At 48.5% G+C, this 54500-nt stretch carries 66 protein-coding genes (2 of these 66 only partly in view); 39 read left to right on the top strand and 27 right to left on the bottom strand.

Translation table 11 applies throughout. The features are described 5' to 3' along the window. Window positions 1–1142, bottom strand: partial view of a cryptochrome/photolyase family protein gene (locus QUE64_RS01230; protein WP_286225563.1) — the 5' portion only. The gene continues 328 nt to the left of window position 1, outside the view; 1142 of the gene's 1470 nt are visible here — the first part of the coding sequence; its start codon is at window positions 1140–1142; its stop codon lies beyond the left edge, outside the window. A gap of 45 nt (window positions 1143–1187) precedes the next feature. On the opposite strand from QUE64_RS01230, the gene QUE64_RS01235 reads away from it, so the two are divergent. The 3 genes from QUE64_RS01235 (at window position 1188) to ruvX (ending at window position 3047) form a co-directional block, all read left to right on the top strand. After that, entirely contained in the window at window positions 1188–2015 is an 828-nt protein-coding gene (locus QUE64_RS01235; RefSeq protein ID WP_286225564.1) for a YdcF family protein, read from the top strand. Window positions 2016–2101: 86 nt separating this feature from the next. After that, window positions 2102–2641, top strand: coding sequence for a YqgE/AlgH family protein (locus QUE64_RS01240; RefSeq protein WP_286226136.1), 540 nt, complete (start codon window positions 2102–2104; stop codon window positions 2639–2641). Then, entirely contained in the window at window positions 2634–3047 is a 414-nt protein-coding gene (ruvX, locus tag QUE64_RS01245) for a Holliday junction resolvase RuvX (RefSeq protein WP_286225565.1), read from the top strand. Before QUE64_RS01240 ends, ruvX begins: the two co-directional genes overlap by 8 nt. A gap of 14 nt (window positions 3048–3061) precedes the next feature. Here the strand turns inward: ruvX and QUE64_RS01250 are convergent, their stop codons facing one another. Further along, the gene (locus QUE64_RS01250; protein ID WP_286225566.1) at window positions 3062–4648 is read right to left on the bottom strand and encodes a TolC family protein; all 1587 of its coding nucleotides are present in this window, start codon (window positions 4646–4648) and stop codon (window positions 3062–3064) included. 77 nt (window positions 4649–4725) lie between these two features. Here QUE64_RS01250 and QUE64_RS01255 point away from each other — a divergent pair, with 77 nt between their 5' ends. From QUE64_RS01255 to trmB, 4 genes are read left to right on the top strand one after another with little or no spacing between them, the layout of a single operon-like run. Next, window positions 4726–5571: an undecaprenyl-diphosphate phosphatase gene (locus tag QUE64_RS01255; protein WP_286225567.1), complete on the top strand. Its 846-nt coding sequence runs from the start codon at window positions 4726–4728 to the stop codon at window positions 5569–5571. A gap of 18 nt (window positions 5572–5589) precedes the next feature. After that, window positions 5590–6072, top strand: coding sequence for a DUF2721 domain-containing protein (locus QUE64_RS01260; protein WP_286225568.1), 483 nt, complete (start codon window positions 5590–5592; stop codon window positions 6070–6072). A gap of 41 nt (window positions 6073–6113) precedes the next feature. After that, complete coding sequence (locus tag QUE64_RS01265; RefSeq protein ID WP_286225569.1) at window positions 6114–7061, top strand: UDP-glucuronic acid decarboxylase family protein; 948 nt, start codon at window positions 6114–6116, stop codon at window positions 7059–7061. A gap of 6 nt (window positions 7062–7067) precedes the next feature. Further along, the gene (gene trmB, locus QUE64_RS01270; protein WP_286225570.1) at window positions 7068–7868 is read left to right on the top strand and encodes a tRNA (guanosine(46)-N7)-methyltransferase TrmB; all 801 of its coding nucleotides are present in this window, start codon (window positions 7068–7070) and stop codon (window positions 7866–7868) included. On the opposite strand, the gene QUE64_RS01275 is transcribed toward trmB, so the two are convergent. Continuing rightward, complete coding sequence (locus tag QUE64_RS01275; protein WP_286225571.1) at window positions 7865–9355, bottom strand: NAD-dependent succinate-semialdehyde dehydrogenase; 1491 nt, start codon at window positions 9353–9355, stop codon at window positions 7865–7867. The two genes, trmB and QUE64_RS01275, sit on opposite strands and share 4 nt — an antisense overlap. A gap of 520 nt (window positions 9356–9875) precedes the next feature. Between QUE64_RS01275 and QUE64_RS01280 the strand changes: the two genes are divergently transcribed. Further along, a complete protein-coding gene (locus QUE64_RS01280; RefSeq protein ID WP_286225572.1) occupies window positions 9876–10700 on the top strand; it encodes a lytic transglycosylase domain-containing protein in 825 nt (274 codons plus the stop codon). Here the strand turns inward: QUE64_RS01280 and nusB are convergent. Genes nusB through ribBA form a run of 3 tightly spaced genes read right to left on the bottom strand, consistent with a single transcriptional unit; the run spans window position 10697 to window position 12861 of the window. Then, the gene (gene nusB / locus QUE64_RS01285) at window positions 10697–11182 is read right to left on the bottom strand and encodes a transcription antitermination factor NusB (protein ID WP_286226137.1); all 486 of its coding nucleotides are present in this window, start codon (window positions 11180–11182) and stop codon (window positions 10697–10699) included. The genes QUE64_RS01280 and nusB overlap by 4 nt on opposite strands. A gap of 4 nt (window positions 11183–11186) precedes the next feature. Further along, window positions 11187–11672 (bottom strand): 6,7-dimethyl-8-ribityllumazine synthase, encoded by a 486-nt coding sequence (ribH, locus tag QUE64_RS01290; protein ID WP_286225573.1) that lies wholly within the window; start codon window positions 11670–11672, stop codon window positions 11187–11189. Between the two features lie 10 nt (window positions 11673–11682). Further along, window positions 11683–12861 (bottom strand): bifunctional 3,4-dihydroxy-2-butanone-4-phosphate synthase/GTP cyclohydrolase II, encoded by a 1179-nt coding sequence (ribBA, locus tag QUE64_RS01295; RefSeq protein ID WP_286225574.1) that lies wholly within the window; start codon window positions 12859–12861, stop codon window positions 11683–11685. Between the two features lie 145 nt (window positions 12862–13006). Between ribBA and QUE64_RS01300 the strand changes: the two genes are divergently transcribed. Genes QUE64_RS01300 through QUE64_RS01325 form a run of 6 tightly spaced genes read left to right on the top strand, consistent with a single transcriptional unit; the run spans window position 13007 to window position 16690 of the window. After that, window positions 13007–13249 carry a hypothetical protein gene (locus tag QUE64_RS01300; RefSeq protein ID WP_286225575.1) on the top strand — a complete coding sequence of 81 codons (243 nt, stop codon included), beginning with the start codon at window positions 13007–13009 and terminating at the stop codon, window positions 13247–13249. Further along, window positions 13246–13896 carry a hypothetical protein gene (locus QUE64_RS01305; protein ID WP_286225576.1) on the top strand — a complete coding sequence of 217 codons (651 nt, stop codon included), beginning with the start codon at window positions 13246–13248 and terminating at the stop codon, window positions 13894–13896. Before QUE64_RS01300 ends, QUE64_RS01305 begins: the two co-directional genes overlap by 4 nt. A 14-nt stretch (window positions 13897–13910) precedes the next feature. After that, complete coding sequence (locus QUE64_RS01310; RefSeq protein ID WP_286223939.1) at window positions 13911–14300, top strand: hypothetical protein; 390 nt, start codon at window positions 13911–13913, stop codon at window positions 14298–14300. Then, window positions 14293–14874 carry a GspH/FimT family pseudopilin gene (locus tag QUE64_RS01315; RefSeq protein ID WP_286225577.1) on the top strand — a complete coding sequence of 194 codons (582 nt, stop codon included), beginning with the start codon at window positions 14293–14295 and terminating at the stop codon, window positions 14872–14874. The genes QUE64_RS01310 and QUE64_RS01315 overlap by 8 nt, the downstream gene beginning before the upstream one ends. A 39-nt stretch (window positions 14875–14913) precedes the next feature. Further along, complete coding sequence (ribD, locus tag QUE64_RS01320) at window positions 14914–16035, top strand: bifunctional diaminohydroxyphosphoribosylaminopyrimidine deaminase/5-amino-6-(5-phosphoribosylamino)uracil reductase RibD (RefSeq protein ID WP_286225578.1); 1122 nt, start codon at window positions 14914–14916, stop codon at window positions 16033–16035. A 34-nt stretch (window positions 16036–16069) separates the two neighbouring features. Beyond that, window positions 16070–16690 carry a riboflavin synthase gene (locus tag QUE64_RS01325; RefSeq protein WP_286223942.1) on the top strand — a complete coding sequence of 207 codons (621 nt, stop codon included), beginning with the start codon at window positions 16070–16072 and terminating at the stop codon, window positions 16688–16690. Here the strand turns inward: QUE64_RS01325 and queC are convergent. From queC to tolQ, 7 genes are all read right to left on the bottom strand, one after another. Beyond that, a complete protein-coding gene (gene queC / locus QUE64_RS01330; protein WP_286224697.1) occupies window positions 16687–17364 on the bottom strand; it encodes a 7-cyano-7-deazaguanine synthase QueC in 678 nt (225 codons plus the stop codon). The two genes, QUE64_RS01325 and queC, sit on opposite strands and share 4 nt — an antisense overlap. A 90-nt stretch (window positions 17365–17454) precedes the next feature. After that, window positions 17455–18174 (bottom strand): tol-pal system protein YbgF, encoded by a 720-nt coding sequence (gene ybgF / locus QUE64_RS01335; RefSeq protein WP_286225579.1) that lies wholly within the window; start codon window positions 18172–18174, stop codon window positions 17455–17457. An 11-nt stretch (window positions 18175–18185) separates the two neighbouring features. Next, window positions 18186–18695, bottom strand: a complete 510-nt coding sequence (gene pal / locus QUE64_RS01340) for a peptidoglycan-associated lipoprotein Pal (RefSeq protein ID WP_286223945.1) — start codon at window positions 18693–18695, stop codon at window positions 18186–18188. 93 nt (window positions 18696–18788) lie between these two features. Continuing rightward, on the bottom strand, window positions 18789–20087 hold the full coding sequence (gene tolB, locus QUE64_RS01345) for a Tol-Pal system beta propeller repeat protein TolB (RefSeq protein ID WP_458574688.1): 1299 nt from the start codon (window positions 20085–20087) through the stop codon (window positions 18789–18791). 35 nt (window positions 20088–20122) lie between these two features. Further along, complete coding sequence (tolA, locus tag QUE64_RS01350) at window positions 20123–20899, bottom strand: cell envelope integrity protein TolA (RefSeq protein WP_286225580.1); 777 nt, start codon at window positions 20897–20899, stop codon at window positions 20123–20125. 12 nt (window positions 20900–20911) lie between these two features. Beyond that, entirely contained in the window at window positions 20912–21334 is a 423-nt protein-coding gene (gene tolR, locus QUE64_RS01355) for a protein TolR (protein WP_286225581.1), read from the bottom strand. 5 nt (window positions 21335–21339) lie between these two features. Beyond that, entirely contained in the window at window positions 21340–22014 is a 675-nt protein-coding gene (gene tolQ / locus QUE64_RS01360) for a protein TolQ (RefSeq protein WP_286223948.1), read from the bottom strand. Window positions 22015–22118: 104 nt separating this feature from the next. On the opposite strand from tolQ, the gene glyA reads away from it, so the two are divergent. Both glyA and nrdR read left to right on the top strand, forming a co-directional pair. Then, window positions 22119–23366: a serine hydroxymethyltransferase gene (gene glyA / locus QUE64_RS01365; protein WP_286223949.1), complete on the top strand. Its 1248-nt coding sequence runs from the start codon at window positions 22119–22121 to the stop codon at window positions 23364–23366. A 5-nt stretch (window positions 23367–23371) separates the two neighbouring features. Continuing rightward, the gene (nrdR, locus tag QUE64_RS01370; protein ID WP_108507803.1) at window positions 23372–23818 is read left to right on the top strand and encodes a transcriptional regulator NrdR; all 447 of its coding nucleotides are present in this window, start codon (window positions 23372–23374) and stop codon (window positions 23816–23818) included. Between the two features lie 5 nt (window positions 23819–23823). On the opposite strand, the gene adk is transcribed toward nrdR, so the two are convergent. From adk to QUE64_RS01400, 6 genes are all read right to left on the bottom strand, one after another. Then, complete coding sequence (gene adk / locus QUE64_RS01375; protein WP_286225582.1) at window positions 23824–24486, bottom strand: adenylate kinase; 663 nt, start codon at window positions 24484–24486, stop codon at window positions 23824–23826. Window positions 24487–24581: 95 nt separating this feature from the next. Then, window positions 24582–25310 (bottom strand): 3-deoxy-manno-octulosonate cytidylyltransferase, encoded by a 729-nt coding sequence (gene kdsB, locus QUE64_RS01380; RefSeq protein WP_286225583.1) that lies wholly within the window; start codon window positions 25308–25310, stop codon window positions 24582–24584. A gap of 9 nt (window positions 25311–25319) precedes the next feature. Further along, window positions 25320–25511 carry a Trm112 family protein gene (locus tag QUE64_RS01385; RefSeq protein ID WP_286226138.1) on the bottom strand — a complete coding sequence of 64 codons (192 nt, stop codon included), beginning with the start codon at window positions 25509–25511 and terminating at the stop codon, window positions 25320–25322. Between the two features lie 53 nt (window positions 25512–25564). Further along, entirely contained in the window at window positions 25565–26680 is a 1116-nt protein-coding gene (lpxK, locus tag QUE64_RS01390; RefSeq protein ID WP_286225584.1) for a tetraacyldisaccharide 4'-kinase, read from the bottom strand. Further along, on the bottom strand, window positions 26680–27093 hold the full coding sequence (locus tag QUE64_RS01395) for an ExbD/TolR family protein (protein ID WP_286225585.1): 414 nt from the start codon (window positions 27091–27093) through the stop codon (window positions 26680–26682). Before QUE64_RS01395 ends, lpxK begins: the two co-directional genes overlap by 1 nt. A gap of 47 nt (window positions 27094–27140) precedes the next feature. Next, window positions 27141–27812: a MotA/TolQ/ExbB proton channel family protein gene (locus QUE64_RS01400; protein WP_286225586.1), complete on the bottom strand. Its 672-nt coding sequence runs from the start codon at window positions 27810–27812 to the stop codon at window positions 27141–27143. A 352-nt stretch (window positions 27813–28164) separates the two neighbouring features. Between QUE64_RS01400 and xseA the strand changes: the two genes are divergently transcribed. Then, a complete protein-coding gene (gene xseA / locus QUE64_RS01405; protein ID WP_286225587.1) occupies window positions 28165–29355 on the top strand; it encodes an exodeoxyribonuclease VII large subunit in 1191 nt (396 codons plus the stop codon). A 235-nt stretch (window positions 29356–29590) separates the two neighbouring features. Here the strand turns inward: xseA and QUE64_RS01410 are convergent, their stop codons facing one another. The 3 genes from QUE64_RS01410 to murB all read right to left on the bottom strand — a co-directional run bounded on the left by QUE64_RS01410 (window position 29591) and on the right by murB (window position 31435). After that, window positions 29591–30055 (bottom strand): helix-turn-helix domain-containing protein, encoded by a 465-nt coding sequence (locus QUE64_RS01410; protein WP_286226943.1) that lies wholly within the window; start codon window positions 30053–30055, stop codon window positions 29591–29593. After that, window positions 30052–30339 (bottom strand): type II toxin-antitoxin system HigB family toxin, encoded by a 288-nt coding sequence (locus QUE64_RS09080; protein WP_353506768.1) that lies wholly within the window; start codon window positions 30337–30339, stop codon window positions 30052–30054. The genes QUE64_RS01410 and QUE64_RS09080 overlap by 4 nt, the downstream gene beginning before the upstream one ends. Window positions 30340–30406: 67 nt before the next feature. Then, a complete protein-coding gene (gene murB / locus QUE64_RS01415; RefSeq protein ID WP_286225588.1) occupies window positions 30407–31435 on the bottom strand; it encodes a UDP-N-acetylmuramate dehydrogenase in 1029 nt (342 codons plus the stop codon). A gap of 91 nt (window positions 31436–31526) precedes the next feature. On the opposite strand from murB, the gene QUE64_RS01420 reads away from it, so the two are divergent. The 8 genes from QUE64_RS01420 to QUE64_RS01455 all read left to right on the top strand — a co-directional run bounded on the left by QUE64_RS01420 (window position 31527) and on the right by QUE64_RS01455 (window position 35824). Further along, on the top strand, window positions 31527–32012 hold the full coding sequence (locus tag QUE64_RS01420; RefSeq protein WP_286225589.1) for a YajQ family cyclic di-GMP-binding protein: 486 nt from the start codon (window positions 31527–31529) through the stop codon (window positions 32010–32012). Between the two features lie 50 nt (window positions 32013–32062). After that, a complete protein-coding gene (locus QUE64_RS01425; RefSeq protein WP_286225590.1) occupies window positions 32063–32365 on the top strand; it encodes a BrnT family toxin in 303 nt (100 codons plus the stop codon). Then, window positions 32349–32630, top strand: coding sequence for a BrnA antitoxin family protein (locus tag QUE64_RS01430; protein ID WP_286225591.1), 282 nt, complete (start codon window positions 32349–32351; stop codon window positions 32628–32630). The genes QUE64_RS01425 and QUE64_RS01430 overlap by 17 nt, the downstream gene beginning before the upstream one ends. Window positions 32631–32651: 21 nt before the next feature. Beyond that, complete coding sequence (gene xerD / locus QUE64_RS01435) at window positions 32652–33554, top strand: site-specific tyrosine recombinase XerD (RefSeq protein WP_286225592.1); 903 nt, start codon at window positions 32652–32654, stop codon at window positions 33552–33554. Window positions 33555–33576: 22 nt separating this feature from the next. After that, a complete protein-coding gene (gene plsY, locus QUE64_RS01440; protein ID WP_286225594.1) occupies window positions 33577–34194 on the top strand; it encodes a glycerol-3-phosphate 1-O-acyltransferase PlsY in 618 nt (205 codons plus the stop codon). Window positions 34195–34203: 9 nt separating this feature from the next. Then, the gene (locus tag QUE64_RS01445) at window positions 34204–34593 is read left to right on the top strand and encodes an MAPEG family protein (RefSeq protein ID WP_286225595.1); all 390 of its coding nucleotides are present in this window, start codon (window positions 34204–34206) and stop codon (window positions 34591–34593) included. 27 nt (window positions 34594–34620) lie between these two features. After that, on the top strand, window positions 34621–35385 hold the full coding sequence (folE, locus tag QUE64_RS01450) for a GTP cyclohydrolase I (RefSeq protein ID WP_286225596.1): 765 nt from the start codon (window positions 34621–34623) through the stop codon (window positions 35383–35385). 133 nt (window positions 35386–35518) lie between these two features. Then, entirely contained in the window at window positions 35519–35824 is a 306-nt protein-coding gene (locus QUE64_RS01455; protein WP_286223965.1) for a high-potential iron-sulfur protein, read from the top strand. A gap of 108 nt (window positions 35825–35932) precedes the next feature. Here QUE64_RS01455 and QUE64_RS01460 read toward each other — a convergent pair whose 3' ends face one another. Next, window positions 35933–36370 (bottom strand): rubrerythrin family protein, encoded by a 438-nt coding sequence (locus QUE64_RS01460; protein ID WP_108507821.1) that lies wholly within the window; start codon window positions 36368–36370, stop codon window positions 35933–35935. A 384-nt stretch (window positions 36371–36754) separates the two neighbouring features. Here QUE64_RS01460 and pyrR point away from each other — a divergent pair, with 384 nt between their 5' ends. Both pyrR and QUE64_RS01470 read left to right on the top strand, forming a co-directional pair. Beyond that, window positions 36755–37267: a bifunctional pyr operon transcriptional regulator/uracil phosphoribosyltransferase PyrR gene (gene pyrR, locus QUE64_RS01465; protein ID WP_286225597.1), complete on the top strand. Its 513-nt coding sequence runs from the start codon at window positions 36755–36757 to the stop codon at window positions 37265–37267. Beyond that, the gene (locus QUE64_RS01470) at window positions 37264–38214 is read left to right on the top strand and encodes an aspartate carbamoyltransferase catalytic subunit (RefSeq protein WP_286225598.1); all 951 of its coding nucleotides are present in this window, start codon (window positions 37264–37266) and stop codon (window positions 38212–38214) included. The genes pyrR and QUE64_RS01470 overlap by 4 nt, the downstream gene beginning before the upstream one ends. Here QUE64_RS01470 and QUE64_RS01475 read toward each other — a convergent pair. Next, a complete protein-coding gene (locus QUE64_RS01475; protein ID WP_286225599.1) occupies window positions 38194–39117 on the bottom strand; it encodes a glycosyltransferase family 61 protein in 924 nt (307 codons plus the stop codon). The two genes, QUE64_RS01470 and QUE64_RS01475, sit on opposite strands and share 21 nt — an antisense overlap. Window positions 39118–39242: 125 nt before the next feature. Here QUE64_RS01475 and QUE64_RS01480 point away from each other — a divergent pair, with 125 nt between their 5' ends. From QUE64_RS01480 to QUE64_RS01490, 3 genes are read left to right on the top strand one after another with little or no spacing between them, the layout of a single operon-like run. After that, window positions 39243–40583, top strand: a complete 1341-nt coding sequence (locus QUE64_RS01480; RefSeq protein ID WP_286225600.1) for a glycosyltransferase family protein — start codon at window positions 39243–39245, stop codon at window positions 40581–40583. 12 nt (window positions 40584–40595) lie between these two features. After that, a complete protein-coding gene (locus QUE64_RS01485) occupies window positions 40596–41495 on the top strand; it encodes a DUF6492 family protein (protein ID WP_286225601.1) in 900 nt (299 codons plus the stop codon). Further along, window positions 41495–42421, top strand: a complete 927-nt coding sequence (locus QUE64_RS01490) for a glycosyltransferase family 2 protein (RefSeq protein WP_286225602.1) — start codon at window positions 41495–41497, stop codon at window positions 42419–42421. The genes QUE64_RS01485 and QUE64_RS01490 overlap by 1 nt, the downstream gene beginning before the upstream one ends. On the opposite strand, the gene QUE64_RS01495 is transcribed toward QUE64_RS01490, so the two are convergent. Then, window positions 42383–43429, bottom strand: coding sequence for a hypothetical protein (locus tag QUE64_RS01495; RefSeq protein ID WP_286225604.1), 1047 nt, complete (start codon window positions 43427–43429; stop codon window positions 42383–42385). The two genes, QUE64_RS01490 and QUE64_RS01495, sit on opposite strands and share 39 nt — an antisense overlap. Continuing rightward, window positions 43426–44439 (bottom strand): glycosyltransferase family 10 domain-containing protein, encoded by a 1014-nt coding sequence (locus QUE64_RS01500; RefSeq protein ID WP_286225605.1) that lies wholly within the window; start codon window positions 44437–44439, stop codon window positions 43426–43428. The genes QUE64_RS01495 and QUE64_RS01500 overlap by 4 nt, the downstream gene beginning before the upstream one ends. Before the next feature lie 5 nt (window positions 44440–44444). On the opposite strand from QUE64_RS01500, the gene QUE64_RS01505 reads away from it, so the two are divergent. From QUE64_RS01505 to waaC, 6 genes are read left to right on the top strand one after another with little or no spacing between them, the layout of a single operon-like run. Beyond that, a complete protein-coding gene (locus QUE64_RS01505; protein WP_286225606.1) occupies window positions 44445–45380 on the top strand; it encodes a glycosyltransferase family protein in 936 nt (311 codons plus the stop codon). Between the two features lie 31 nt (window positions 45381–45411). Further along, window positions 45412–46470 (top strand): dTDP-glucose 4,6-dehydratase, encoded by a 1059-nt coding sequence (gene rfbB / locus QUE64_RS01510; RefSeq protein ID WP_286225608.1) that lies wholly within the window; start codon window positions 45412–45414, stop codon window positions 46468–46470. A 21-nt stretch (window positions 46471–46491) separates the two neighbouring features. Further along, the gene (gene rfbD / locus QUE64_RS01515) at window positions 46492–47460 is read left to right on the top strand and encodes a dTDP-4-dehydrorhamnose reductase (RefSeq protein WP_286225609.1); all 969 of its coding nucleotides are present in this window, start codon (window positions 46492–46494) and stop codon (window positions 47458–47460) included. Between the two features lie 38 nt (window positions 47461–47498). Further along, window positions 47499–48428: a glucose-1-phosphate thymidylyltransferase RfbA gene (gene rfbA, locus QUE64_RS01520; RefSeq protein ID WP_286225610.1), complete on the top strand. Its 930-nt coding sequence runs from the start codon at window positions 47499–47501 to the stop codon at window positions 48426–48428. Continuing rightward, window positions 48425–48997, top strand: coding sequence for a dTDP-4-dehydrorhamnose 3,5-epimerase (gene rfbC / locus QUE64_RS01525; RefSeq protein WP_286225611.1), 573 nt, complete (start codon window positions 48425–48427; stop codon window positions 48995–48997). The genes rfbA and rfbC overlap by 4 nt, the downstream gene beginning before the upstream one ends. Before the next feature lie 48 nt (window positions 48998–49045). Next, the gene (waaC, locus tag QUE64_RS01530) at window positions 49046–50212 is read left to right on the top strand and encodes a lipopolysaccharide heptosyltransferase I (RefSeq protein ID WP_286225612.1); all 1167 of its coding nucleotides are present in this window, start codon (window positions 49046–49048) and stop codon (window positions 50210–50212) included. Window positions 50213–50262: 50 nt separating this feature from the next. On the opposite strand, the gene QUE64_RS01535 is transcribed toward waaC, so the two are convergent. After that, on the bottom strand, window positions 50263–51228 hold the full coding sequence (locus QUE64_RS01535; RefSeq protein WP_286225613.1) for a GDP-mannose 4,6-dehydratase: 966 nt from the start codon (window positions 51226–51228) through the stop codon (window positions 50263–50265). A 158-nt stretch (window positions 51229–51386) separates the two neighbouring features. Between QUE64_RS01535 and QUE64_RS01540 the strand changes: the two genes are divergently transcribed. The 3 genes from QUE64_RS01540 to fcl all read left to right on the top strand — a co-directional run. Continuing rightward, the gene (locus QUE64_RS01540; RefSeq protein WP_286225614.1) at window positions 51387–52898 is read left to right on the top strand and encodes a mannose-1-phosphate guanylyltransferase/mannose-6-phosphate isomerase; all 1512 of its coding nucleotides are present in this window, start codon (window positions 51387–51389) and stop codon (window positions 52896–52898) included. A 35-nt stretch (window positions 52899–52933) separates the two neighbouring features. After that, entirely contained in the window at window positions 52934–54067 is a 1134-nt protein-coding gene (gmd, locus tag QUE64_RS01545; RefSeq protein WP_286225615.1) for a GDP-mannose 4,6-dehydratase, read from the top strand. A 94-nt stretch (window positions 54068–54161) separates the two neighbouring features. After that, window positions 54162–54500, top strand: the beginning of a protein-coding gene (gene fcl / locus QUE64_RS01550; RefSeq protein ID WP_286225616.1) for a GDP-L-fucose synthase. It continues 642 nt past the right edge of the window; the window shows 339 of its 981 coding nt (coding positions 1–339); it begins with the start codon at window positions 54162–54164; its stop codon lies off the right edge, out of view.

Raw genomic sequence — 54500 nt, forward strand, 5'->3', positions numbered from 1 at the left:
TGCTCGGCAAAATACTGCTCACCCCAGCGCCAATCGATGCCGAGGTCTTTGCATAAGAAACTAGCCACGACCATGCGCAAGCGATTATGCATATAGCCTGATTGATTGAGTTGATGCATGGCTGCGTCGACTAGTGGGTAACCAGTTTGGCCATCGCACCAGGCCTTAAATAATTTTTGTGCTTTGGGACCTTGCTCCCAAACAATCTTGTCATAGTCGGGCTTAAATGATTCGCCATCGGCAAGGCGAGGGTGATTGGCCAAAACCATGAAATAAAAGTCCCGCCATATGAGCTCACTCAGCCATGTGCTTGCACCAAGACTGCCTGCAAGCATTCGACGATGAGCCTCGCGAACCAAGCCTCGGATTGATAGAAGACCAAAGCGCAAGTATGTAGAGAGGTAGCTGACGCCTTTGGTTGCTGGGAAGTCTCGGCCAATGTTGTATTGATCAATTCGTTTTAGAAAGTCACTCAAAAAGAGCTCAGCACCCTTCTGACTTGGGGGTAGATACTTTTCTATGCCTGTCGGTCTAAATCCCATGGATTCCAGCGAAGGGATGCCGGTATCAATGCTCTTGGGAATGGGGGCATATCGACCCTGTAAGCCAGCATTAGGGAGATCGCAGACAAAGGGCTCAAGGTCTGAGGGGTTTAGTTTCTTAAGCCATGCATTCTTATACGGAGTAAAGACCGAGAATACGGTTTCAGAGTTAGTTAAGACTTCAGTCTTCTCAAAAATAACCTGATCTTTAAAATGCTGGAACGCAACGCCATTCTTCGCAAGCGTTTGTGCGATGGCCTCATCGCGTGAAATTGCCGAGGGTTCATAGTCATGGTTGGTAAAGACTGCTTGTGCATCAAGTTGTTTAGCTAAGGCGGGGATGAGTTCTATTGGGTTACCATGACGGCAAATGATTCCGCTTTCTTGAGCTCTTAGCGTTTTATCTAGATCTTCAATCGTTTGCCAAATGAAATCGACCCTGCGATCAAAGCCTTTGCCTTTGGAGAGTAGGGGGGTAAGGATCGAGGTGTCAAAGATAAAACAGACCCAGACCTGTTGATACTGTTTTAGGGCGTGATGAAGAGCCGCCTGATCATATAGGCGTAAATCACGTCGAAGCCATACCAATGCACTTGTCATAGGCTCTATCTTATTCGGGAATGCGATTTTGATTATGATGCCCTCATGGATAGCCTATTTTTTATTACTTCGAAGATTGTTCAATTCCTAATTGAGCCTTTAAACCTGATTTTCTTGGCTACCCTTCTGGCATGGTTTTTTCTTACCATTCGCAAGCCCGTCTTCACCAATCGTCTTTTGGCATTTGCAGTCATTGGCTTCCTGGGCGTGGGGTATATGCCTATTCCTGAGTCTTTGATCCGCATTCTGGAAAATGCCGTTCCCAAACCATCGATTCAGAATCTCAATCCCGACCAATTTGCAGGGATCATTATTTTGGGTGGGGCTATCGAGGGCGAAGATGTTGCCGTTGATCGTGGTGAGATATCTCTTAAATCATCGGCCGAGCGTGTTACGAAGGGACTAGAGCTCATTCGAAAGTATCCTGATAAGCCATTTATCTTTAGCGGTTTTTCGGGGAGAGTAAATCCAAGAGGGATGTCAGAGGCCGATGCCTTTAAACAATTGATTCAAGAACAAGGGCTTGCCGATAGAACAAACACCACTGCCTTTTACGAGAATCAATCTCGCAATACTTATGAAAATGCGGTTTATTCCAAAAAGATTATCGATGCCATTTATCCACAATCCCCAGACCAACTGTTAAAACCATGGCTTTTGGTCACCTCCGCGAGTCATATGTATCGCTCTGTAAAAATCTTTGAAAAGCAAGACATTGCGGTGATTGCTGTACCAGTGGATTACCAAACAGCGAATACCTTGCAATGGCGCGAATTTGATTTAACGGAGGGTGCATTTCTGTGGAATAAGCTACTGCATGAATATATTGGTATTGCAGCATATCAATTGACTGGAAAAATATCACTTTTCTGAATTCCTGAGGCTTGCTAGAATGAGTTGTGAGCCAAGCCAATGCCTTCCCCTCATTCAGTTCCTTTGCTAACCAGTTCTTGTTAGCCATGCCGGGTATGCTGGACGAAAATTTTTCAGGTTCCTTGGTGTATCTTTTAGAACATAGCGACAAAGGTGCTATGGGACTGGTGGTTAATCGTCCGACCGATATTGTGCTCTCAACCCTGTTTGAGAAAATCGAGCTGAAGCTTGAAATCGCCCCATTACTTGACCAGCCAGTTTATTTTGGTGGCCCCGTTCAGGTTGAGCGAGGATTTGTGCTGCATCCGACTGATCTTGCGGAGAAGTACTCATCTTCATTAATCATTACAGATGGTCTCACTATGACCACATCTAAAGATGTTCTTGAGGCGGTAGCGAATGGCTCTGGACCTGAGAAGTTTCTGATGACACTAGGATATGCGGGGTGGGGTGCAGGACAGCTCGAAGAGGAGATTTCCCTCAATGGGTGGATCAATATCGCCATCCCAAATGATCAAATGCAAACGATTATTTTTGATACGCCATATACCGATCGTTATCAAAAGGCAATGCAGGTTTTGGGCTTTGATCTAGCAAGCCTTTCTGGAGAAGCGGGGCATGCCTAATGATGCTTCAAATCCAGTAACCATTGTTCTAGGTTTTGATTACGGCACTAAGCGGATTGGGGTGGCGGTTGGCAATTCGCTGACCGGAAGTGCTCAAGCTTTGGATGTACTCCAAAATATCAAGCCCAATCAAACGTATCAAAAAATTCAAGAGCTAATTCATGAGTGGCAACCGAGTTGCCTAGTGGTAGGTTTACCATTGCATCCAGATGGTGCTGAACATGCAATAACCAAACGCTCGCGCTCGTTCGGTAAACAGCTTGCCAAGCAATCTGGTAAGCCCATCCATTATGTGGATGAGCGCTATTCCTCAGTGTTATTAGAACAAGACACCCAGTATCAGGGGGCTCTAGATTCGCATGCGGCTGGATTGCTTATAGAGCAGTTCTTTCGCGAGCGCAGTTAACTCCTGATTAATCACTAGCGCAGTAATGCATTAATTGCAATCAAATCCTCATCAGATAAATTAGCGGCCTGAGCTTTCAAGCGCAATGCGTTCATAATCGTGTCATAGCGGGCTTTGTAGAGTGAGGCGCGTGTGGTGAAGAGCGTATCTAAGGCAATTAAGACATCGATGTTAATGAGGGTGCCAACGTTGTAACCTAACTTACTGGATTCCACTGCGGTAGCCGAGGATTTCTCAGCCGCTTCTAATGCCTTGACTGTAGCTAAGCCACCATAGAATCCAGTAAAGGCTTGGCGGGTTGCCTGGGCAGCGGTACGTCGTAGATTGTCGTAATCTGCCTTCGACTTATCAAAAAGCGCTGCGTTTTGGCGGATGACGGACATATTAAATCCGCCCGACACGATAGGTAGTGTCATTTGTAACGCTAAAGTGTTGTTATAAATATTTTGTGTAGGGAGTGGGTTAAAGTTCAGAGCAGAACCATTCGATTGATTAAAACCCGCAGTCCCAACAAAGTTAACGCTTGGATAGTTTGCAGCGAGAGAGCCTTTATATACACTCTCGGCTAATTGCACACTGAGTTGACCAGCCAGTACTCCATAGTTGGCGTTTTCGGATTGGGTAATCCAGTCCTCCAATGCTTGGCCTGGGGGTAGTTTGGGGCTGACACTTTCTGCAATTGGTACTCCTTTGATATCCTTATTGCGGGCCCTTGGATCAGCCACCACCCCAGCAATCGAAACATCCTTTGCCATTGGTTTAATGTGCTTGACCGGGTGGCCAATCAGCTGTTCGAGAACTCCGCGTTTAACGACTAGGTCTGCATGTGCAGCAATCTCTTGAGCATTTGCGACATCAAAGCGTGCCTGGGCATCATTGGCATCGACGATCGTAGCCGAGCCAATCTCAAACTTGGCCTTTGCAGCCTGAAGTTGTTGACGGATTAACTCTTTTTTGCTCTTGAAAAGCTCAACATTGTCTTGAGCTGTTAATACATCAAAGTAGGCTTGCGATACTCGAATGACCAAATCTTGCTGAGCTTGATAAAACTGAAGATCAGAGATTTTGCTATTAAGCTCTCCTTGTTTAAATAGCTGCACCCCACTTAAGTTAAAGACCGGTTGGGTTAGCGTAAGGGTATAGCTGCGCTGATCATAAACTCGGTTATTGCCCTCTCCGTGCTGGAAAAACCGAGTAGCAGTTGGATTAGCTGAAACCTGTGGTAACAATACGGATAACCCTTGCCAGTAGAGCTCTTTTCGGGCTGCTAAATTAAAGCGTGCACTATTAATCACTGGATCATTAAATGCAGCCTCTTGATACAGGGTAAGGAGATCCAAAGTACGGCCATCGAGCGCCTTACGGTTTTGGGGATCCGTTAGGTTCGATGAAATCGGTGGGATTGGGATCGCTGTTTGTGGTGGTGCTTCGAGCCTTAGAAGGTCTTGAGGACTTAAGGTTTTTGGTAATGCATTATTTGCCGGTGTTACGGTGACGGAGCCTTGATTAGAGGTTGGCTGCTGATTCGATTGTGAAAGTACCTGGCTAGATATTATCCATCCAGCCAGTCCAATGAGGGTAATTAATGGGAACCGTTTCATTGAATGCATGATCCGAAGTTTAAGCCCAAACGCCAAATTGATGAGTTTAGGGATTTAAGGCTTTAGTATTGTTACTTATGGAACCATTACTTTTATTCAAAGCTCTCATTCTCGGGGTTGTTGAGGGCTTAACCGAGTTTTTACCTATTTCGAGTACTGGGCATTTAATCTTGGTGGGGGATCTCTTAAATTTTAATGATGAGCGTGGTAAGGCTTTTGAAATCATTATTCAGTTCGGTGCCATTTTGGCGGTGTGCTGGGAGTACCGTGAGCGCTTATTCAAGGTGACCAATACCTTTTTTTCTAGTAAACAATCACAAAAGTTTGTTTTGCATGTGGTGATTGCCTGTATCCCGGCCATGGGGCTTGGTCTGATTTTTGGTAAGTTCATTAAGACTCATCTGTTTTCACCAGTCCCTGTGGCAAGCGCATTCATTGTGGGGGCCTTTGTGATCTTCTGGGCGGAGTATCGCCAAACCAAAGCATCGACCATGAAGAAAATCGATAGTATTGACCAGTTGACTGCACTCGATGCTTTAAAAGTCGGATTAGCCCAATGCGCCGCTTTAATTCCAGGCACCTCCAGATCGGGAGCTACGATTATTGGTGGGATGCTATTTGGCTTGCCGCGAGCCGTTGCAACTGAATTCTCCTTCTTTTTAGCAATCCCGGTCATTGGTGGGGCAACTGCGTATGAGTTGCTCAAGATTGCAAACTCGCCCCAAGCATTTGGTTTTGCTGATTTTGCGCCTACCCTTTTAGTTGGTTTTGTCGCAGCCTTTATCTCAGCGTTCATTTGTGTGCGCTGGCTGATTCATTATGTTGCGCATCACAACTTTATCCCCTTTGCTTGGTATCGTATTATTTTTGGCGTTTTAGTTTTGGTGACCTCGTACACCGGTCTTGTCGCTTGGTCTAATTGATAGTTGCAGAGTAAAAATATGAACCTTTCAATTGATGCTATACAGGCCAATATTCAGCTGGCCTTAGCACCTGTCTTTCTCCTAACAGCCGTCGCTACCTTAGTTGCTGCGATTACAGCGAGGCTGGCTCGTAATGTAGATCGGATGCGTTTTATCCAGAACCAGCTATATGGCGATCAGCAGCTTAGTCAAAAGCTGAAGACGCATTATGAGAAAGAAATTGATGAGTTCAAGACCAGAGGAAGGTTATGTACTCTGGCTATTTTTTTTGATGTCTTGGCGGGTGTTTTAATTTCTCTGACTGTTCTTGAGTTATTTTTAGTGCAAACCGGTGCAGGAAAATTGGTCAACGTAGGTTATGTTTTGATCACATTTGTTGCAGGCTTAGTCTCATTTGTGGTTTCTCTAACGCTGATCTTGGTTGAGGTTGTATTTGCCTATCGCTCGACGAGTTGGGATATGCCTGCGCAAGAACTATCTCAAAAGCCTAAAAGGCCCTAGGAATAAAATTCGCAGTAACCTAAAATTTCTGAAAGATATCTATGTCAATCAATCAAAGCAAAATCCTCATCACTGGTGGCGCTGGCTTTTTGGGCTCTCACCTGACTGAGCGCTTACTACGTGAGGGTAATGATGTTTTGGTAGTGGATAACTTTTTTACTGGCAACAAACAGAACCTTGCGCACTTGATGGGTAACCCTAATTTGGAGATTATGCGCCATGATGTGACCTTTCCTTTGTATGTCGAGGTCAATCAGATCTATAACTTGGCGTGTCCCGCCTCTCCAGTGCATTACCAATACGATCCCGTGCAAACCACCAAAACTAGCGTACATGGCGCCATTAATATGCTGGGTTTGGCGAAGCGCACGAGGGCACGTATTTTGCAAGCCTCTACGAGTGAGGTCTATGGTGATCCAGAGCTGCATCCTCAACCTGAGGGCTATTGGGGTAGGGTGAATCCGATTGGCATTCGGTCCTGTTATGACGAGGGTAAGCGCTGTGCTGAAACCCTATTTTTTGACTACTTTCGCCAACACCAAACCGATATCAAAGTGGTCCGTATCTTCAACACCTATGGCCCAAGGATGCATCCCAATGATGGCCGGGTCGTGAGTAACTTTATCGTACAGGCCTTGCAAGGTAAAGACATCACGATTTATGGAGACGGTTCTCAGACCCGAAGTTTTTGCTATGTCGATGACCTAATCGACGCCATGGTCAGAATGATGAACTCAGAGAAGGGTTTTACTGGCCCCGTTAATATTGGCAACCCCGGAGAGTTCACCATGCTCGAGCTTGCCGAGATGGTTCTCAAGCTTTCTGGCAGTAAATCCAAGATTATTCATCAACCATTGCCATCGGATGATCCGAAGCAGCGTCAGCCCAATATTGATTTAGCTAAAGCCAAATTAGGGTGGGAGCCCAAGGTATCCCTTGAGGATGGCCTGAAAGAAACGATTGCTTATTTTCGAGTTCTATTGAAATAAAAAGGCATGGATAAATTCCTGCCATCAAATCATCCTCATAGAAAAATTCGCTCCTTTGTTCGTAGAGCAGGACGCACTACAAGTGCCCAAGAGCATGCGATCGCAACTTTAGGTGGTCAATTTTTACTACCGTTTCAAGATGCATTATTTGATTGGTCAGTATTTGGTCCGTCGTATCAGAATGCTCCGCGCATTGTCGAGATCGGCTTTGGCATGGGTGAGTCCACCGCTCAGATTGCGCAAGCTCGTCCCAACGATGTATTTTTAGGTCTTGAAGTTCATGAGCCCGGGGTTGGCGCACTTCTTAAACGCATTGGTGAGTTGGATCTTCACAATCTTCGCTTAATTTCCCATGATGCTGTTGAGATACTCGAGCGGATGATTGCACCCAATTCTTTGGATGGGGTTCACATTTTCTTTCCAGATCCATGGCATAAAACGCGTCATCATAAACGTCGCTTAATTCAAAAAGAATTTGTAGAACTACTCGTTTCCCGATTGAAGCCTAATGGCTATCTTCACCTGGCAACGGATTGGCAGCATTACGCGGAGCAAATGCTCTTAGTTCTCAATCACCATCCTCTGTTACGAAATCAATCCACTCAAAAAGTTCGCTTAGGAGCCATTCTCGGCATCGATCAGGATCAAACTATTGGTGGTATTGATTGGACGGCGGAGCAGTTACAGGGGATGCATGAGGGTTTTGTCGATAAGCCTTCGTATCGCCCGCAGACCAAATTTGAGAATCGTGGTCTCAAATTAGGCCACGGGGTTTGGGATTTGCTCTATCGTAAGCGTGAGACTTAAAGCCCCATGCATACGTATTTCATTTCAAGGTACTCGTCGACTCCCCAAGAGCTACCCTCGCGGCCTAAGCCAGATTGCTTGACTCCCCCAAATGGGGCTACCTCATTTGAGATCAGTCCGGTATTGACTCCCACCATGCCAAATTCGAGCGCTTCAGCGACCTTCCAAACCCGACCAATATCCCGACTGTAAAAGTAAGACGCTAGACCAAATTGACTGCTATTGGCCAGTCGAATCACTTCATCATCATTCTCAAATGGTATGACCGGTGCAACTGGACCAAAGGTTTCTTCATGGGTAATGAGCATGCTATTGGTTACATTGGTAAGAACCGTTGGTTCATAAAACGTTCCACCCAAACTTGCACGTTTACCGCCAATTACAAGTCGCGCCCCTTTGCTAATTGCATCCGCTACATGTCGCTCCACCTTTTCAATGGCCGCTTGGTCGATGAGAGGCCCTTGAGAAACGCCTTGCTCTAGACCGTTTCCAATTTTGATTGCTTTGGTTGCAAGGGCTAACTTTTCTACAAACGCATCGTGCACTTTTTTATGTACATAAAACCGGTTGGCGCAAACACAAGTTTGCCCGGCATTTCGGTATTTGGAGCTCATTGCGCCCGATACGGCAGCATCAATATCGGCATCGTCAAACACAATGAAAGGCGCATGACCACCAAGCTCTAAGGAGAGCTTCTTGATCGTTGGAGCACATTGCGCCATAAGAATACGACCCACCTCTGTAGAGCCGGTAAAGGATAAATGGCGAACGGTTGGGGATTCGCAGAGGACCTTACCAACCGCAATGGATTGCTCAGCATCGGCGGTCACGATATTAATGACCCCTTGCGGGACCCCTGCTTGATTCGCTAGTTCCGCAATTGCGAGCGCTGACAGCGGCGTTTGTTCTGCAGGCTTAATCACGATAGTACATCCGGCTGCCATTGCCGGAGCGATTTTGCGAGTAATCATGGCAATCGGAAAGTTCCATGGGGTAATGGCAACACAGACCCCAATGGCTTGCTTTAAAACAATGGTGCGCTTATCACTCCAAGTGGTTGCTGGAATGGCGCCCATGACTCGTTTGGCTTCTTCGGCAAACCATTCCACAAAGGAGGCGCCGTAGGCCACTTCCCCCTTAGCTTCGGCAAGGGGTTTGCCTTGTTCAAGTGTCATGAGGGTGGCGAGATCATCCGCATTCGCCAAAATTAACTCAAACCACTTGCGCATGACCTGGGCACGCTCTTTGGCCAGCTTCCCCTTCCAGGCATTGAGAGCTAGCTCGGCAGCAGAGATCGCTTCTTGGGCATCGGAGACGTTCAAATTGGCAACCTCAGCAATAATTGCGCCATTGGCGGGATTGGAAACGGCAAATCGAGCGTTCCCTGACGCTTTCACCCACTGGCCGTTGATAAAAGCATCTTCATGAAAAAGACTGGGGTTTTTGAGGAGTTTGCGGATATCAATCGTTGAATTGGGGGCGTTCATGATGTTCTTCTTTTAAGTGGGTGGTGTCTCGATGGCTTAGTGTAATCCCAACCGTAGTGGAAGATTATTGGCAATGATTGGCTCCAGAAGGAGGGGTGCTTGACTCTAGACATACAAAAATAGATCCGCCAATCGTATTGCCTATGGAGCGAATGCTGATTTCTAAAAACTACTACCAATAGTGGATATGACTCAGTTGACAGCCTATAGGTAGTTAGAGTGGTATGTGTTTTTTTCCAAAATATGAAAATATGCCCCGAATAAATGTTTTTTTCATGATGAGGAATGAGTGTTGACTAACTTAATTAAACCATTGTTTTAATTGATCTTTTTATATTCAGTAGCGCATCATATTAGGGTTTAAACGGATAATATGAATTAATTGATATATAAAATCATTTCTTTATTCTTGACAGGTTATATAGGGGTTTCTAAGATTCGGCATGTTTAACAGTTGTTGCACTGCAATATAAATTGAGTCTAGTTATTTAGATTCTTTGTATTGTGTGTGACCCAAGCAATGAAACCATTTAATTTGCCAAAGACAATTGGGATTGAACAGCACTTGGCCTCTGCATCCTTAGCTAGGCTCATACAACGCCTTTTTGCATTTATGGTTGCCGCTATTCTTGCTGTTTGGTTGCTTGGCCCCCGCACCGGTGCTGGAATATTTGATCTTGCCCACTACTTAGTTCCTGCAGAGGCCCGTGCACTGATTCTTGGGGCGGATAGCGCTGAAATCTTAACGGCTGATGAGTCGTCTAATCAGCTCAAATTTTGGAGCTCAAATCCTCAAAGCATCTCTTCTATTGCGGGACCCGCATCGCAAATCCCAGGACATTTGGTCGACTTAAGTGCAATTGATCGCTCTATATTGCGATCTGAGAATGAGCGTCGCGCGGTGGCGGAGCATTTAGCTAAAAAGTTTCGGATTTCTTTAGAAGACACTCTTTTCTATGTCAATCAAGCCATGATGGTGAGTAAAGAGGTCAACTTAGACCCCACCCTCATCTTGGCGGTGATGGCGACGGAATCTAGCCTAAACCCGCGCGCTGAGAGCCGTGCGGGTGCACAAGGATTAATGCAGGTTCGAACCCATGTCCATCAAGAGAAATTTGAGCCCTATGGCGGCCCCTTAGCGGCCTTTATCCCTGAGGCGAACATTCGGGTGGGGGCTCTGATTTTGAAGGCTTGTATCGCTCGCGCTGGATCGCTTGAGGATGGTTTAAAGAGTTATTTGGGCGCCCCCAATGCAGCTAGCGGGATTGGTACCTATACCCATAAGGTATTCACAGAGCGCGAAGAGTTGCGTAACGTTGCGCGCCGCTTAGGCGGTAACGTTTAATCTGCTGCGATTTCAGCTTGCCGCAGTTTTTGGGCAAGCTGATCCAATACCCCATTGACGTATTTATGGCCATCGGTGCCACCAAAGGTTTTTGCTAACTCCACAGCTTCATTAATTGCAACCTTGTAGGGTACCGATAGATCAGCAGCTAACTCATAGGTACCGATCAGCATGGCAGCATGCTCTACTGGTGATAGTTCAGCCAAGGGTCGATCCAACTCCGGAATAATGAGTGCATCAAGCTCTTGATGCTGGCCAATCACCCCCTGGAAGATGTTGGCAAATAAATCACCCTGACATTTTTTAAATGCCGGATCTTCGCCAAGTTGTTTTGTGATCGCACTGATTGTTAAGGGGGCATCGCTTAGCTCGCCCGCCTTTTGAATCACCAAATACTGATAGATGCCCTGCAAGGCATACTCGCGGGCACGCCTTCGCGGCGTGAGCGAGCGCTTTGGGTTTTGGGTCGATCCAGCCGTCATGTAATTACGCTGACTCAATATCGAGATCAGGATTGATTGCTAGGGCGAGATTAGCCATTTCAACTGCGGCGCGGGCACAATCACGACCCTTTTCAAGTGCGCGTGCAAATGCTTGATCATCGGTATCGCACGTTAGCACCCCATTGGCAATCGGAATGTCGTGATCCAAACTAATGCGAGTAATGGCGCTCGCAGATTCATTAGAGACTAATTCAAAGTGGTAGGTTTCCCCCCGAATCACAGCGCCCAGGGCAATCATGGCATCAAACTCGTGGGTCTTCGCAAGTTGGGAGAGGGCAAAGCCAATCTCTAAGGCACCAGGTACTGTAACAAGTTGAATGTCTTGATGAGCCACCCCTAAGTTCAGTAGCTCGGTGATGCAGGCTTCCGATAGCGCTTTGCAGTGCTCTTCATTAAAACGAGCTTGCACAATTGCCACCCTTAGGTCTTGACCATTTAAGTCAGCCTCAAAGACATCGATGTCGTTCATGCGCTATTCCTCAAGATGAGATTGGTGTGTAGGGGATGTGATCAATAATTTCTAACTGATAGCCAGACAAACTCGGTACTCTAGAGGAGTTGGCTAGTAAACGCATTTTGCGCACACCCAAGTCTTTAAGTATTTGTGCCCCAATTCCGTAACTACGGAAATCGGTTTTTCGCTCCGCACTGGATTGACCGGGTGGTTTTGAAGGGTTGTGATTGGAACCTTGGTCCAATTGAGTTAGCTTCTCAAACTGTGAAAGCCATTTGAGCTCGTTGGGAGCAGCAACTCCTGCAGCATTAAGTAAAACAGCAACGCCGCACGGTGAATTGGTGATCATTTGTAGGGCTTTACTTAAAGGCCAGGAATGCGTGGATTGATCAATATCCAAAAGATCCAAAACAGTAACCGGTTCATGAACCCGCACAATCGATTCTTCAGCAGACTGCGGGTCTCCTTGAACCAGTGCAAGGTGTAAGCAGTTACTCGGCGTATCTCGATACACTACACCTGTAAATCGACCCCAAGGGCTGGCAAACTCGCGCACGCCTTCGCGCAACACAATACTCTCTGTTTGACTGCGATACTGAATTAGATCCGCAATCGTTCCAATCTTGAGTTGATGCTCTTTAGCAAATTCGATGAGATCGGGCAAGCGTGCCATACTGCCATCGTCTTTCATGATTTCGCAAATCACGGCAGTGGGCGAGCAACCAGCAAGACTTGCTAAATCACAACCGGCTTCCGTGTGGCCAGAGCGAATTAAGACACCTCCAGGTTGAGCCATTAAAGGAAAGACGTGACCTGGCTGAACCAAGTCGGCTGGTTTGGCATTTGGGGCAACTGCGGCCTGGATGGTGCGTGCTCGATCAGCTGCTGAGATCCCAGTCGTTACGCCACTGGCGGCTTCAATCGAAACCGTGAAGTTTGTACCTAGGGCAGTGCCATTGTCTCGAACCATCAGAGGCAGGTTTAATTGCTGGCAACGCTCTTTCGTGAGGGTGAGGCAAATGAGACCGCGACCATGCTTGGCCATGAAGTTAATGGCCTCAGCACTGACGTGATCAGCGGCAAGAACTAAATCACCTTCATTTTCACGGTCCTCTTCATCAACCAAGATGATCATCTTGCCAGCACGAAGGTCGGCCACGATCTCATGAACGGGGCTAATGGCTGGTAATAGTGAGTTTGGCATGGTTGTGGAATTTGCAAATAGAGCGTCATTTTAAGCCTTCTTGCTCTTTGTAGGGCTCTACAACAGGATTTTCAGAAGAGGCTGATGGTGAAGCCCTGTGGATTTATGAACAATCTTGGGGATCAGCCACTTCAGGAGAATCCTAATGAACGATGACCATTTACCCGAATCTGGAATGGTCTTATTTGAGCTTTTGATTGCGATGGCCCTTATCGTGGGCAGTATTAGGGTCGCCCACACGGTTTATTCAAAACTCGTCATGAAGTCTATTCAATTAGAGAAGTCCCATGCCGCATGGATTCATCGGAAGAACCAGCATGAGATTGCAATTTATTTGAATCGATTCAAAAGCCAGCAACCAAAAAATTCGCCTCGATCAAAACAATGAGCCTACTAGCGTGCTTAACAGCACTCACACTCAGCGCTATTTTGCTTTTGCCATCTGCATGGTTAGTTCATCAAGTACTTACTCATCACGCTCAGCTCGAGGATCGAGTTTTGCTACAACAGAATATGGATCGCTCACTGGAGTTAATCAGTCGAGCGATTCAAGGTGCGGGGTATCAATCTAGCTCAATGCAGAATTCATTGACAGCAAACCCAATCACCATCCAAAAAGGCGGCTCTTCTCGCGGTTCTGATGCCATTGTGCTTACCCAAGATATTCCGGACAAATTAGGGTATGACTGCATGGGTAATCCTTTAGCACTCGAACGCACTATCAAACAACAGGCCTATCAGCGGTTTTATGTAGAACCCAGTCGGCATGATTCTCGAACCCAGACGCTGATGTGTCAGAGCGTCGATCGTCAAGGTCGGTTACATCAGGGTGAAATTCTGAGTAAGGTTCAGTCCTTGCAGATTAACTGGGTAAGAGCACATTCACTGAGCCAAGCGCCTACTGTCTCTCGGACCCCAAGCGGCCTGGTTGGCATTACTCTGCGCGTACAACCCCATGGAGGGTCAAATAACCCAACGCGGGTCATCGAGCAGACGCGCTACATTAGTCAGCGCCATGGCATTTATAACCCATGATATTGCTTTGGGTGATGAGTCTTTTACTTTATCTGGCATGGGCGGTAGCCCAGTTAGAGTCGGTGATCGCCCTTGAGATTCAATCGCATGCGACCCAGGTCCAATATCTGTCCCAGTTTGAGAGAGCGGAAGCGCTCTCAACCCAGTGTGAAGATCAGCTTAGAAGATCATTGATTCATGAGCCTAATTCGTCGCAGGAGGACCTCGATGTATTAGGTTCGGAGGGCTGTCGACTAAAGCTCATGAGTGCAACACAAATGGTCCATCAACAGAAACATCCAATGAAAAACACGCTACTAGTCGAGATGGAAGTTGGTCAAGGAATTCGGCTTCGTAGCATGCTTCGTTATCAAATCTCCAGCCAACACCTCAGCCGCATCAATTGGCAGCTAATCTATGAGTAGAGGACAAGAATATTATTCATTTCACTCGCGAGGGTATGGGGAGCAGGGGTATACCTTATTGGAGTTGATGGTGGTCATCGCGCTCATCAGTTTGCTGCTGATGTTTGGGGTTCCTCAAATCCAAAATCAGTTCTATGAGCGCGAGCTCGAGCATGCGGCGCGCCAGTTCATTTACCACGCACAGTTTGCAAGACAGCGCGCTCTCTATCGGGGTCGCGATATGCTCTTAAAGCCAAGAGCAAGGAATGATGATGAAGCGAATTGGAATTCAGGTTGGCAGCTTGAGGGCCTTGATATAAATGGCTCGCCAGAAAAGATTGTTCGACATTCCTTACCTGCTAATATTGCGATTCATTCCAAGGGGTTTGTGGATCCACATTCTGGCCAAAGTCAGATTCGATTTAATCCTGCGGGCGGGGCGAAATCAAAACATGGCGGCTTTGTCGCTAATCGCTTGATTTTTGCTCACACCAAGAACACATCCCTGCAGCGTCATGTCATCTTGGCAGCAAGTGGCCGCTGGCGTATATGTAACCCAAATTCTGCAACGAATCCTAAAGGGCTGGGTTGTTAGTGTATTTAGTCAGATCAATAAATCGGGTTTAATAGCACTATGACCCAATTTAGTTCACTTGATCAGCAGATGATGGCCTTCGCACTTGATGAGGCTAAGAAAGCCCTATACCTCTCTAACCCAAATCCACGGGTGGGTTGCGTGATCACCAAGGGTGAGCAGATTTTGGGTAAAGGATTTACCCAGCAAGTGGGGTCTCAGCACGCTGAGATTGAGGCGATCGCTAATGCACGACGGTTGGGAGCAGGTGACGCTGATTTTGCTGCCAGTACGTTTTATGTCACGTTGGAACCTTGTTCGCATACTGGTCGCACACCCCCGTGTTGTGATGCGCTGATAAAACTTTCTCCACAGCGCGTGGTCATTGCCATGCAAGATCCCAATCCCAAGGTCTCGGGGCAGGGTATCGCAAGCTTACAAAAGCATGGCATTCAGGTGGATCTTGGTTTAATGGCGCATGAAGCGGCCTTACTAAATCCTGGATTTATCAAACGCATGACCCAGGGTCTTTCATATATGCGCATGAAGATTGCATCGAGTTTGGATGGTCGTACTGCGCTACTCAATGGTAAGAGTCAGTGGATTACAGGACCAGCTGCGCGTGCCGATGGTCATCATTGGCGGGCCCAAGCATGCGCCATTCTTTCGGGGGTGGGTACGGTCAGGGAAGATGATCCAGCTCTCACGGTACGTGAGGTGAGCACTCAGCGTCAGCCATTACGAGTGATTGTGGATTCGCAATTGGAGATTCCGCTAGGAGCTAAGGTGCTGAGTGATGCGAATGCCATCATCGTTTGCGCTAATCCAGAGTCAGGCCACTTACAGAAAACCCAAAAAGAGTTGGCAGGGCGCGGTATTGAAGTAGTGCAACTTGCGAATGCAAAGGGTAAGGTGGACTTACCTAAACTCCTTGCGTATTTGGCTAAAGAGCGTGAGATTAATGAAGTGCATGTTGAAGCAGGTTACAAATTAAATGGTTCACTCATTCGTGAGGGCTGTGTCGATGAGCTACTCATCTATCAGGCGCCCTGCTTTTTGGGTGAGGGCCTGGGAATGGCCAATATTGGATCACTTCAAGAGCTTTCTGAGCGCAGTGCTTGGAAGATTATGGAGCACACTTTGATCGGAGATGACCTGCGCATTCGTGCTGTACGCCCATAGTATTTATTGCTCTCCAAACTGATATAGTGCATTCATGTTTACTGGAATCATTACCGCGATTGGTGAAATTACCCATCTCGCTCCCAAAGGGGATGGCCTCCATTTAACCGTCACAACCCCTGCTAACTATCTTGATGATGTGGCGATCGGGGATAGCATCGCCCTTAATGGCGCCTGCATGACGGTTACGACTATGCAAGCCAACGCCTTTGAAGTGGATGTTTCTAAGGAGTCGATCTCAAAAACAACAGGACTCGACAAACTTGGTTCTGTGAATCTAGAAAAGGCTCTACGATTTAATGATCGTCTCGGAGGCCACTTGGTCAGTGGCCATGTCGATGGAATAGGTACGGTTCAATCATTTACCCCCGTTCAAGGCGATGCCTATGGCTCATGGAAATTAGTAATCGATGCCCCGCAATCATTGGCCCCTTATCTGGCCTACAAAGGATCGATAGTAGTCAATGGCGTATCGCTAACGGTCAATCAAGCGGGGCCCAAAGATCAATCTCAATGCCCCATTGAAATTAACATCATTCCTCATACCCTGGATCACACCACCCTTGGCCAACTCAAGGTAGGCGATCACGTTAACTTGGAAGTGGATCTGATCGCGCGTTATGTGGCGCGCATGCTTAGTAAAGACTCAACTTAATACTGATATCTCGTTGGATCGGCTACCCCAGCCTCTTTAAATCCTACTTTACGAAGTTGACACGATTCACAAACGCCGCAGGCTTGACCTTCTTGATTGGCTTGATAGCACGAAACGGTTTGGCTGTAGTCGATTCCTAAGGACTGACCCAGTTGAATGATCTGGGCCTTACTCATGGAAATGATGGGCGCGTGGATCCGAAATCGGTGCTGCTCATTAGTAGATTCGACCCCAGCTTTTGTGGCTAAGTTCGCCATGGTTTCGAAGGACTTCACATACTCAGGCCGACAATCTGGATACCCAGAGTAATCCACTGCATTAGCACCATAGAACACATCAATACTGCCTAGAGACTCGGCCCAGGCTAGGGCCATCGAGAGCATGATGGTGTTGCGAGCGGGTACATAGGTAATCGGGATGTCTGTTGTCTTTGGATCGCCCTCGGTTGGAACACGCAGCATCTCGTCAGTGAGGGCGGACCCACCAAAGCGGGCAAGATCCAGGTGGATAACTTCATGGCGCTCAACACCGAACGACTGGGCAATCCGTTTTGCAGCATCTAACTCAGACGAATGCTTTTGGCCGTAATGAACTGAGAGGGCATAACAGCGATAGCCGAGTTGTTTGGCAAGCGCCAGAATAGTCGTGGAGTCCAAACCGCCAGAGAACAGAATGACTGCAGGGCTATTGGGAGAGCGTGCCTGTGCTGGAGTAAACGAATGCCGGAGAGCAGAAAAGTCCAAAATTAGAAATCCAGGATTTACTTACTTGATATTGGCAACAATCGACTTTGCTTCTTTGGCAGCCTCAGAGTCTGGGTATTTGGCAATTAGATCGCTTAGGACCTTTTTGGCCACCGCTTTCTTCCCCGACTCAAGATTGGCATTGCCAAGCGTGAGCATTGCTGGGGGAACCCGTTGATGGCCTGGGAAGCGGGTAATCAAAGTTTGTAATTGATTGATGGAGCCGTTGTAATCCTTCAGTGCGTACTTGGTATTACCGGACCAAAAGAGTGCAAGGGGTAAATAAGGGCTAGATGGGTATTTCCGGATAAACGCATTGAGATCGGTATCGGCTTTTTTGAGCTGATTGTTCTGAAATGCATTGAGCGCTTCTTCATATGCAGACCGCTCACCAGGTTGAACCACACCAGTCACACCTTCCACCTCGACGGTTTGAGGTTCAAATCGAGTCAGGCGATTATCTAAATCTTGATAGTAGGTTTTTTGATTCTTGGTGAGATCTTCCGTTTGCTTTTGCAAGGTCTCGATTTGGCCGCGTAGTTGGGCGTTTTCTGTACGCAGTTTCTCGATTTGATTTTGTAAATCCAGAATCGCGCCTTGCGAGGCTTGAACCGATTTGCGCATCTCTAGGATTGCTTTGCGAGCCTCGTCATCCGAGAAGATCGCCCACGCATTACTTGAAAGTAATGCCCCCAATGCAATCGTAAGAGCGGTATGAATAAATCTGGAGATAGCGGTCAAGCGATTTGCTCTTATTTGGTGATGTAGATGATGTCAGCGCGACGGTTCTCAGCCCATGCAGCTTCGGTGTTACCTTCTGCTTTGGGTTTTTCTTTACCAAGACTCACGGCTTCCATTTGGCTATCGGGTACGCCCAGCGCTGCGAGGGCTTTACGAACGGCATCTGAGCGTCGTTGACCAAGAGCGAGGTTATATTCGGCGGTACCACGATCATCGGTATTGCCCTGAATCATGATCTTTTGTTGGGGGTTTTGTTTTAAGAAAGCAGCTCCGGCTTGTAGCATATTTTGATATTGGGGTTTGATGGTGTATTCATCAAAGTCAAAATAGATGCTGCGCTGAAAGAGCGGGCTCTTAGGGTCATTCCATGGCTGAGAAGCAATATTGCTACTCTTGGCCTCTTGGGTTTTCATGGTACTGACATCATCTAATTTAACGCCCGACGAGCACGCACTGAGTAAGCCAATGCCTCCCAAAATGCTGGTTAGTACTAAGCGACGCTGGGGTGATGTGGTTTTCATGCGCTCTCCCTCGAATAAATTGATGGTCTTCGTAAACCGATGAATTACATACTGACCACTATTATGCCTCGGATCATGCATCACTAAAACCGATTAGCGATCCATAAATGGTCCCCAGGATGGTTGACGTACATCGGATCCTGGAACACTTAATATTTGTTTGACATAGCCATCAACCGAAACCGCTGCCAATACTTTTTTACCCCCGACTTGGGTTGAGTACAGAATGTAGCGACCGTTGGCCGCAAAACTTGGGGACTCATCAAAGCTGGTATCGGTCATGGGAGTGCTATCACCCGTGAGGAGATTCATTAAAAAGAGCTTGAAGCCGCCGCCTGCACCGCCGATGTAAGCCAAGTACTTACCATCGGGTGAGATACGCGCTGAGGTTGCATAGGGTTGCTTAAAGGTGATTCGTCTAGCTGGTTCGCCGCGCTCTCCATCGGCACTCATCCGATAAATTTGTGGATTGCCGCCACGATCGCTCGTGAAATAAATAAATTTACCGTCGGGAGAAAACTGTGGCTCGGTATCAATCGTATTGCCTTGTGTGAGGCGCCTTAGATTACTGCCATCGGCATTGACTCGATAGATTTGCGTATTGCCATCTTTGGAGAGTGAGATTGCTAGGCTTTTGCCGTCGGGAGCCCAGGATGGGGCGCTGTTGTTGCCGCGCTCATTGGAGAGAACAATGCGACGGCCTGTCGCCAGCTCATGCACATAAACGATGGGCTTGCGATCTTCAAAGGATACATAAGCGATCTTTTGACCATCGGGCGACCACGCTACAGAAATGATGGGCTCACTACTATTGAGCGCGTTGCGCATATTCTGACCATCGGCGTCCGAGATGACTAAGCGATAGCGCTTACCCTCTTTCATGACATATGACAGACGGGTGGAGAATACGCCGCGCTCACCCAAGAGTTTGAAGATGATGTCATCTGAAATTTTGTGGGCTGCCAGGCGCAAGTTATCTTCACTGGCTGAAACAATTAATCCATTAAGACTCTCGCCCTTACGAATGTCGTATAAGCGGTAACGAACCTCATACTGCCCTGGGGATTTTTGGGTGACCGACCCAACTGCCAAGGCATCAGCGCCGCGCGCCGCCCACGTTTTGAAGTTAGGAACAACTTGATCGTCTTCGACTCCATTGCCAAGCTCGACATTTCGGAAGTAACCACTACGTGTGAGATTTTGGCGAATCACATCGGAAATCTTGACCGGTAATTTGTCCTCATCTTTAAATCGGGAAACCGCAATCGGATAGAGGGTTTGGCCAACACCCTTGATCTCAATATTCATTTGAGCATGCGCGGGGTTGATGAAAAGCCCCATGATGATGCCAAGTGCCAGTAGGGGAATGGTGCATAAGCGCTGGAATATCATGATCAATATTCTAGACGCTTGTTATGAACCCTGAATTAATCTTTTGGTTTAAAGGTTAATTTGATTTGACGCATCGGGATTTTGCCGTTTTCGTCACGCGGTAGGCTCTCGGCACGATCAATCGCAATTAGGACCGCACGATCCCAGGCTGGATCGGTGCTGGGCGAGGTCACGGTCCGTTTCAAAATCATGCCATCGGGAGCGAGATCAACCAATACCACCACCGTTGGATTACCGCTGGTGGACTCCGTATTAAAGACGATGAGGGGTTTAATTTTCTTGCGTACCCGATCGGCGTAGCCGGGTGGGGCATTACCGCCCGCACCGACGCCATCACCCACTTTGCCGCCACTACCGCCTTCAGCACCAGCAGCTGCTTTTAAACGGGCCAATTGATCCAGGCGTGCTTTCTCCGCAGCAGCGGCAGCTTTTTTAGCAGCCGCATCTTCTTTAGGGTCAGCCTTTTTCTCGGGTGGCTTGGATTCTGCTTTTTTCTCAGGCTTGGGCTCGGGTTTTCTTACTGCCTCTTTGGGTGGCTCAGGCGGTGGTTTGGTTTTCTTAATAACGATCTCAGCCGCTTCGGGCTTTACATCCATTATGGGGGCGGGTGTAACACTTGGGGGTGGAACGCTTGCATCCCAGAGCTCCACCTCAACACCAGCAGGGCTGGAACTCGTTTTCCAATGAATCCCCAAAGTCAGTAAAGCAATCAGAAAAAGATGGGCTCCTAATGAGAGTACAAACGCTTTGGTGGTTCCCGGTTCCCGATCCGCATGAAACTGCCACGAGGAATTAAGGGTTGCGCTACTCATGCTGACTCATCATTACTGACTACGAACAGCCAATCCCACGCGTTTAACACCATTTTCTTTTAAGCGAGACATCACATCCATCACCACTTCGTATTTGATGGATTTATCGGCCGCTAGAACAACCGGTTGCTCAGCAGATTTTTCAGCTTGCGAGCGCGCAAAGGCGCCGAGCTCTAATTTAGAAATGGTCTGTGTACTCTCACCCTCTTTGCGAATCGTAATAGACTCATCAGCACCAATCGTAATAAAGACCGGGGGTAGGGCTTGAACCTTCGCGCCACCCACGGTTGGAAGATTGACCACTCCGGGATTAACGAGTGGGGCGGTCACCATAAAGATGACTAAGAGCACCAACATCACATCGATGTAGGGCACCACATTAATGTCCGCAATCGCTTTCCGACGAGAGGAGCGAAAGGATGAGCGGCTAGCCATGATGATTAGAGGCGAGCACCTTGACGTTGCAAAATATTTGTGAACTCTTCGATAAAGGATTCAAAATGAATCGAGAGGCGATCAATATCGGTGGAGTAACGGTTATAAGCCACGACCGCAGGGATGGCTGCAAATAATCCGATCGCAGTAGCTACCAGCGCTTCTGCAATGCCTGGGGCCACAGACGCAAGAGTCGCTTGTTGCACATTGGCCAAACCGCGAAAGGCGTGCATGATCCCCCAGACTGTTCCGAGGAGTCCAATGTAAGGAGATACTGAGCCAACGGATGCTAGAAAGGGCAAATTGGCTTCAAGGCGATCCATCTCGCGTTGATAGGCGGCTTTCATCGCGCGCCGTGCCGCATCGATTTCTTTGGCCTTTAAAAACTCCTGCATCCCGGCAGCGAAGATGCGCTCTAAAACTGCTGCATTGACTTGGGTACCAGCGCTACTCATTTTGCGCTGGGCAGCCTCAAATAAGGTTTGCAAGTCGCCACCCGCCCAAAAATCACGCTCAAAGCGCTCCGTCTCACGGCGCGCCGCGCGTAAGTTTGAGCCCTTTCGAAAAATGATGGTCCACGAGGCCACAGAGAGGCTCAAGAGTAATACCATCACCGCTTGAACCAAGATGCTGGCGTTGAGAACCAGGGTCAGAATAGAAAGGTCTTCAGTAGGGTTCATAAGGACTTTGTATTATGGAGGGTAATTTTAGCCAATCCTCACTGGATTGCCGCAATTTAATTGTCGTATTTTGGTATTGATTTGTGATTAATTAGGAAGCCATTATGTTTGATCGTCAGCACACTTTAGCGCACATTGACCCTGAGTTATGGACTAGCATCCAAAACGAGAACCGTCGTCAAGAGGAGCATATTGAGCTCATCGCCTCTGAAAACTATACCTCACCCGCAGTGATGGCCGCTCAGGGCTCACAATTAACCAACAAATATGCCGAGGGTTATCCCGGTAAGCGCTATTACGGTGGCTGTGAATTTGTCGATGTGGCTGAGCAATTGGCGATCGATCGAGTCAAGAAATTGTTTGGAGCCGACGCCGCCAATGTGCAACCCCATTGCGGAGCATCGGCTAATCAAGCGGTTTTCTTAGCCTTTTTAAAGCCTGGCGATACCTTTATGGGCATGAGCCTTGCTGAGGGCGGACATTTATCGCATGGTATGGCCCTTAATATGAGCGGTAAATGGTTTAACGCGATCTCCTATGGACTCGATCAAAACGAAGCGATTGATTACGAGCAAATGGAGCGCTTAGCGCGCGAGAAAAAACCAAAACTCATCATTGCTGGTGCGTCCGCTTATTCTTTGCAGATTGATTTTGAGCGTTTTGCAAAAGTGGCTAAAGAGATCGGTGCCATTTTTATGGTCGACATGGCGCACTACGCAGGATTGATCGCTGCAGGTGTGTACCCCAATCCAGTGCCCTATGCGGATGTGGTGACTTCAACGACGCATAAGAGTCTACGTGGTCCACGCGGTGGCATCATTCTCATGAAAGCTGAGCATGAGAAAGCCATTAACTCTGCGGTATTCCCAGGTATGCAAGGTGGCCCCTTAATGCATGTAATCGCCGCGAAGGCGGTGGCATTTAAAGAAGCCTTAGAGCCTAGCTTTAAAGACTATCAAAAGCAGGTAATTGCCAATGCGCAAGCCTTAGCAAATTCGTTGATTGAGCGGGGCCTGCGGATTGTCTCGGGTAGAACGGAGTCGCACGTGATGCTCGTCGATCTACGTGCGAAGAAAATTACCGGTAAGGAAGCCGAGGCCGCATTAGGCGCTGCTCACATTACCGTGAACAAAAATGCGATTCCCAATGATCCTGAAAAACCCATGGTAACGAGTGGGATTCGCTTGGGTTCTCCAGCGATGACCACGCGCGGTTTTAAAGAGGCCGAAGCCAAGCAAGTGGGGCAACTGATTGCCGACGTACTCGATCACCCCAATGATGCTAATCATTTGGCAAAAGTGCGCGAGCAAGTGAATGCGCTTACTAAACGTTTCCCCGTCTACGGAAATTAAGCCCCATGCGTTGCCCGTTTTGCCATAGTGACGATACCCAGGTGATGGATACCCGGGTATCGGATGAGGGCGATTCGGTCAGACGCCGCAGGCGCTGCGCATCGTGCGATAAGCGCTTCACCACCTATGAGCGAGCCGAGTTAAGTCTGCCTGCCATTGTGAAAAAAAATGGCAGTCGGGTGGAGTACAGCCATGAGAAATTAGTGAGCTCGATCCGCTTAGCGTTACGCAAACGCCCGGTTTCCTCGGATGCGGTTGATGATGCGATCGGACGCATCGAAGAAAAACTGATGGCCTCCGGCGAAAAAGAAATCCCTAGCGAGCGGGTTGGTGAACTAGTCATGCGTGAACTCAAGCGCTTAGATAAAGTCGCCTACATCCGCTTTGCATCGGTCTATCGTAGCTTTGCCGATCTCGAGTCGTTTGAGAGCGCTCTCAAAGAGCTGAAGTAAAAAACTTACTGCAACGCTGCGAAGATTGCTTTGGTGATATCGTCCACCGAGCCTGTGCCTGATACCTTGCGATAGGCAGGCGCCTTAACCCCAGAGCTTGCTGGTTCGCTTGCCCACTTTGAATAGTAGTCCACGAGAGGGCGCGTTTGATCGGTGTAAACCTGCAGACGCTTACGTACGGTTGCTTCTTGATCATCATCGCGCTGAATGAGCGGCTCACCCGTCACATCATCTTTATCGTTCACTTTTGGAGGATTAAATTTGATGTGATACGAGCGACCAGAAGCGGGGTGCACGCGGCGACCACTCATGCGCTCAATAATGGCATCAAAGGGCACATCAATCTCAAGTACATAGTCAATCGGCACTGCCGCATCTTTCATGGCTTGCGCTTGTGGAATGGTCCGTGGGAAGCCATCAAAGAGATAGCCTTTGTGGCAATCGGGTTGGGTTAAGCGATCTTTGACAAGGCCAATAATGATGTCGTCAGAAACCAGGCCACCCGCATCCATAATTTTCTTGGCAGCGATTCCGAGGGGGGTACCCGCTTTGACTGCAGCGCGCAACATATCGCCAGTGGAGATTTGCGGAATACCAAACTTCTCGCAAATAAATTGAGCTTGAGTTCCCTTGCCCGCACCTGGAGCACCTAGCAAAATTAAGCGCATGTCATCCCCTGTCTTATTTTTTTCATTCCCTATAGTCTAATTGATTGCACCGACTTAGGGCAGATTTATTGGGACCTGCTTCTTAGCGAAATCCCTTAAAAGAAGGCACGCACCCGCGCAAGATCTTCGAGGGTGTCTACGCCGGCTGGTGGCAATTCAGAGGCGGTATGCACTGCGATACGGTAGCCGTGCCAGAGTGCACGCAATTGCTCTAGAGACTCTGCAATCTCTAATGGAGATGTTGCAAGTTGGGCATACTTTTTTAGAAAACCCACGCGGTAGGCATAGATACCGATATGGCGATAGTAAGTAGGTGACGATTGAGTGCGATCGTAGGGCACAGCTGCTCGCGAGAAGTACAAGGCTTCGCGTTGTTGATTGAGGACTACTTTCACCGCATTGGGATTGGTAATTTCCTCAGCACTTTGAATGGCTACAGCGGCTGTACTCATGACGCATTGCGGATTTGCTGCTAATGTATCAGCGACTTGATTGATGAGTTCCACCGGAATTAAAGGCTCATCCCCTTGTACGTTCACAATCAGTGCCTCGTCATCCAGGCCTAAGCGAGAGGCAACCTCCGCAATCCGATCGGTACCACTAGGGTGATCTGCACGAGTCATAAGGACGGTCAATCCTGCCGCATGGCAGGCAGCTTCAATCTCAACGGCATCGGTGGCAACCAAAATTTGTTTTGCTTTGGATTGTTTTGCACGCTCGGCCACACGCACCACCATTGGTTTACCACCCAGATCCGCAAGCGCTTTGCGCTCAAGCCGTGTCGATGCTAAACGCGCCGGGATTACAACGGTAAATACGGTCATCGCAAGTAATTATTTAGAGAGAGCAGCAGTTTCTTCAGAACTGAGACTGCGCGCTTCATCAACTAGCATGACCGGAATGTCATCGCGAATTGGGTAAGCAAGTTTATCGACTTTGCAAATGAGCTCGTGTTTATCTTCATCCAAATGGAGCGAGCTCTTACAAATCGGGCAAACCACAATATCGAGTAGATTTCTATTCATCATCGGAGGGCCTTAATCATCACCATGTGCTCATCATAGCCCAAGACGTGGGGTTATTTGAGATAGGGATCGGGCCGCGTAATCACCTCTTGCACCCAATGACTAAACTCCGATGGAAGCTCTAAGCGCATGGGAACAACCCAGATGCGAGAGTCTTCGATCCCAGCGCATTTAACTGCATCTTTTTCGGTGATTAGGATGAGGTCCACGGCAAGGGCTTTTAGATCATTGTGCTGAACTGGCGCGTGATCGGGCAGGGCTAGAGTTTGATCAATATGTACCCCTAGTTTGGTCAGTGCATCAAAAAACTTCTTTGGATTGCCAATGGCTGCAAGTACGCCTACTTTTAATCCAACTAAGCGACTGAGCATGTGGGCAAATCTAATAGGCTCATTGGGCCGATGCAGTGGATAGGCACTATCGATCGTTGGACTCAGGTGTAGTTCGCGAGAGCTGGGAAACGGGTCGTTCGGGGGAGGGGATTCGCTAATAGTGATGGTTGCATCGCGCTCACGCTTAGCACTCTCGCGTAATGGCCCAGCGGGCAAGAGTCTGCCATTGCCATCCCCACGTTCGTCCTCAACGACCAACTCCAAATCACGCCCACCTTCGCGTGCAGGCCAACGTACTAAGGCCGCATGCTGTAAACCATCATCACTGATGATCACATTGACCTCGGGATCGGACTGTAAAAGAGCATCAATGCAGGCTTTACGTTTGCGATAGACCCATATCGGCACGCAGTCATGAATACGTTGCGCCATCAACACGGGTTCATCACCAACTTGATTGGGCTTACTGTACCGATCAACACGTGTGGGTTGCGAGGGTGATGAGCGAGTATGGGGTTGATAGCCACGACTAATCACGCCAGGCTTAAAGCCGCGTTCGACCAATTCATTGGCAAGCGCAATCACGAGTGGAGTTTTTCCCGTGCCCCCCACTCGAATATTGCCCACGATGATGATGGGAACTGGTGCAGCGCGATAGATCCCCAGGGTGTGCAATAGCCCAGAGTCCACGATCAACTGTTTGATCCAAACCACGAGGCCATAGAGCCACGCCAAGGGTAGTAAAACAAGACTGATTAAGCGATCGACAAGTGCGCGAATGGGTGATTGAGAAAATGAAGATTTTTCCCAAAAGCGCGGCGCAGTTTTGAAGAGCATTATTTCTTCGCTTGACTACTAAAAGCGATATTGGGAAGACCGGCGTCACGCGCCAGTTCCAATACCGTCATGACCGCTTGATGTGGGGCGCGGGCATCCGCATCGATACTAATGCGTAGGTTTTGCTCAGGAGAAGAATTCATTTGTTTAAGAGCACTCCCCAGTTGGGCGCGATTCATGATCTTGCCATTGAGAGCAAAGCGACCATCGCTACTCACCGCAATATTGATCTCACGTGCTGAATCGACAGTCTCGACACCTGAGGCTGTTGGCAGGGTAATCGCAATTTCTTGAAACTTGGTAAAGGTAGTGGAGATCATCAAAAAGATTAGGATCACTAAGAGCACATCAATGAAGGCAATTAGATTAATTTCAGGTTCGGCATAAGAGAACGAGCGGGATGAGCGACCCAAATTTATGCCAAAGCGAGAGGAACTTCTGTGCGAAGTATCGAGCCAGCTCATGAAGATGACGAAGCGGATTGTGGATACAACTTCTTAAACAACTGCCGAGTGCATTCCTCACATTCACGCTGGCGTTGATCGGCCACTGCTCGCAAGATCCGCCATCCAGCCAATGCTGGGATTGCGATTAAGAGGCCAAATGCGGTGTTGTAGAGCGCAATTGAGATGCCGTGTGCTAATTGCTGAGGGTTAGTCGCCCCAACGCTGGCAGCATTGACCGCACTACCAATCGTGCCACCTTGACTACCAAAGATCTCAATCATGCCAACCACAGTGCCAAAAAGACCGAGAAGGGGCGCTACAGTAGCAATCGTGGCGAGTGCCCCTAAGTAGCGATCCAATTTGGTCCATAGGTTTTGGGCGAGGATTTGCAGCTCTTCGATGGCAACCTCGGCCGAGTGCCCCAGGGCATGCTCACGTAAGACACCAGCCAATAGTCCGCCAATCGGGGAGGAACTCGTGAGGTGATTGATGAAGTCGGGATCATTGGCAAGGGTCGGTGTGGCAGCAAAGGCCTCTTCAATCGACTGTTTGCGAACAATGTGGGTTTTGCGCAAATACCAGCAGCGTTCAAGCAAAATGGCAAGGCCGAGAATGGATATAGCAAGAAGTGGCCAGATCGGCCAGCCAGCAGCGATTAAGATGGAATACATGAACGGTATTTTCATGCAAATTCAGAAAAGCCCAAAAAAGCGGCTGACCCTATCCCAACAAGTAAACCAGTTTCATCGAGCCACGGGCGTTTATACCGGCTTGTGGATAACTCTGTGCAAAACTTTGAGCAAAGTCCACCCTAAGTCCTTGATGGGTGGTGTAAGTCCTTGATTTATGCCTAAAGATCAGTTCATTCAAATGATAAAAATATGCTTTTAAGTCAATTACTTGCAAATTTAATGTTGGATGAAAGCGACATTCATAAAGAGCGAGTATTCACTAACTTTCTTACTATTTCGGTCAGCCAAGGCTTGTGGATATGTCGCGACCCGCGAGCCCATATAGTTACTGGAAAGTGACAAATAAATGACGGAAAAATCAAGCCCGATCCTGAGCGTTGGCGATCTAAACCGCGCCATTGCTGAGTCTTTGACCGAACAATTTGAGTTTGTCATGGTTAGCGGGGAGGTATCGAACTTCAAAGCCTATGACAGCGGTCATTGGTATTTCTCACTCAAGGATGAAGAAGGTCAAATTCGATGTGTGATGTTTCGGGGAAAAAATCTGCAAGTTGGGTTTATGCCCCAATCTGGGGATCAAGTGGAGGTGAGCGCCTCGGTCAGTATGTATGTGCCCCGCGGTGATGTGCAGTTAACGATTCATGCTTTGCGTAAAGCTGGCCGTGGAGGTCTCTATGAAGCATTCCTGAAACTTAAAGATAAGTTAGCGAAGGCGGGTTTATTTGATGAGGAACGCAAGCGCGTAATTCCATCTCATCCAAAGGCAATTGCGATTGTGACCTCAACGCAGGCTGCGGCGCTCAAAGATGTGCTCACCACCTTAGCGCGTCGTGCGCCGCACATTCCCATCTACATTTATCCAACCTTGGTTCAGGGTGCGGATGCTCCTGTTGGGATCGTCAACGCCATTCAAAAGGCTAATGATGATGGCTTGGCTGAGGTGATTCTTCTGGTGCGTGGCGGTGGCAGCATTGAGGATTTATGGGCGTTTAATGACGAGCAGTTGGCACACGCTATTGCCAGTTCGGATATACCAATCATCAGCGGGGTGGGGCACGAAACCGATTTCACGATTGCCGATTTTGTGGCGGACCTACGAGCCCCGACACCAACCGGTGCTGCTGAATTAGCCACCCCAAAACGAGAGCAACTCTTACAAGAACTGAAGAGCTATCAAGACACGATCACTCAGCGTCTGGAGCAACGCCTCGAGCGCGAAGCTCAAACACTCGATCAAATCAGCCTAAGACTCAAGCACGCTTTACCAAACCCGGAGCGCATGCGCGAGCAAATTGAGCAATGGCGGCAACGTTTGTCTCAAGGTGTACGCATGTATCTAGAGAGCCTGAAACGCAATCAGGCACATTGGCTTACTCAGCTTGAAACCCTCAATCCGCAACGCACGCTCGAGCGGGGTTACGCAGTGATTTTGGATCAAAACCAAAAAGCTGCACGTCAACCCAGTGATATTCGAGAGGATGAGCGGTATCAGCTTTGGCTTGCAGAAGGCAAGATACAAGTTGCCTTTAAAAAATAGATAACTAATCCATTTTCTGTTGGGCTGGAGGGTGGACCCTTGATTGTTCCAATATGGAGTCTGTCAAATTAAAGAGAACTTTAATTTGAAAGTTGAAATTTAAAGCTTTCTTTAATATGGACTTCAATCAAAATCAGGAACCTGCCAAAAGCCAGTCTCTTATTCATCTTTTGGCGAATAATGGCGAAAAATGGCATTTGTCGGCTCAAGATTTTAAGAAGATGCAGATTTATCCTTAAACCTTCAACTTTTGTTTGCTCGCCACTCTTATCGATATCGTAGATTTTTTGATGGGCTGCTCAATCAAAACATTAGGCGAAATACCGAAGCGCTTCGAAATCGCTTTAACTTGACGAAGGTTTAGTTTTCTCGCTCCAGATAGAATCTGGGATATAACGCTTTGGTTACCAATTTCAGGTAGATCCGACTGTCGAAGCCCGTGTTGATCCATCAAAAACTTAAGAATTTCTTGAGGTTTAGCTTGATCGATTGGGAAATGTTCTCTTTCATACGAGCGAATCAATTCACATACGATCTCAAAAAGGTTTAGTAGGGAATGCTTTTTTGAGCAGCCAATCGCATCCGATAGATGGTCGGCGAGCAATACCATACGCTCATAGTCTTTTCGGTTATGAATGGGAGAAAGGGCAACAGTTTTGCTAAGTTGTTGCCAAGCATTTTCTAATTCGAGCATGTTCATTTCTTCCACCGTCCCTTATCGTAAATGGCATGGGTAAGAATCTGCTTAATGTAACAAATTTGTTTTAGAAAACTTATAAAAGTAATTAATCGATAGCGATTTCCGCAAATATCAAAAACAATTAAATCTTCAACTTTATCCATTGAGCCAAAAATAGTCTTTAGTTGAGAGTAATTGTCGAATGACTGGGATTCAATAATTCTTCTCCAACTTTGTAAGGGTTTAAGGGCATCTGGGTGGTTTGCTGAAAACTCAATGATTCGTTTATTGGAAATGACGCGCATCACCCATTTTATTGCAAAATGCAATAAAAAGAAAGAAGAATATTTAGCCCATGAAAAAAGAATCGGATTAATTAAAAAAGATTGGTTCAGGAATCAGGTCGACTCCGAAGGTCTCTTTCACCTTTTTCTGAATCTGCTCCGCAAGACCAAGCAGTTCCCCTGCATTCCCGCCACCCCGATGGGTAAGAACCAGGGCCTGTTTGTTGTGAACCCCCACATTACCCAGTTGCATCCCTTTGAAGCCGCATTGATCGATGAGCCAACCGGCTGCTAACTTGCTATGCGTAGCCGATTCTGGATAACTCACAATCTGTGGAAATTGTTCTTTAAGGAATTGCAATTGCTGGTTGGAAATCACAGGATTTTGAAAAAAACTACCCACATTACCAATCACCTTAGGGTCCGGTAATTTTTGAGCGCGGATGGCACACACCGCATCAAAGATTTCTTGGGCAGCAATGGTCTCGATTGCGCGATTGGTGAAATAGTTTGTCAGATCGGAATACGATACGCGTGGTTGCCATTCTTTGGGAAGATCAAAAATTACCGCTGTGATCACAAAGCGATTCGGTTCATCTTTAAACACACTGTGCCGATAGGCAAAGCGGCAATCTTTCTTGGATAGGCTGACCCACTGATTGGTTTGGCAATCATAGGCCTCTACCAAATCGATGTACTCTTTGACTTCAACTCCATAGGCGCCGATATTTTGGATGGGAGCCGCTCCAACCGTACCTGGAATCAAGGCAAGGTTTTCAAGGCCGCGATAGTTTTGATCCAAGGTCCAGCCTACGAGGGCATGCCAGTTCACCCCGGCTCCTACCCGCAATCGTGTATTTGAATCACGATTCTCTAGAACCTCGATGAAGTCGATGTCCATTAGAAGGGTCAGTCCTGGTAATTGGGCGGGTAGCACAACGTTGCTACCCCCCCCAAGAACGCGATGGGACAACCCGGCATTTTTGGCCCAGCGAATCGCAGGGGGGATTTGCTCAGCTTGGGTAATGGGCAACGCCCACTCGGCCACCACATCAAAGCCTAAGGTATTACGATCCTCCAAGGAGTAATTGGCGAGTGGCTTGCAATCAAAGTTCATGCCACAATCTTATTCGGGTTTTGCATGAAGAACGAAATTGGTCTAAAAATAGCAAAACCGTCATGATTACAACATTCGTTTGGAGAGGTAAATGCCGTCATTTGATACTGTGTGCGAACCCAATGTCGTGGAGCTCAAAAATGCCGTGGAGCAAGCCAATAAAGAAATTGCGAACCGCTTTGACTTTAAAGGTTCAGACGCGCGCGTCGAGCAAAAAGATAACGAACTCATTTTGTTTGCCGACGATGACTTCAAGTTAGGACAAGTGCGCGATGTACTCTTTAGCAAAATGGCTAAACGCAATGTGGACGTACGGTTTTTAAAAGACGATAAGACCGAAACGATGTCGGGCGATAAGCGAAAGCAAACCATGAAACTCTTAAAAGGCATCGAGCAAGAACTTGCCAAAAAGATCGTACGCATCATTAAAGACAGCAAGATTAAAGTGCAAGCGAGTATTCAAGGTGATGCGGTGCGCGTCACTGGTGCCAAGCGCGATGATTTGCAGACTGCGATGGCGTTACTGCGAAAAGACGCGAGCGAAGCTCCTCTGGCATTTAATAATTTCAGAGATTAGGTAACCATCAGTTGCTGGTTTTTATTTGTATACTATGGTAGTATACAAAAATGATTGATTTATCTTCGATTGTTGGCTTTGAGTGGGACCAAGGCAATGCTTATAAAAGCGAACAAAAACATCAAGTGACGCAGGGCGATGCGGAGGAAGTTTTTTTTAATCAACCGGTATGTTTTTTTGAAGACGGTAAGCACAGTTTCGAGGAGCTGAGATGGATTGCTCTTGGGGTTACAAATCAAGGAGTTGCTTTGTCAATTGTTTTTACTTTACGGAAAAAGAATTCACTAATCAGGGTTATTTCAGCTCGTCCGATGAGTAAGAAGGAAAGGTCATTATATGAAAAAGCAGATTAAAAAACCGATACCAAAATTTAAGACTGAGGCGCAAGAACGTCAATTTTGGGAGACGCATGACTTAACAGATTACTTTGATTTATCAAAGCCAGTTAGGGTGTCTATGCCTAATTTGAAGCCTACTACTGCTTCAATTTCAATTCGACTCTCTCAAAATGTGCTTGAAAAAATAAAAGCGCAAGCGAATAAGATGGATGTGCCATATCAATCATTAATGAAAGTTTGGTTGAATGAAAAATTGGATGAATCTTTTCGTCAGACTTAAATTTTAAGTATTTAAGTTGCAATGGGTTCAAACCAATCGGCGATCGATCAATTTTGTGATGCCTGTTGGCTCGAAGACGGCCTTTCAAAAAATACGCTTAGTGCCTATCGGCGAGATCTCACTTTATTTGCCACTTGGTTAGGTGAGCAAAAAAATGCCAGTGATCTATATCACGTACACGAAGCGGATTTAACGGCCTATATGGCAGCAAAGCGAAGCGATAAAGCCACCACAGCCAATCGGCGCCTAACCGTCTTTAAGCGCTTTTATCGCCATGCACTGCGTCTTGGCTATGTCAAAGAAGATCCGTGTGCGAAATTACGAGCAGCTAAGCAAGCACAGCGTTTCCCCAAGATCTTGAGTGAAGACCAGGTCATTGCGCTACTGAATGCCCCCAATATTGAAGAGCCCCTGGGATTGCGCGATCGCACTATGCTCGAGCTGATGTACGCGAGCGGCTTACGAGTCTCAGAAATTGTGTCACTCAAAACTGTATCGTTGGGACTCAATGAAGGGGTCGTGCGGGTGGTCAACGGTAAAGGTGGCAAAGAGCGTATCGTCCCTTTTGGTGGTGAAGCAGGGCAGTGGTTGCGTCAATACCTTCAAGAAGCCCGACCCATTCTTTTGGAAGGAAAAAACTGCCAAGAGGTTTTTGTGGGGCGCCGAACAGGCACTGGATTAACCCGTCAAGCCTTCTGGTTCATCATTAAACGATACGCGAGTCTTGCGGGTATCAAAGTGGCTCTCTCACCGCATACCCTGCGCCATGCTTTTGCAACACATCTTCTAAATCATGGTGCAGATTTGCGCGTGGTGCAACTCTTGTTGGGGCACGCAGATATCTCCACCACCCAAATTTATACCCATGTGGCCCGTGAGCGTCTCAAATCCTTACACGCCACCCACCATCCGCGTGGCTCTTAATCAAATCCGCTAGTATTGATTTATGGACGAGTTGATAAAGTATTGTTGGTTGATCCCGGTAGCGTATTTGCTGGGATCGATCTCGTTTGCAGTGGTTGTCAGTCGTGCGATGGGTTTGCCGGACCCCTATACCCATGGTTCTAAAAATCCAGGCGCCACTAATGTCTTACGAACTGGCAATAAAGTAGCCGCTGCGCTCACCTTGATTGGGGACGCGGCCAAAGGGTGGTTGGCAGTCACTCTCGCGCGAGCAGTCTTAGGCGACCCCAGTCAAACAAGCGTCAATATTCTCCTAGGACTAGTGGCGATTGCCGTCTTTATCGGACACCTCTATCCGATCTTTCATCGCTTTAAAGGGGGTAAGGGTGTGGCTACAGCCGCAGGGATCTTATTTGCGATTAATTGGGTCTTGGGCTTGGCCACCTTAGGAACCTGGCTCATTGTGGCAGTCTTTATGCGCTATTCGTCGCTAGCAGCCCTGTGTGCCGCAGTCTTTGCACCGATTTATTTCACCTTTTTATTTGGTGTGCAGCCCATGGGATTAGCTATTTTGATGATGAGTGCACTTCTCATTTATCGGCATCGCAGTAATATCCGCAATCTTCTCAATGGCACGGAGACGCGCCTCACTAAAAAATAGGCCATCACTATGAGCATTGCAATTATCTGTGTCATACTCGCTGGATTTTTACCGATCATTGCAGCGGGCATTGCGAAGTTTGGTCCCACTGAGAACTCTGCAAGCGATCCCTATGACAACAATCAACCGCGCGAGTGGCTTGCCAAGCAAACGGGATTACGCGCACGTGCGAATGCAGCGCAAGCCAATACCTTTGAGTCCTTACCCTTTTTCTATGCTGGGATTGCAATCGCCATGATCTTGCAAGCACCCCAAGCGCGCATCGATGTGTTGGCGATTACTTACCTTTTAGCTCGCGTGGCCTATATTGCGTGCTATGTGATGGACTGGGCGAACCTGCGCACCTTCGTGTGGCTCATTGGATTTGCGTGTACAGTAGCTTTATTCTTCCAAATTTAGGTCAGCACCCAAGATGCTGAGATTTTTATGCCTCGCGCAATAAAACAAACCCCATCCAAAGCGAGCACTACATCAGTGACTCGTAAAAGTCGCAAAAGTGAAGAGGGCGTGCCACTCTCGCAAGTCATCCGTAAACGTATTCAAGCAAAGAAAGCCCGCTTTCATGCGAATGACAATATTGCGCAGTTCATTGAACCCGGTGAGATCGACGGCTTGATTGATGAAGTGGCGGGTAAGCTCCAAGCAGTCCTTGAGAGTTTAGTAATTGATACCGAGAGTGATCACAACACGCGTGGTACCGCCTATCGCGTCGCGAAGATGTATGTCAACGAAGTGTTCACAGGGCGCTATACCCCACAACCTAATCTCACCAAGTTTCCGAACATTACGCGTCTTAATGAACTCATGATCATCGGACCAATTGCGGTGAAGAGCGCGTGCTCGCACCATCTGTGTCCGATCATGGGGCGCGTGTGGATTGGGGTGTTGCCTGATAAGCAAACGGCATTGATTGGTTTATCTAAGTACGCCCGCATCACCGAATGGGTCATGTGTCGGCCACAGATTCAGGAGGAGGCCGTGGTGGAACTTGCCAACATCCTCGAAGAGAAGATGAAGCCCACTGGATTGGCACTTGTCATGGAAGCCGATCACTTTTGCATGCAGTGGCGCGGCGTGAAGGATCTTAATTCCAAGATGGTGAATAGCGTGATGCGCGGTTCATTTCTAAAGGATGCGAATTTGCGGCGTGAGTTCTTAGCGCTCATGGATAAGCAGCAAGGCAAGCAGTAGCACCCCATCGTATTGATTTGAGAATCATTCTCAGTTAAAAAATCAATTAAATCAGTAGTTTATAAAACACTACAACGAGTGTTGATTTGTGTTTTAAGATCGCAACTGCAGTTTTTTTGAACACGGAGAATCCATGAAAAACACACGTCGTCAATTTTTGATCATGTCTGCTGCCGGTGCAGCCACTTTGTCACTCAATAACCTGGCTCAAGCACAAGCCATGGTTGCTGAGACCGATCCACAAGCACAAGCCTTGGGTTACAAAGCCGATACCACTAAGGTCGATACCAAGAAGTATCCAAAGCACGCTAATACGCAGCGTTGCGATAACTGCGCTCTGTATCAACCAAAAGGTGCTGCTGCTGGTGGTTGTAGCCTTTTTGCTGGTAAGCAAGTGGCTGCTGCCGGTTGGTGTTCTGCTTGGGCAAAGAAGGCTTAAACGCTTAATTACTCAAAAGCTTCAACACCCTTTAGGTGTTAAGGCAAACAAAAATGGCGCTCCAAGGAGCGCCATTTCTTTTCCTAAGAAACTACCAACTACAACTAATTAGGAATTTGCCAAGTGTGCTTCTAAGGTCTTGGTGAACTTGTTAGCGTGGCTGCGCTCAGCCTTAGCCAAAGTCTCAAACCAGTCAGCAATCTCGTCAAAACCTTCTTCACGAGCGGTTTTGGCCATACCTGGGTACATATCGGTGTACTCATGGGTTTCACCAGCAATCGCTGCTTGGAGAGCCTCGGCAACGGTCTTAGCAGGCATGCCAGTGCCTGGCTCGCCAGCGCCACCATTGATCAAATACTCCATATGACCGTGAGCGTGCCCGGTCTCGCCTTCGGCGGTAGAGCGGAAAACAGCTGCTACGTCGTTTGCACCAGCAATGTCAGCTTGGTTTGCGAAGTACAAATAACGACGGTTGGCTTGGGACTCACCAGCAAATGCTTCTTTCAACGACTGTTCAGTCTTGGTACCTTTTACCGACTTAGCCATATAAATCTCCTTTAGAATGAATGGGTTATAAATTTAGAGGCAGTGAAGGGAGAGGCTCTCCCGGCACTAGTCCACTCAGTAATTATCAGAAATTTTGATGACCGTTTCATCGTATTTTTGTATAGATCCAATAGGAAAAAACTAGTGATTTTCTTAATGGATAGTTAAAGTTAATCAATCTTTAGGGGTATTTGTAAGTATTTGAATTCTTTGAGGGATATACGCGACACCCAGAAGACAGAGGAGGCTCTTGGATTTAGGTCGGTTTCATCCTGAGCTCTGTTTTGAAGCAATACAATAAGGTGCATTGGGATTGGGTCAGGTGCAGTACAAAATTGGCTCAAAACTTAAGGTGAGTCAGTCCAAATCAACCGATTCGAAAATATGGATGCTGAGCTTCTCTATAAAAAGTTACTAAATCATCTGCGGGAGAAGCTCCAAAGTGAACCAACCCTTCAGATCGCCGGACTTGCCATTGGCGGTGCCTGGGTTGCTAAGCGCCTCGCCAACGATTTAAGCTTGGCACAATACGGTGTGATTAATGTGGCGTTTCATCGCGACGATTATGCAGAAAAAGGGTTGGCAGCGATTCGATCGGCCGACACCATGGCAACGCATCTACCCTTTGAAGTGACTGGCGCTCAAATCGTACTGATTGATGACGTGCTCTTCACTGGAAGAACCGTGCGCGCTGCGCTCAATGAACTCTTTGATTTTGGCAGGCCCGCCGCAGTGGAGCTGATGGTACTTGCCGATCGGGGTCGACGGGAGTTGCCGATCGCTGCTGATTTTGTTGGTGAGCATATCCAGCTACCAGATACTCAAATCCTGGCTTTGGAAAAAGTAACCAAAGGCAATCACGAACTGTTTCGCTTCGTTCTCGAGGAGCGCGCATGACCATGCAAACGAATTCCGCAGGCGAGCTCACCCATTTACTCACGCTCGAAGGTATGCCCAAAGAGCAGATTGTGCATATTTTGGATACCGCGCAGCAGTTTGTGAGCGTGACCGACCCTGCCCGTGAAGTGAAAAAAGTGCCGCTGCTGCGTGGCAAGAGCGTCTTTAATCTGTTTTTTGAGAACTCCACGCGTACCCGCACGACCTTCGAGATTGCCGCCAAGCGCCTCTCGGCGGATGTGATTAACCTCGATATCTCGACCTCATCAACTGCCAAGGGCGAGAGTCTCATGGATACGATCGACAATCTGATTGCGATGCAGGCCGATATTTTTGTGGTGCGTCACAGTGTCTCGCGCGCTCCGATTGAGATTGCGAATCACGTACCACCCTATGTCCATGTGATTAACGCCGGTGATGGGAGCCATCAGCATCCCACGCAAGGCTTACTCGATATGTACACCATGCGCCACTTTAAGAAGGACTTCACCAAACTTAAGGTAGCGATTGTGGGGGACATTGTGCATAGCCGCGTCGCGAAATCGAATATTCATGCGCTCACTGCTTTGGGTTGCACTGACATTCGCGCCATTGGTCCTGAGAGTTTGCTCCCCAATGATTTGGATTTGCTGGGCGTGAAAGTATTTCACAGTATGGAGGAGGGTCTGCGTGGCGTTGATGTGGTGATGACGCTACGCATTCAAAAGGAGCGCATGGAAGCCGGTAAGGTTCCCGAAGGCGCTGCGTTTTTTAATCAGTTTGGACTCACCCCCGCACGTTTAGCACTCGCCAAACCCGATGCGATTGTGATGCATCCCGGTCCCATGAATCGCGGTGTGGAAATTGATTCAGCGGTAGCCGATGGTGCTCAATCGGTCATCCTCAAACAAGTCACTTTTGGAATTGCTGTGCGGATGGCGGTGATGTCAATCGTGGCGGGCAACTAAAGCTGCGATTGCGGCTGCGATGCTCTCATCAAAATAGACGTGACTGTCAAGAATTGCCTCATCTTGGGTTGCAGCTGAGGATGGTTTGAGGCGCTGACCGATAATCACTTGAAAATCCACCAGTGCACTAAGCCCAAACATCTGTGCCCAGGAGTTATTGCGATGTGGATTAATTTCGAGCACGCGAACATCGCGATCAAGAAACAATAGATTAAAGACTCCGGCACCTACCATGTAAGTAAAGGTTTTAGCCGAAGCCAAGGTTTGCAAATAGTCTTTAAAGCTGAGTTTTGATAAGTAGACAAGCTCAATGTGGCGATCGTTTAAAAACTTGGGATCAATATCGAGTAAATTTTTGCGACTCAGTTCATTGCGACCGTAGAGCAGATTTTTAGTGCGGTGTTCAGTAATGCCATTGCGCGCAAAACAAATCGCTTTAATCTCCTCGCAGATCGAGAGGTAGTCGGGGTAGATCTTGAGGTCTCGACCTTCCGGAGTGAGAATCAGATCCGAAAATTGGTAGACGCTAGAGCGATCGAGAAAAACCAAATAGTCTTTACCAATCACCGATTCAAGAAACTCTTGTTGAAAGCGATCGCCATCAATCGAGACACAAATTCGTTTTTTGTTGGTGCGCCAGACATAGTAGAGCGGAAAGAAGACGTCATGAAAAAAGTGCGCGATGTTATCAACGTGAATTAGGAGTAAATAAAACGATTCGCCTTGTAGGTCAACGACCTGGGGTTCGGGGCTTTTACGAAATGCTTTGCGAACAAAGCGAATCCGATCGTGTTTGATATTAATGGGTACTTTGGTATAGAGCCAATGATCATGCAGAACATAGGGTGCCGAAATCCGTTCGCGCGGACGAAAAAAGTCAAGGAGTCGGTGAAGATTAGGCATCTCGTTGATTGAGGAATTGACTAGCGAGTAAGCATACTATAATCGAGTCGTTCGCTCGTATTCAAAATCCTCGCTAGGACTTCATTAAGAACAATTGGTATTAGGGGATCTTTTTAGAGAGTTCATTGAAAAAAATATCCGTTCCACCCACGCAACGCCGTTGGCTACTGCTCACCCATGCATTTAATATGGACGGCCGGGCGGCGAGCCTGACCATCACCGATAAGATCCCTTATTTTTTAGAGGCAGGGGTGCAGCCGATTGTGCTGAGCGCCATTACCGGTATTCACGATACGCGCTTTCCTCATCAGCAGTTCTTGGCCTGGGGCCCGTCAGCCTTTCGCTTTGACTTTCGCCATTGGATTGCCAATCAATACGGACGGGGGTGGTTTTATAAACTGACAACTCGAACGGTTTCGGTGCTCCTAGCCCCCTTCATTGCGATTGAAAAACTCCTCTTGGGTTACTCGAGTCAATGGTCCTGGGCGATCCCTGCATTTCTTCGTGGTTATTGGCTTATCAAATCTGGCAAAGTCGATGTGATTTACTCGATTGGCAGTGCATGGTCAGCTCACTTGGCAGGCGTGTGGTTAAAACGCGCTACTGGCTTGCCACTGATTTCCGAGGTGCATGATCCCTTGGTGATTCGTAAAGGTCCCAATGATCTTGGGATGGAAAAACCCAGAAATCGCGATGCGCGCTTTCGCCATTATCTAGAGCAACAGTTGTGCAAGTATTCGGATGATGTGTGGTGGTTTACCGATGGGGCGCTTCATTACGCCAAGATTCGTAATCCAAATTTAAATACCCCAGGCAATGCCCGTGGTTTTGTGGTGATGCCAGGGGCCAATCCACCGATTGCTGCAGAGCGCACCCCTCACCACTATGGCAACTACTTGAATCTATGCCACTTTGGTTCGTTGGCCAATGATCGCTCGCTCTCCATGATTTTGCGGGCGGTGCATACCTTAGTCGCTAAATACCCAGAGGCCCGAGAGCTTATCAAAGTGCATGCCTATGGCGCACCCTTAGATTCATTAACCGTCGAAGCAATCAAGCAATACGATTACGCCGATCTCTTGGTGGCGCACGGTCGTCTTGAGCGCGATCCGGTAACCGGTCAATCGGGGCGTGAACGCGTAGCGCAAAAGATGCAAGAAGCTGATGTCCTTCTTCTCTTGCATGGGAACGATGAGTGGTGCGCGGAATACATCCCATCGAAGTTTTATGACTACCTCTGGGCGGGCCGCCCCATTTGGGGTATCACGCACCGCAATCCGCAGCTCGATCAGATGCTCACGGAGCGAGGATCCTATCTGAGCGCGGATGGCGATGCGGCAGGCATTGCCATGACGCTCGAGCGCATTTGGCTTGATTGGAAGAGTCGGCAACTCATTACCCCGATTTACAATCCAATTGGGGTGGATCAAGCGGTTCACACCATTTTGAGTCATCTTTACAGCTAAGCGGGCGCGCCTTTGAAAGAGATCGTTTTGTATTGCAAGTCCTACTCCAAGGACTTTTTGCGTCTGCGCAATTTATTAACATCGATTGAGCAATACAACAAAGACCAGCTCGATTTTTACATCTCCACCCCGGAGAGTGAGCGCGCTGAGCTCGAACGTCAAATTGGCGTTCAGGGCTATCAATGGGTCTCCGACGAATCGATTGTGCGCGCTAACCTACGAGCGCCATTGGGTATTGATAAGACGAAGTCGGGGGGCCTTGCGCAGCAGGTCATTAAATCGGAATTTTGGCGCTTGGGTCTGGCAAAGAATTACGTATGCTTGGACTCGGATTGCATTTTTATTCAAGACTTTCAAAAAAGCGACTTTATCGCGAGCGACGGCAATCCCTATACGGTGATGTACCAAAATAAGGAGTACCACCAGCTAGCGATCAACCGAAACTACGCCAAAGCGCCACGACACTTGCAAAGCGAAGCCGAGCGTGTCAAGGCTATTTTTGGACGCACGGGCCCCAATTACTATTGCCCCTGCCCACCCTTTATTTGGTCGGCTGCCGTGTGGCAATCGCTTGATACCCAGTATTTAGAACCCCGAGGACAAACCTTGTGGGATCTGTGCACGCGCGAGCATCCGGAGACCTTGATTTACCTCGAAGCGCTTTTGAACTTTCGGGCGATTCCTCTTCACCCCATTGAGCAATTGTTTCGGGTGTATTACTACGATTGGCATTACTTTATCTTGCGCCGACTGGGCGAGTCTATCCCGAAGCTCAAGGAAAACTACCTAGGTGTCATCTACCAATCGAGTTGGGATTTGAGCCTCGATCTTGGGCCGAGCAACAAATCGATCTTCTCGCGCGCCTTGAAAAAAATCAAGCGCGTGGGGCGCTATTTGCAAAGCTTCATCTAATGAGCACGCAAGCTGCCATGACCACGCCGCTCGTAAGCGTCATCATGCCGGCCTTTAAGAGTGAGAAATACATTGGTCAAGCGATTGAGAGCATCCTCGCGCAAACCCATACGCATCTGGAGCTCCTGATTTTTGAGGATGGCTCCCCCGATCAAACCCGATCGGTCATTAATCGCTATACCGATCCACGCATCATCAAGGTACTCTCGGACCAAAATCACGGCGTGGTTTATGCCCGTAATGCCCTCATTGATTTAGCCAAGGGTAAATACATTGCGCTCATGGACGCAGACGATATTGCAGACCCTATGCGACTTGAAGCGCAGCTGCGCGTGTTAGAGAGTAACGGGTGCGATGTGTGCGGGAGTGCCCAGTGGGTCTTGGATGATGCGACGCAACAGGTTAAAAAATCCAAAGACAAATTTACGGACGCAGATTTGCGCGCGCTTCTGGCCATCTACTGCACCCTCTGCAACTCTGCGGTGACGGGGCGGGCTGAACTTTTTAAACGCTTCAAATACGACACCACGATTTTGACCTCCGAAGACTATTATTTATGGGTGCAAATGGCTGCTGCCGGTGCTCGCTTTTTGAATTTGCGAGAGCGCCTGGTGACCTATCGGCAATACCCTGCGCAAACGAGCTCGGTGCATCTGGAAAAATTTAAGCGCTCCACGATTGAAGTGCAAAAGCGCTACTTAACACTCTTAGGAATTGACGCAAGTCTGCGCCCCGAGCCACTACCTTGGCGAGAGCGTTGGCCGGTAGCGCTCACTTTGCTGCGCGCCTTAAAAGAGCGCTTTCCAGCGATGTCATATCGGGCCTGTGCTGAAGTCTACGCGCGCTATCAGTATCGCCGTTCAGGGCTTTGGACACCCTTCACTCGTTTAGAGCGTGTGTTCGCGGCCTGGTGGGTTAAGCGCTAAGAACTCGGCAATCGCCTCTTCACTCGTTCTATCAATCGCATCGGGAACTTCGAAGAGTTGCTGCGCACCGCGATACGAGTGCCACATACTTGGTACGAGTTTGACAGCACTACCCAGCATCCCAGCTAAGTGTGACATCCCGCTTTTGGAACCAATGAAGAGATCGGCATAGAGTAGATGGTGAAAGGTCTCTAAAAAGGGCGTATCGATGTGCTCGGTCACCGAGTGACCACGATGGGCAAAGTGTTGGGCCCAAGAAAAGGGCTCTCCCTTCTCCGACTGGTAAACACCCTGTTTGCCTTCACTAAAGATGTGGATCGCAAGGGGGCGATGCGTCGTTCTCACAATGAGATCCAAAATAGCGAGGTACCAGGAGTCGGGCAGCATGCGCGTGGCGAGATCAGAGAACTGCCGACCCGGTAATAAATCACCGCGGCGAATGTGGAGAGCAATATTAAAGCGCTCGGGTTGATACGAAAGGGTAATCGGATCAGCCTGACGTGCCTTGTTATAGAGTTCGCGAAACCACCCCCGCGTACTCGCGTACTCGTAATCGCCAAAGCGATTGTTGCTCACTCGAAACACGGTATTGGGTTCTGGGTGAGCTTGAATAAACTCATCGACTGGGCGATAGACTTCATCATCGATTTGCGCATTTGATGGAATGTGCATCTCAAATGGGGGAAGATCGATTACCTTGAGTTCACCCTGGCGAATGCGCTCTTCAATCGCACTGCGACTCGGAAGAATGCTTGCGAGACCTAGCATGCGATTGAGATCATCGCCAAGATTGTGGGTTTCATGGGCGCGAGCACCTCGCAGTCGGCGCAGCCCTTGCCGTAGACGCCAGCGCCAATCGGTATTGGACGATTTACGCAGCTGCTCTTTGGCATAGGCAAATTGCAATTGATGGCGCGTGGCAATTTTGATGCCGCGGTTAATAAACCCGAGTGAGTGACCAATCCCTGCATCGGGATTGTCGTAGTCAATGAAGTAGCGCTGATTCATTGTCCGAGATCACTCAAAATGCGAGTGCGAATGATCGATACGTAGCGCGTGGTGTCAAAGGCCATGGCGGCTGGGCTTTTTAAAAAGTCGGCAATGTGCTCTTGGTAGCGCACGTAGGTTTTGGCATCGATGGATTTTAAGTAACGATGCACATCGGCGGTGCTTGCAAACTGCCGGCGATCAATAAAGCACTCACTCGGTATGCGCTCACCAATCGTCTGCGACCCCCAGTACACCGGTACGCAACCCGCAAAAAAGCAATCAAAGATTTTTTCGGTAATGTAATCGGGTAAATCTGCCACATTCTCATAGCAATACGCGAATTTGGTTTTGCGATAGGCCACCGATTTATCTTCGATCTCTCCGGCGTAGCTGGGAAAGGGTTTGTAGCCAACCAGTTGGGAAGCGATGCGCTGCGCGCGGCGCTTGATTTTTTCCATGCGATCAAAGGCGGGGCTGGGCTTTCCCCAACCCAGACCATAGAGCGCAAAATCAGCCCTTGCATGCGTTTCGTACCAGCGAATCACCGCTACACGCTCGCGGTACAGATCGCCGGGGATGCCGGGTGGAAAGGCTTTATTGGCATTAATGATGCAACTAAAGATGGGGCGCTCGTCAAAGTGGGGAGTTGCCTCATAGTGAATTTGATTGGGAATCAGAAGCGGTACGGCATTGGGTAAGTGCAAAAGATCGCGATTCCAGGTAAAGAAGGCATTAAATTGCGCCAAGTAGGCAGGATCGCGATTTAAGGGGCAAATGATCGGATTTTCAGTGGCAATGAGGTATTTGGGAGCAGGTAGGTTGGCAATGGCTTGTCCGTCATGCAGCAGGTGAAAGGCAATGGCTCGCCCCAGGTTCACATCGGGGTTATTGAGCTCCACGCCGTGCGCCAAAAACTCGGAGCGCAAAAGCCGATTGGTATAGGTCGGGTTATAGGTATGATGTTGATCAATGACCTCAAACGAGGCGTTTTTTACCCGATCCGGTTGATAATAATTCGCAAATTTCATTATTGATGACACTATACCGCTCACAAGGCGCTCGCCACCAGCCTATCTCCGAGTCTTCCATTTTATTGGCAGGCCCTGTGCGCAATGTCGCCGCCACCATTGAGCGCGAAGTTAAGACCCTGATGGCGAGTTTGGCGAACTTTAAAACGAGCGCGTGCCTGGTGATTGAAAGCGATTCGAGCGACGCGACCGTTGCACAATTGGAGCAATTGACCAAGACCATGCCCCAGTTTTCGTACGTCAGCATGGGGCAACTGAGCAAAAAATATCCAAGACGAACCGATCGGATTGCCCTGTGTCGTAATGCGATTATCGATGCGGTAGCGCAAAACCCAGAGTACGCGCAGATTGATTACATTGCCATGGCGGATATGGATGGCATGAATCACCTCATCACCCCGGAAAAAATTGCCCAGTGCTGGAGCGTGCCTGAGAGCTGGGATGTGATCACCGCTAATCAATTGGGACCCTACTACGACATTTGGGCGCTACGCCATCGCGATTGGTGCCCCACCGATTGCTGGCAGCAAAAAACCGCGCTTGAATCCGTGATTGGCGATCGACCGGCTGAACATTTAGCGGTCACCGCGCGGCAAGTGACTCTGGATCCGCGCGCGGGGTTGATTGAAGTCGATTCTGCCTTTGGAGGTTTAGCGATTTATCGCAAAGATGCGTTTCTCGCTGGGCGCTATGCGGGCACTGATCGTCATGGTGGCTTTGATGTGGCGGACCACATCCCCTTTCATGAAGACTTACGCCAAAAAGGCTATAAGATTTATATCAATTGCGCACTCATTAATTGCGCACAATACCCTGATGCTATCGAACCGCCGCTACCCCAAGCACCCAAAGGGGTGCTTAAACTGGTTCAAGGTTTGGGGCAGATGCTCTTTGGCAAAAAACGCTTCAATAAGTATCTAGAGCTTATGAAGTCTCCCTAGGTTTGCAACTTTTGAACAATAGAAACAAGCGATGATTCTGATTACTGGGGGCGCAGGTTTTATTGGTGGCAACTTTGTGCTTGATTGGCTCAAGGACCCCCGTGCGGAAGCCATCATTAATCTTGATAAATTAACCTATGCCGGCAATTTAGCCACACTTGATTCGCTAAAGAACGATTCGCGTCATGTCTTTGTGCAGGGGGATATTGGTGACCGCGCTCTGGTCGCGCAACTTTTAAAAGAGCATCAACCGCGCGCGATTGTGAACTTTGCGGCCGAGAGTCATGTGGATCGCTCAATTCATGGGCCAGCCGATTTTATTGAGACCAATATCGTAGGTACCTTTAATCTCCTCGAGTGCGCGCGCGAGTACTGGAGTGGCTTACCAGACGATGCAAAACGAACGTTTCGCTTTCATCATGTCTCCACCGACGAGGTCTATGGCTCACTAGCACCCACCGCTCCGGCATTTACGGAGACCCATTCTTATGAGCCCAATAGCCCGTATTCTGCCTCTAAAGCCGCATCTGACCATTTGGTAAGAGCCTGGTTTCATACCTATGGGTTTCCCGTGGTCACCACCAATTGCTCGAATAACTATGGACCCTACCATTTCCCCGAAAAACTCATTCCCTTGGTCATTCTCAATGCGATTAATGGCAAGCCCCTACCGATTTACGGCGATGGTCAGCAAGTGCGCGATTGGCTCTATGTCGGTGATCATTGCTCAGCAATTCGTGCGGTGCTCGCTCACGGTGCGCTTGGAGAAACCTACAACATCGGCGGCTGGAATGAGAAAACCAATCTCAGTGTCGTGCAAACCATCTGTCAGATTTTGGATGAGTTAAGACCGAGGGCCGATGGTCAGTCTTATGCCAAGCAAATTACCTTTGTGAAAGACCGCCCTGGCCACGATCGGCGCTATGCGATTGACGCCCGCAAAATTGAGCGCGAGCTTGGTTGGCGACCCGCTGAAACCTTTGATACGGGGATTCGTAAAACCGTGCAGTGGTATCTCGACAATCCATCCTGGGTGGAGGGGGTGGTAAGTGGCGCCTATCGCGATTGGGTGCAAAAGCACTACAACTAAGATCAATTGGCACATCATTCGATGAACATTCTGGTTTTTGGTAAAGATGGCCAATTAGGTAAAGCCTTTCAATGCGTCTTTACAGATCAGAAACTTGGCGAGTTGCATCGCATTCACTACGTGGGGCGCGCGCAATGTGACCTTAGCAACGCCGATGCCATAACCAATCTTTTGCAAGAAACGAAACCAAACCTCATCATCAATGCCGCGGCGTATACAGCGGTGGATCAAGCCGAACAAGAAATCGATTTAGCCTATGCCGTCAATGCCATTGCCCCCGCCATCATGGCGCAATACGCAGTAAAGGAGGGCGCAACCTTATTGCACTACTCCACTGATTACGTCTTTGATGGAACGAAAACTACACCCTACCATGAGAGTGATGCGCGCAATCCCTTGGGGATCTACGGCAAAAGTAAAGCGGCTGGCGAAGCGGGGATTGAAGATGCTTTTAAGCAAGACCCTCATACAAAGGCACAATTTGCGATTTTGCGAACCAGCTGGGTCTATGGCGACGGGGGGAACTTTATTCGTACGATCTTACGGCTCGCTAAAGAGCGCGAAAGTCTCAAAGTCATTGCCAATCAATATGGGGTACCTACCAGCGCACCTTGGTTAGCGAGTATTAGCCTAGCGATGGTGCTTGATGAGAACCACCAACTGCGATCCTTTCCCTCGGGGCTTTACCACGCCATCCCTCAAGGAGAAACCACGTGGCATGCATTGGCATCGTTTGCAGTTCAAGCTGCAATTGATGCGGGTGCCGTTCTAAAACTGCGCCCCGATCAGATTGCTGCCATTCCTGCTTCGGAGTACCCCTTACCCGCACCGCGACCGATGAACTCGCGCATGGCGCGATCTGCTTTAGATGCTCTCATGAATCAGATCTATAAAGGCGCTGATGTGACAAAATGGCAGCAATGGCAACAATCATGGCAAGAGCCGGTCGCGGACTATGTTCAAGATTTAGTGCTTCACAAACGCAGCTAAGGACTTCCTAAAGGCATTTCCCGATGACAGTAAATTCGATGAATTCAAAAAATCGCAAGGGCATTATTTTGGCGGGAGGCTCGGGTACTCGTTTGTATCCGGTTACTCAAGCGGTCTCCAAGCAACTCATGCCCGTCTATGACAAGCCAATGGTCTATTACCCGCTAACAACCCTCATGCTCGCTGGTATTCGCGATATTTTGTTGATTTCTACTCCGCACGACACGCCGCGCTTTACCGAGTTATTAGGCGATGGTTCGCAGTGGGGATTGAACATCAGTTACTGCGTCCAACCTTCACCCGATGGTTTAGCTCAGGCCTTTATTTTGGGCCGGTCTTTTGTGGGCGATCATCCCAGCGCCTTGGTATTGGGCGACAATATTTTCTATGGACACGAACTCGTGGAGCAACTGCAACGGGCGAATGCACAGTCCGCTGGTGCAACGGTATTTGCCTATCACGTGAATGATCCGGAGCGTTATGGTGTGGTGGAGTTTGATCAACACTACAAAGCCATCTCGATTGAAGAAAAACCTGCAAAGCCGCGCAGTAATTATGCGGTCACCGGCCTTTATTTTTACGATCATCAGGTATGCGATATTGCTGCTTCGATTAAACCCAGCGCCAGGGGTGAGCTTGAGATTACGGATGTGAACCGTGCTTATCTCAATAACAATGCCTTGAGTGTTGAAATCATGGGGCGCGGCTATGCTTGGCTCGATACCGGCACACACGATTCCTTACTCGATGCCGCAGGTTTTATCGCTACACTTCAAAAACGCCAAGGTCTCATGGTGGCATGTCCTGAAGAAATTGCCTACCGACACGGTTGGATTAGCCAAGAAGCTGTGGAGAAGGTGGCTAATCAACTCAGTAAAAGTAGTTATGGTCAGTATCTATCCAAAATGCTTCATGAGTTAAATACCAGCGCACAGCCAATTGGTTTGTCTGCCAAAGCAAAATCATGACTATCGATACCAATCCGAAATTGCAAGTCAAGCCCACCGCGATCCCGGAGGTCTTGGTAGTCGAACCCAAGGTCTTTGGGGATCAGCGCGGTTGGTTTACTGAATCCTTTAATGCCAAGGATTTTGCCAACGCGACTGGGCTGACTGTGGAGTTTGTGCAAGATAACCATTCCTTCTCACGGCAGTGGACACTGCGGGGGATGCATTACCAACTCGAACACACGCAAGGCAAACTGGTGCGAGTGGTCGCTGGTTCTGTCTTTGATGTGGCTGTGGACTTACGCAAAGACTCATCGACTTTTGGTCAGTGGGTGGGTGAAATATTAAGTGCTCAAAACCATCGCCAACTGTGGATTCCACCGGGCTTTGCGCATGGTTTTTTAGTGTTATCCGATACCGCAGAGTTTTTATACAAAACCACCGATTACTACGATCCAAAGAGTGAAGTCTGTTTGTCATGGTGCGACCCCACCATCGCGATCCAATGGCCCATTCCAGCGGGCGTAGAAGTTTCGCTCAATACTAAAGATACGGCAGGTCTATCCTGGGAGCAGGCCCCCAAGTTTTAGTGGTATCAACCGAGTCGCTCTGAAAGCCAGGCGGAATGAGCGAAGCCCATGACTAAACCATACGATAATCGAGCCATGGCTAGTTCATCGCAGACACAAGGGTCACAGCACACATCTGTCGATCAGACTGATCAGGCAGGGTTGATCACTCAAGAAGGGGATGCCCCCAAAATCTTGATCGTTAAGCTCTCGTCCTTAGGCGATGTGCTCCATACCCTGCCCATCGTTTGGGATTTGCGCAAGCGCCTACCCCATGCGCAAATCGATTGGATTGTGGAAGAGGCCTATGTCCCATTACTGAAACCCTTAGAAACCACGAGCACATTTAGAGGGATTGATCGAATTATTCCGCTCGCGTTTCGGCGCTGGCGCAAAAGCCTTTGGAGTCGAAGTACCTGGCATGAGTTTTTAGCGATGCGCCAAATACTGCAAGCCACGACCTACGATGTGATTCTTGAAACGCAAGGCTTAATCAAATCTGCCTTGGTGTGCGCACTTGCAAAAAAATCCGCTCATGCCGTGGTTGCGGGTCTGGGGAATGCCACGGAGTACTCAGGCTATGAACCACTGGCACGCTTTTTTTATACCCAAGCAGTGCATGTGCCTAAACAGTGCCACGCGGTTGATCGTGCGCGTTGGGTGATGTGCTCGGCAATGGACTGGCCACTCATTAAACGCGAGGCCGAACCACCGCAGTTTTATCCCCCTGAATTTGTAAAGCATCTTCCACTCCTACCCCTCGAGGACCTTTCAAGCGATGCTAATGATCCCATCGCGAAGTATGTGCTGTGTTTTCATTCCACGGCGCGCGCCGCCAAGCGCTGGGCTAATGAGTCCTGGATTGATCTAGGAAAATCATTGGCTAAAGAAGGCTACCGATTGGTGCTCCCTTGGGGGAATGCTAGCGAAAAGCAAGTAAGCGAAACCATCGCGAGTCACATTCCGGGAGCAATCGTTCCAAGAGCCATCTCAATTGAAGAGGCCTATTCGCTCATTGCCCATGCCGCACTCGTTCTGGGTGTGGACACCGGTTTAACCCATGTGGCCGCCGTTTTGGGTAAACCCACGGTCGAGATTTATTGCGATTCCCCGAGGTGGAAAACCGAAGGCTATTGGTCAGAGCGTATTTCCAATCACGGCGATGTGGGGCATCCGCCTGAAGTGGCTGAGGTGCTTGCGGCTTGTCAGCGATTAATGACGCAGTCATCGATTTGATTCATCGGAGTAAAACGAGAGTCTACTGTCTACTAAGCGTACCAAGCGTGCTAAGCAAGCTTTTGCGCTTGAGCAGCGCACATACGCTCAATCACTCCATCAATATCGGTAGGTTTTTTCCACTTCAGTTGTTGAATGGCCCGCTCGGGATTGCCCACACTGTATTGAATTTCATTGGGTCGGAAAAATGCTGGGTTGATTTCTACGTGTTGTTGCCAATCCAAATCAAAGTATTCAAAGGCTTTCGCGACAAAGTAGGTGAGGGACTCCATGCGGCCCGTCGCGATTACAAAATCATCAGGCTTATCCTGCTGCATCATGAGCCACATGGCTTCTACATACTCCGGGGCCCAGCCCCAATCGCGGCAGATCTCTAAATTCCCCAGTTGGATCTTTTGAAGTAGCCCCGCTTTAATTTTGCTAGCCCCCACAATGATTTTTTGGGTGACAAAGCGCTCTGGACGCAAGGGCGATTCGTGGTTAAACAGAATCCCCGTGCAAGCATATAAGCCATAAGACTCGCGGTAGCTGTTAATGAGCCACTTGGCGGTTGATTTTGCAACAGCATAGGGACTTCGGGGTGCAAAGGGTGTGGATTCATTGGCGGGGGTCGTGCCAGTATCACCAAAACACTCGCTGGAGCCTGCATTGTAAAAACGCACAGACTTTCCCAATACCCGAATGACTTCTAGGATGTTGAGCGTGCCAATCGCGATACTCTCGATCGCTTCGACCGGCTGTTCAAACGAGAGCCCCACTGAGGTTTGGCCAGCAAGGTTGTAAATCTCATCGGGATCGCAGCTTTGGATGGCATTAAACACACTACGAAAATCATTAATGGAGACGGAAAGAAGTTTGACTTGTTCGCGAATCCCCAAAATATTTAAATTATGAAAAGAGGAGGCCATTACATCGCGCGATGAACCGGTCACGGTATAGCCTTTGCCTAAAAGGTATTGGGCGAGGTAGGCGCCGTCTTGGCCGGTGATACCAATAATAAGGGCTTTTTTACTCATACGCTAATGATACGAACTTTTCCACAGCGCGAGCAGCGCCAGGTTTTCATGAGGATCCATGCAGCGTTCGAAGTCAGGGGTAGAGGACCTCAGCTTAGATCCCTTGTGGGAGCCTTTGCTTCTCCCCTTCCCCCTTTACAATACGATTATTCTGAAAAATGATACGAATTGTGCCCAATCCTAATTTAAGCTCCAAAGTCATCCCTGTCATTCTTTGTGGCGGCTCGGGTACGCGTTTGTGGCCCTTATCGCGCTCGGGATTTCCGAAGCAATTTCTTGTTCTCTCAAGTAATGAAGACCAGCATAGCCTTTTTCAGCAGGCTCTAAGCCGCGCTCAAAAAGTCATTGGGTCTCATGCGCATGACGAGCCAGCCTTAATAGTGACTAATGAAGAGCATCGGTTTTTAGTACTCGATCAATTGCGTGAGTTAAAGGATGTAAAGGCAACGTTGCTACTCGAGCCGGTAGCGCGTAACACTGCCCCGGCGCTCACGCTAGCGGCATTGTGTGCACAGGCGCAAGGCGATGACCCCATTTTGCTTATTACCCCAGCTGATCAAACGATTACTAATCAACCTGCTTTTGAGCTGGCGATGCACTCCGCATTGCAGATCGCGCAATCCGGGGCAATCGCCATCTTGGGCGTGACCCCCACTGGCCCAGAGACTGGCTACGGGTACATCAAGGCCAAGGTCAATGCTCAGGTCAATATTCAGGGAGCGGGCGATATTGGCATGACCGTTGAGCGTTTTGTTGAAAAGCCCGATGTGGCAACTGCGACTCAGTATTTAAAGGAGGGTGGCTACTATTGGAATGGTGGCATGTTTGTACTCAAAGCCAGCGTATGGCTTGCAGCCCTCCAGGCATTTCGCCCAGACATTTTGCAGGCTAGCACTCAAGCGTGGGCTGGTAAAACCAGTGACGCGCACGATGGCACCGTATTTATTCGTCCGGACAAGGCCTTGTTTGAAGCGATTCCGAGTGAGTCGATTGATTATGCGGTGATTGAGCAATGCCCGGGTAGTCGATTTCCCATTCAAATGGTGCCATTGGACGCGGGTTGGAATGACCTGGGTGCTTGGGATGCGGTTTGGCAAGTCGGCGCTCCAGATAATGCCGGGAATGTGACACGGGGTGATACCGTTTTGGATCAAACCACTAATAGCCTTGTGTATTCAAGCACGCGTCTAGTAAGTGCAGTGGGCGTGAACGATCTCGTGATTGTGGAGACTGCCGATGCGGTCTTAGTAGCGAATCGCGCCAATAGTCAAGAGGTCAAGGCGATTGTGAGCCGCTTAGAGAAAGCAGGGCGTGAAGAGAAAAACCTGCATCGCAAAGTCAATCGCCCCTGGGGTTGGTATGACAGTGTTGATGAGGGCGAGCGCTTTAAAGTCAAGCGCATTCAAGTTAAACCCGGAGCGAGTTTATCGCTGCAAATGCATCATCACCGCGCTGAGCATTGGATTGTAGTCAAAGGTATTGCCGAGATTACCAATGGTGATCAGGTGCTGACTTTGCATGAAAATCAAAGCACTTTCATCCCCCAAGGGCAAACCCATCGCTTAGCCAACCCCGGCACGGAGCCTTTGGAAATTATTGAGGTTCAATCCGGCTCTTACTTGGGTGAGGATGATATTGTGCGCTTTGAAGACACCTATGGGCGACAATAAGCTCAATGACGAACAATGGAGTTAAGAGGGAAGCCATGAGTAAAAATCAAGCCAAAGTTGCTTTAATTACCGGAATCACTGGTCAAGACGGCTCTTACCTTGCAGAATTTCTATTAGAGAAGGGCTATGTGGTGCATGGCATTAAACGCCGCGCTTCACTCTTTAATACCGAGCGTATTGACCACCTCTACGAAGATCCGCATGTCAATCATCCTCATTTGATTCTCCACTATGGGGATCTCACGGATACCAGTAATTTGGTACGCATTATTCAGCAAACCCAGCCCGATGAAATTTATAACCTGGGTGCGCAAAGTCATGTGGCGGTCTCCTTTGAGTCCCCCGAATACACGGCAGATGTGGATGCGATTGGGGCGCTACGTATGCTCGAAGCAATTCGTATTTTGGGCTTAGAGAAGAAAACCCGCTTTTACCAAGCATCGACCTCTGAGCTTTATGGCCTAGTACAGGAGATCCCGCAAAAGGAAACGACCCCCTTTTATCCTAGAAGCCCCTATGCAGTCGCGAAACTCTATGCTTACTGGATTACCGTGAACTACCGGGAAGCCTACGGCATGTATGCGTGTAACGGCATTCTCTTTAACCATGAATCCAAACGCCGCGGCGAGACCTTTGTCACGCGCAAAGTCACCCGGGGCCTTGCGAATATCGCCCAGGGCTTAGAGAAATGCCTCTACATGGGTAATATCGATGCGCTTCGCGATTGGGGTCATGCCAAAGACTACGTACGTATGCAGTGGTTGATGCTCCAACAAGACAGGCCCGAGGATTTTGTGATTGCGACTGGCGTGCAATATACGGTGCGTGAGTTCATTCAAAAGAGCGCCAACGAGTTAGGAATTGCACTCAGATTTGAAGGCAAAGCGGAGGCCGAGAAGGCGATCGTGGCCAAGATTGAGGGGGATAAGGCCCCCGCTCTTAAAGTGGGCGATGTGATTGTGCAAATCGATCCCCATTACTACCGCCCCACCGAAGTCGAGACTCTCCTGGGTGATCCCACCAAGGCCAAAGAGAAGCTCGGTTGGGTCCCTGAGATTACTTTGGATCAAATGATTCAAGAGATGGTGACTCACGATCTTGAAAAAGCCAAGCAGCATGCATTACTAAAACAGCATGGTTATGCGGTGGCAGTGGGTAAGGAAAAATAATTGAAAAGTAAGCAAAAAGTAAGCAAAGAGTAAGCAAAAAGTAATCGAACGGCAAAACACGCTTAACTCTCTAGTAACGAATTTAGGACTCTTCTTGGCAACCGATCTTCAGCAAAAAATCTACATCGCGGGCCACCGGGGTATGGTGGGATCAGCCATTGTGCGAGAGTTAGAGCGCCAAGGGTATACCAATCTCATTTATCGCACGCACCAGGAATTGGATCTTACCAATCAAGCCGCAGTTCGTGATTTTTTTGAGACTGAAAAACCCGATCAGGTGTATTTAGCCGCAGCCAAGGTAGGCGGGATTTATGCCAATAACACCTATCCTGCACAATTCATTTATGAGAACCTGATGGTGCAAAACAACGTAATTCATCAGGCGTTTATGAGCGGCGTTAAAAAACTCTTGTTTTTAGGGTCAAGCTGCATT

This window comes from Polynucleobacter sp. HIN7, assembly GCF_030297595.1.
GTDB lineage: Bacteria > Pseudomonadota > Gammaproteobacteria > Burkholderiales > Burkholderiaceae > Polynucleobacter.

Excerpts from the sequence above, each read along its gene's own strand:
- QUE64_RS01280 (WP_286225572.1), top strand. The coding sequence starts at position 9,876 with ATGAAACCATTTAATTTGCCAAAGACAATTGGGATTGAACAGCACTTG.
- QUE64_RS01460 (WP_108507821.1), bottom strand. The coding sequence starts at position 36,370 with ATGGCTAAGTCGGTAAAAGGTACCAAGACTGAACAGTCGTTGAAAGAA.
- QUE64_RS01260 (WP_286225568.1), top strand. The coding sequence starts at position 5,590 with ATGAACCTTTCAATTGATGCTATACAGGCCAATATTCAGCTGGCCTTA.
- murB (WP_286225588.1), bottom strand. The coding sequence starts at position 31,435 with ATGAACTTTGATTGCAAGCCACTCGCCAATTACTCCTTGGAGGATCGT.
- folE (WP_286225596.1), top strand. The coding sequence starts at position 34,621 with ATGCCTCGCGCAATAAAACAAACCCCATCCAAAGCGAGCACTACATCA.
- QUE64_RS01305 (WP_286225576.1), top strand. The coding sequence starts at position 13,246 with ATGAGCCTACTAGCGTGCTTAACAGCACTCACACTCAGCGCTATTTTG.
- QUE64_RS01500 (WP_286225605.1), bottom strand. The coding sequence starts at position 44,439 with ATGAAATTTGCGAATTATTATCAACCGGATCGGGTAAAAAACGCCTCG.
- QUE64_RS01540 (WP_286225614.1), top strand. The coding sequence starts at position 51,387 with ATGATACGAATTGTGCCCAATCCTAATTTAAGCTCCAAAGTCATCCCT.
- QUE64_RS01445 (WP_286225595.1), top strand. The coding sequence starts at position 34,204 with ATGAGCATTGCAATTATCTGTGTCATACTCGCTGGATTTTTACCGATC.
- QUE64_RS01265 (WP_286225569.1), top strand. The coding sequence starts at position 6,114 with ATGTCAATCAATCAAAGCAAAATCCTCATCACTGGTGGCGCTGGCTTT.
- QUE64_RS01410 (WP_286226943.1), bottom strand. The coding sequence starts at position 30,055 with ATGAACATGCTCGAATTAGAAAATGCTTGGCAACAACTTAGCAAAACT.
- xseA (WP_286225587.1), top strand. The coding sequence starts at position 28,165 with ATGACGGAAAAATCAAGCCCGATCCTGAGCGTTGGCGATCTAAACCGC.
- tolQ (WP_286223948.1), bottom strand. The coding sequence starts at position 22,014 with ATGAACCCTACTGAAGACCTTTCTATTCTGACCCTGGTTCTCAACGCC.
- pyrR (WP_286225597.1), top strand. The coding sequence starts at position 36,755 with ATGGATGCTGAGCTTCTCTATAAAAAGTTACTAAATCATCTGCGGGAG.
- xerD (WP_286225592.1), top strand. The coding sequence starts at position 32,652 with ATGGGTTCAAACCAATCGGCGATCGATCAATTTTGTGATGCCTGTTGG.
- lpxK (WP_286225584.1), bottom strand. The coding sequence starts at position 26,680 with ATGCTCTTCAAAACTGCGCCGCGCTTTTGGGAAAAATCTTCATTTTCT.
- QUE64_RS01535 (WP_286225613.1), bottom strand. The coding sequence starts at position 51,228 with ATGAGTAAAAAAGCCCTTATTATTGGTATCACCGGCCAAGACGGCGCC.
- QUE64_RS01505 (WP_286225606.1), top strand. The coding sequence starts at position 44,445 with ATGACACTATACCGCTCACAAGGCGCTCGCCACCAGCCTATCTCCGAG.
- tolA (WP_286225580.1), bottom strand. The coding sequence starts at position 20,899 with ATGAGTAGCGCAACCCTTAATTCCTCGTGGCAGTTTCATGCGGATCGG.
- QUE64_RS01425 (WP_286225590.1), top strand. The coding sequence starts at position 32,063 with ATGATTGATTTATCTTCGATTGTTGGCTTTGAGTGGGACCAAGGCAAT.
- QUE64_RS09080 (WP_353506768.1), bottom strand. The coding sequence starts at position 30,339 with ATGCGCGTCATTTCCAATAAACGAATCATTGAGTTTTCAGCAAACCAC.
- nrdR (WP_108507803.1), top strand. The coding sequence starts at position 23,372 with ATGCGTTGCCCGTTTTGCCATAGTGACGATACCCAGGTGATGGATACC.
- ruvX (WP_286225565.1), top strand. The coding sequence starts at position 2,634 with ATGCCTAATGATGCTTCAAATCCAGTAACCATTGTTCTAGGTTTTGAT.
- QUE64_RS01240 (WP_286226136.1), top strand. The coding sequence starts at position 2,102 with ATGCCGGGTATGCTGGACGAAAATTTTTCAGGTTCCTTGGTGTATCTT.
- QUE64_RS01325 (WP_286223942.1), top strand. The coding sequence starts at position 16,070 with ATGTTTACTGGAATCATTACCGCGATTGGTGAAATTACCCATCTCGCT.
- trmB (WP_286225570.1), top strand. The coding sequence starts at position 7,068 with ATGGATAAATTCCTGCCATCAAATCATCCTCATAGAAAAATTCGCTCC.
- QUE64_RS01310 (WP_286223939.1), top strand. The coding sequence starts at position 13,911 with ATGAGTCTTTTACTTTATCTGGCATGGGCGGTAGCCCAGTTAGAGTCG.
- QUE64_RS01250 (WP_286225566.1), bottom strand. The coding sequence starts at position 4,648 with ATGAAACGGTTCCCATTAATTACCCTCATTGGACTGGCTGGATGGATA.
- rfbD (WP_286225609.1), top strand. The coding sequence starts at position 46,492 with ATGAACATTCTGGTTTTTGGTAAAGATGGCCAATTAGGTAAAGCCTTT.
- glyA (WP_286223949.1), top strand. The coding sequence starts at position 22,119 with ATGTTTGATCGTCAGCACACTTTAGCGCACATTGACCCTGAGTTATGG.
- QUE64_RS01475 (WP_286225599.1), bottom strand. The coding sequence starts at position 39,117 with ATGCCTAATCTTCACCGACTCCTTGACTTTTTTCGTCCGCGCGAACGG.
- ribD (WP_286225578.1), top strand. The coding sequence starts at position 14,914 with ATGACCCAATTTAGTTCACTTGATCAGCAGATGATGGCCTTCGCACTT.
- ribH (WP_286225573.1), bottom strand. The coding sequence starts at position 11,672 with ATGAACGACATCGATGTCTTTGAGGCTGACTTAAATGGTCAAGACCTA.
- rfbB (WP_286225608.1), top strand. The coding sequence starts at position 45,412 with ATGATTCTGATTACTGGGGGCGCAGGTTTTATTGGTGGCAACTTTGTG.
- QUE64_RS01400 (WP_286225586.1), bottom strand. The coding sequence starts at position 27,812 with ATGAAAATACCGTTCATGTATTCCATCTTAATCGCTGCTGGCTGGCCG.
- QUE64_RS01490 (WP_286225602.1), top strand. The coding sequence starts at position 41,495 with ATGAGCACGCAAGCTGCCATGACCACGCCGCTCGTAAGCGTCATCATG.
- ribBA (WP_286225574.1), bottom strand. The coding sequence starts at position 12,861 with ATGCCAAACTCACTATTACCAGCCATTAGCCCCGTTCATGAGATCGTG.
- tolB (WP_458574688.1), bottom strand. The coding sequence starts at position 20,087 with ATGATATTCCAGCGCTTATGCACCATTCCCCTACTGGCACTTGGCATC.
- QUE64_RS01300 (WP_286225575.1), top strand. The coding sequence starts at position 13,007 with ATGAACGATGACCATTTACCCGAATCTGGAATGGTCTTATTTGAGCTT.
- QUE64_RS01315 (WP_286225577.1), top strand. The coding sequence starts at position 14,293 with ATGAGTAGAGGACAAGAATATTATTCATTTCACTCGCGAGGGTATGGG.
- QUE64_RS01430 (WP_286225591.1), top strand. The coding sequence starts at position 32,349 with ATGAAAAAGCAGATTAAAAAACCGATACCAAAATTTAAGACTGAGGCG.
- QUE64_RS01470 (WP_286225598.1), top strand. The coding sequence starts at position 37,264 with ATGACCATGCAAACGAATTCCGCAGGCGAGCTCACCCATTTACTCACG.
- kdsB (WP_286225583.1), bottom strand. The coding sequence starts at position 25,310 with ATGACCGTATTTACCGTTGTAATCCCGGCGCGTTTAGCATCGACACGG.
- waaC (WP_286225612.1), top strand. The coding sequence starts at position 49,046 with ATGACTAAACCATACGATAATCGAGCCATGGCTAGTTCATCGCAGACA.
- QUE64_RS01385 (WP_286226138.1), bottom strand. The coding sequence starts at position 25,511 with ATGAATAGAAATCTACTCGATATTGTGGTTTGCCCGATTTGTAAGAGC.
- rfbC (WP_286225611.1), top strand. The coding sequence starts at position 48,425 with ATGACTATCGATACCAATCCGAAATTGCAAGTCAAGCCCACCGCGATC.
- QUE64_RS01235 (WP_286225564.1), top strand. The coding sequence starts at position 1,188 with ATGGATAGCCTATTTTTTATTACTTCGAAGATTGTTCAATTCCTAATT.
- gmd (WP_286225615.1), top strand. The coding sequence starts at position 52,934 with ATGAGTAAAAATCAAGCCAAAGTTGCTTTAATTACCGGAATCACTGGT.
- adk (WP_286225582.1), bottom strand. The coding sequence starts at position 24,486 with ATGCGCTTAATTTTGCTAGGTGCTCCAGGTGCGGGCAAGGGAACTCAA.
- QUE64_RS01495 (WP_286225604.1), bottom strand. The coding sequence starts at position 43,429 with ATGAATCAGCGCTACTTCATTGACTACGACAATCCCGATGCAGGGATT.
- QUE64_RS01275 (WP_286225571.1), bottom strand. The coding sequence starts at position 9,355 with ATGAACGCCCCCAATTCAACGATTGATATCCGCAAACTCCTCAAAAAC.
- plsY (WP_286225594.1), top strand. The coding sequence starts at position 33,577 with ATGGACGAGTTGATAAAGTATTGTTGGTTGATCCCGGTAGCGTATTTG.
- pal (WP_286223945.1), bottom strand. The coding sequence starts at position 18,695 with ATGAAAACCACATCACCCCAGCGTCGCTTAGTACTAACCAGCATTTTG.
- nusB (WP_286226137.1), bottom strand. The coding sequence starts at position 11,182 with ATGACGGCTGGATCGACCCAAAACCCAAAGCGCTCGCTCACGCCGCGA.
- QUE64_RS01455 (WP_286223965.1), top strand. The coding sequence starts at position 35,519 with ATGAAAAACACACGTCGTCAATTTTTGATCATGTCTGCTGCCGGTGCA.
- QUE64_RS01255 (WP_286225567.1), top strand. The coding sequence starts at position 4,726 with ATGGAACCATTACTTTTATTCAAAGCTCTCATTCTCGGGGTTGTTGAG.
- rfbA (WP_286225610.1), top strand. The coding sequence starts at position 47,499 with ATGAATTCAAAAAATCGCAAGGGCATTATTTTGGCGGGAGGCTCGGGT.
- tolR (WP_286225581.1), bottom strand. The coding sequence starts at position 21,334 with ATGGCTAGCCGCTCATCCTTTCGCTCCTCTCGTCGGAAAGCGATTGCG.
- QUE64_RS01420 (WP_286225589.1), top strand. The coding sequence starts at position 31,527 with ATGCCGTCATTTGATACTGTGTGCGAACCCAATGTCGTGGAGCTCAAA.